We start from the raw sequence: 57,671 nt of genomic DNA on the forward strand, positions 1-57,671 counted from the left end.
CGCGAGGGCCGTACCAGCGAGGTTGGCGGCGGCGAGCAGCGCGAAGGTGACCGGCGCGCCCAGCAGCAGGGTGACCGGCGCGAAGGCGACGCCGAGCGCGATCACCGTGGTGTTGGCCATCAGGTTGACACCGTCGGGGGCGTTGAGTCGGTCGCTGAGCAGGTCGAAGTCGCCGAGTAGCGCGCGGGCGTCGACCGCGAGGAACCACTCGTAGAGGGCCTGGTCCTCCGGGTTGAGCGACAGGATGCGGCCGGCGGGGTCGGGCCACAGCCCGTGGGTGAGCCAGCCGGCCAGCACCGCCCAGAGCAGAGCGACCAGCAGATCGGCCCGGTGTCGGCCGACGGCGGCCAGCAGCCGGGTGGCCCGAGGCCGGCGGTTGACCCGATCGGCCAGGCGGAAGCCCTGATCAGGGGCGGCGTCGGGGGCCGTGGGGGCTGCGCTGCTCACGGCATCGACCCTAATGTGGCCAGCCGGTCGGGGTACGCCGGGTCGCCGGAGACCGGCTACGGTGACACTGCACTGTGCGTGTCGGCGCGACGGTGCCACCCGCCCGGGTGGTGGAAAGGCAGACACGGCCGCCTTAAAAGCGGCTGCCGAAAGGCGTGCGGGTTCGACCCCCGCCCCGGGCACAGGTCCGCTCACACGCATTCTCATCCGTGATCACCAGGAGTTGGCTGCGCCGTTTACTCTTGGAGGGCACGTTCACGTGCAAACGACCCCCTGAGGGAGGCCAGACAGTGAAGACCTCGAACCCGGTGCTTGCCCGGCTCGGCCAGGCGGCCGAGCGGGAGCGCTCCGCCGGGTACGCACCGGCCGGGCCGTACGGACAGCCCGGCATTCCCCAGCAGTACCCGTCCCAGGCCGGTTACCCGGCCGCACCGCCGACCGTGGCACCCATGACGATCGACGACGTCGTCGTCAAGACCGTCACTCTGCTCGGCATCCTCGGCATCACCGCCGCGGCAGCCTGGGTGCTCGTGCCCGACGCGCTCGTCGGGCCAGCCTGGGTCGGCGCGGCAGTGGTCGGCCTGGTTCTCGGCTTGATCATTTCGTTCTCCCGGATGGCCAGCCCCGCGCTGGTCATCGCGTACGCGCTCGTCGAGGGCGTCTTCGTCGGCATGGTCAGCAAGGCGTTCGAGTCGGCCTACGACGGCATCGTGCTCCAGGCCGCCGTGGCCAGCTTCGGCATCTTCTTCCTGATGGCGATGCTCTACCGGGCGAAGGTCATCCGGGCCACCCCGGCGTTCGTCAAGGGCATGATCGCGGCGATGGTCGGTCTGTTCGCCGTCATGCTGATCAACCTGGTGCTGGCGCTGTTCGGCGTCAACACCGGTCTGCGGGACGGCAGCCCGCTGGCGATCGGCTTCAGCCTGGTCTGCATCGTCGTCGCCTCGCTGAGCTTCGTGCTCAGCTTCAAGGAGATCGAGGACGGCGTCCGGATGGGCCTGCCGCAGCGCTACTCCTGGGTGGCCGCGTTCGGCATCCTGGTCAGCCTGGTCTGGCTCTACATCGAGATCCTGCGCCTGCTGAGCTACTTCCAGGGCGACGACTGACCTCGTCCGCACTGCGACCGGCGCCCGTCCCCGCTCTGGTGGGGGCGGGCGCCGTCGTCCGCGCCGTTTTCCCGCCACCGCCGGGCCGCCCGGGGCAGAGTGACTGCGAGGGCACACCCTGGGGTACGCGGGCGAAGGAGGCGGCGGTGCGCAGCAACAACCCGGTGCTCAACCGGCTGGACGAGACCGGCCGGGTGGAGGCCCGGGTGCTCGGCTCCCGCGACGTCGAGCCGATGACCGTGGACGACGTGGTGGTGCGTACCGTCGGGTTGCTGGTCGTCACCGGCGCGACCGCGGCGGTCTCCTGGGCGGTGATCCCCGACGCGGTGTGGCTGGGTGCCGCGCTGGCCGGCAGCGCGCTCGCCTCCATCGCGCTGGTCCTGGTCATCTCGTTGCGCGCGATCACCAACCCGGTGCCGATCCTCGGCTACGCCGTGCTCCAGGGTCTGCTGCTGGGGGTGGCGAGCCGTACCTTCGAACAGGTCTATCCGGGCATCGTGGTGCAGGCGGTGGCCGGCACGTTCGGCGTCTTCCTCGGCATGGCGGCGCTCTACCGGGCCCGGGTGATCCGGGCTACGCCCCGCTTGGCCCGCCTGGTGATCGGCACGTTGCTCGGCATCGCCGTGCTGAGCGTGGTCAACCTGGTGTCGTACCTGATCTCCGGAAGGCCGGGCCTGGCGGTCTACAGCGTCAGCGGCGAGGTCGGCTGGTTGCCGTACGCCTTCTCGGTGGTCGCCATCATCGCCGGGGCGTTCAGCTTCATCCTCGACTTCGATCTCGTCGAGCGTTCGGTGCGGGACGGCCGACCCCGCCGGTACGCGTGGCTCAGCGCGTTCGGCCTGCTCACCGGGTTGGTCTTCCTCTACTGGCAGATTCTGCGGCTGCTCAGCTACCTGCGTCGCTGACCGACCCACGCTGGCCCGGCGGTGCCGGCCGTAGACTCGGCGGCGATGAGCGCAGCGGAGTTGGATCAGGTCGTGCGGTTGCTGGTCCGTCAGATCGGGCACTGGGAGCAGCCGCGGTGGGCAGCGGCGGCGACGACCGGCAACGTGTCCCGCGCCGACCTGGTGCACCGTCTGGTCCAGGAGATCGCCAACCTGGCCGCCGACGCCGAGGGCGAGCCTCGGCGGACGGTGCCCCGGCTCGACAACGACCTGGCCCTGCCCGACCAGTTGCGGGTGGTGACGGCCGACCTGCTGGCCGCCGGGGCCGGCGACGAGGTGCTGACGCGGGCCGCCGCCGAGGTGACGGCGACCCGCAGCGCGCTCTGAGGCCCACTCCGCGAGGGGCGGGGCGGCGTCAGCTCAGCTCAGCCGTTCCAGCACCATGGCCATGCCCTGACCGCCGCCCACGCACATCGTCTCCAGACCGATGGTCTTGTCGTGCCACTCCAGGGCGTTCAGCAGGGTGCCGGTGATCCGGGCACCGGTCATCCCGAACGGATGACCGACCGCGATGGCACCGCCCATCACGTTCAGCTTCTCCTCCGGGATGCCCAACTGGCGGTAGGAGGGAATGACCTGCGCCGCGAACGCCTCGTTGATCTCGACGAGGTCGACGTCGTCGATGGTCATCCCGGCCCGGCGTAGCGCCTGCCGGGACGCCTCGACGGGCCCGAGACCCATGATCTCCGGCGACAGGGCGGTCACACCGGTGGAGACGATCCGGGCCAGCGGGGTGAGCCCGAGTTCCTCGGCCCGCTGGGCGCTCATCACCACCACCGCGGCCGCGCCGTCGTTGAGTGGGCAGCAGTTGCCCGCGGTGATTCGTCCGTCCGGGCGGAACACCGGCTTCAGGCCGGCGACCGCGTCGAGGGTGACGCCGGCGCGGGGACCGTCGTCGGTGCTCACCACGGTGCCGTCCGGCGTGGTGACCGGGGTGATCTCCCGCGCCCAGAAGCCGTCGGCGATGGCCTTCTCGGCGAGGTTCTGGCTGCGTACGCCGAACTCGTCCATGTCGGCGCGGGTGACGTCGTACACCTGGGCCAGGTTCTCCGCGGTCTGCCCCATGGTCAGGTAGACGTCGGGCAGCTCGCCCGTCTCGCGCGGGTCGGTCCAGACCTCGGCGCCGCCCTGCGCGCGGCGCTTCGAGCGCTCTCCGGCCGCGCCGAAGCGGGGGTTCTCCCAGCCGCCGCCGACCAGGGCCTGTGCCTCGGGAGGTAGTCCGTCGGAGCTGCCCCGGGCGTAGCGGGACACCATCTCCACGCCGGCGGAGACGAACACGTCGCCCTCGCCGGCCCGGATCGCGTGCATCGCCATCCGGGTGGTCTGCAACGACGAGGCGCAGTAGCGGGTCAGCGTGGCGCCGGGCACGGTGTCCAGACCGAGCAGTGTCGACACCACCCGGGCCATGTTGAAGCCCTGCTCACCACCGGGCAGGCCGCACCCGAGGTAGAGGTCGTCGATCGTGGTCGGGTCGAGCGCGGGGATCTTGTCCAGGGCCGCTTGGACGATGGTCGCGGCGAGGTCGTCGGAGCGGACGTCGCGCAGGGACCCCTTGTGCGCCCGGCCGATGGGGGAGCGGGCGGTGGCGACGATGACGGCGTCGCGGGACGACTCAATCGGCATGGACCAACGTTAACCCGTCAGTAACATGGCGCGGAAGGAGCAGACGCGGCGGGAAATGTCACCCCCTGCTAGCGCCGGGACGTGACCGTCGCGGCGGCGGCGACCGCGGGCAGCAGCGCGTGCGCCCACACGCGGTAGCCGTCGGCGGAGGGGTGGAAGCCGTCGTGGCAGAGCGTCCCCGCGTCGGCCCGGAACACCGGCCCGGTCTCGGCGGCCAGGTCGACCACCGAGCCGCCGGCGTCGAGCACTGCCACGGTCTGCGCGCGGGCCATCCGCCGCCCGGACCAGCCGACCATCTGGCGCAGCGGAGGCGCGATGGCACGCACCGCCCCGAGATCGGGGCAGGTGCCGACGACCACCTCGACCCGCGCCTCCCGCAGCCGGTGCACCGCCGCGCCGAGATAGGCCGCCGCGTCGGTGGGCCGGCGCAGCCCGGTGGCATCGTTGGCCCCGATCAGGATCAGCGCCACGTCGGGCCGTTCACCGAGCAGGGACCGGGCCACCTGGGTGGCCAGGTCGGTAGAGCGGGAACCGGAGACACCGACGCTGGACAGGTGCACCCGGCGACCCGTCGGCCCCTCGGCGAGCAGGTTGGCCAACTGCCCGCCGATGGTGTCCTCGAGACGGTCGACGCCGACGCCCAACGCGGAGGAGTCACCGAGCAGCACCAGCCGCAACGGTGGAGCGTCGGCCCGGCCGATCGTGGCCCGCAGGGCCAGCCCCAGCTCCGGTTGGGCGTAGCGCCGGTGCCGGGCGACGAACGCCTCGCCAGCCAGGACGGCAGCGCCCCCCACGGTGCCGGCGAGCAGCGAGAACGCCGCCGCCCGGCCCAGCCGGCCGGCGAGGTCGGCGGTCATGCCCCGCACCCTGCGCTCGTTCATGCCAGTCCCTCCACTGTCGAGGTGTCCGAGGCGGACCCGTGCTGCGGCACCGCGCCGACGCCGAAGAACGCGCGGCGACGCAGCTGTGCCCATCGGCCCGCCGGCCCTCGGTCGCGGCCCTGGAACCGGGTGCCGCTGACCTCGGTGCCGGCGTGCCGGGCCGCCTCCTGCGCGGCCTCAGGCAGCGACCGTACGCCCTCGCCCCGCGTCGGCGTAACCCGTCGTTCCTGAGCAGCTCCGAGCGCGGAGAGCATCGTCGGCAGGAGCGCCGCGGCAGCCATCGCGTACCCCTCGGCGGAGGGATGGAACCGGTCCCAGGCGAACATCCGGGTCGGCTCGGCGGTGAACCGGGGACCGAGCAGATCACCGAGGGAGACCGTCCAGCCGCCCGCCTCGACCACGGCGACCGTCTGGGCAGCGGCGAGTTGCCGGCTCCACCGGTGCGCCAACCACCTCAGCGGAGGTTGGATCGGGCGGATCGCGCCCAGGTCGGGGCAGGTGCCGACGACCACCTCGCAGCCGGCGTCGCGCAGGGTGTGCACCGCCTCGACCAGGTAGCGCACCGCCAGCCCACGCGGAGTGCGGTTGGTGATGTCGTTGCCGCCGATGAGGATCACCGCGATGTCGGGTCGGCACTCCAGAGCCGCCTCCACCTGGTGGCGGAGCGCCGAGGAGATGGCACCGACCACCGCGAAGCGGTGCAGGCGCACCGGCCGTTGCAGCCGGCGGGACAGGCCGTTGGCGAGCAGCGCCCCAGGAGTCTCCCGACGGCGGTGCACCCCGTAGCCGGCCGCCGACGAGTCACCGAGCACGACCATGCTGAGCGCGGGGCCGGGGAACTTCGCGCCGTACATCCCGTCGCATCGCGGGGGCGGTGCCTCGGCCATCGGAATGGTCCGCCGAGCCTGCCGGGCCTGGCCGAGCAGCACCCCGCCGGTCGCCACCGCAGCCGCCGCGGTGGCGCCCGTGCCGATGGCCACCAGGCGGGCGAGCCGCCGGGCCTGTCGCCACCTCGCACCACCGGGTACGACCGAATCAGCCCCCATACCGCGACATTATCGCGCCGCCCCGACACGCCGCTGTCGTCGCGACGGCACCCGAGTGCCTGGAAACCGACGCGACGGGGTATCTGTCCAGGAGGGGCCGGTCGACTTGCGCCGACCCGCCACGCTGATCCGGCGGAGAGGAGCACGACGTGGGCAAGACACTGAAGCGCAGCGCGGCGTTCACGGCCCTGGCGCGGGCACTGGCGGCCGGGGCCCGGGGTGGGCCGTCGTTGGGTACGCGCCTGGCCGCGCTGCCCCGGATGATCAGAGCCACCACCAAAGGGGAGTACGACGGCGGCCTCCGGCTGGCCCTGATGACCGCGGCCACGGCGTACATCGTCTCGCCGATCGACCTGTTGCCGGAGATCCCGTTGGCGATCTTCGGGCTCGCCGACGATGCGGTCATGATCACCTGGTTGGCCGGCAGCGTGCTCGCCGAGACCGATCGCTTCCTGGAGTGGGAGTCCCGCCGCAGCTCGGTCATCCCCGGGGGGCTGGTGCCCTGACGGCACGTACGCTGGGCCCGAGCAACCGTCTGCCCGGCCGCCGTCGCCGGCGCCGCAACGAAGGGCACACCGTGCAGTACTACGACAACGTCGTCGACATGATCGGCAACACCCCGCTGGTACGTCTGCGTAACGTCACCGAGGGCATCCAGGCCACCGTGCTCGCCAAGGTGGAGTACGTCAACCCGGGCGGCTCGGTGAAGGACCGGATCGCGCTGCGGATGGTGGAGGACGCCGAGGCCGCCGGCCTGCTCAAGCCCGGCGGCACCATCGTCGAGCCGACCAGCGGCAACACCGGCGTCGGGCTGGCCCTGGTGGCCCAGCTCAAGGGCTACCGGTGCGTCTTCGTCTGCCCGGACAAGGTCAGCCAGGACAAGCAGGACGTGCTCCGGGCGTACGGGGCCGAGGTGGTGGTCTGCCCGACCGCTGTCGCCCCGGAGGACCCACGCTCGTACTACAACGTCTCCGACCGGCTGACCCGGGAGATCCCCGGCGCCTGGAAGCCCAACCAGTACAGCAACCCGGCCAACCCGCGCTCGCACTACGAGACCACCGGTCCGGAGCTGTGGAAGCAGACCGAGGGCGGGCTCACCCACTTCGTGGCGGGCGTGGGCACCGGTGGCACGATCTCCGGCATCGGGCGCTATCTCAAGGAGGCCTCCGACGGTCGGGTCCGGGTCATCGGCGCCGACCCGGAGGGTTCGGTCTACTCCGGCGGCACCGGCCGTCCGTACCTGGTGGAGGGCGTCGGCGAGGACTTCTGGCCGGAGACGTACGACCGGGGCATCGCCGACGAGATCGTCGAGGTTTCCGACAAGGCGTCCTTCGAGATGACCCGACGGTTGGCCCGCGAGGAAGGGCTGCTGGTCGGCGGCTCCTGCGGGATGGCAGTGGTCGCCGCGCTGGAGGTCGCCCGCAGGGCCGGCCCGGACGACGTCGTGGTGGTGCTGCTGCCGGACGGCGGACGGGGTTACCTCTCGAAGATCTTCAACGACTCGTGGATGGCCCGGTACGGCTTCCTCGACAACTCGGGCGCCGAGCCGACCGTGGCCGACGCCCTGGCCAGCAAGCCCGGTGGGCTGCCCGAGCTGGTGCACGTGCACCCCACGGAGACGGTCCGCGACGCGATCGACTACATGCGCGAATACGGTGTGTCGCAGCTGCCCGTGCTCAAGGCGGAGCCGCCGGTGGTGACCGGTGAGGTCGCCGGCTCGATCGCCGAGCGGGACCTGCTCGACGCGCTGTTCACCGGCCAGGCCCACCTGCACGACACGATCGAGCGGCACATGGGTGACCCGCTGCCGATGATCGGTGGTGGCCAGCCGGTGAGCGAGGCGGTCGGGCTGCTGGAGAAGTCCGACGCGGCGCTGGTCCTGGTCGACGGCAAGCCCAAGGGTGTCCTGACCCGCCAGGACCTGCTGTCCCACCTGGGAGCCCACTAGCCCCTCCTAGCCCCGCACCCGCCCGGCCCCGCCCCGCAACCCCGCAACCCCCGCCGCCCCCCGCAACCCCGCAACCCCGCCGCCCCCGCCGCTCGCGTCGATCATGGACTTGTGGTGGTGTGCAAAACGAGCATCCGTGCCCAAAGCGCCCACCACAAGTCCATGATCGGCCGGGGGCCGGGGGCCGGGGGCCGGGGGCCGGGGGCCGGGAGCCGGGGGCCGGGGCCGGGGGCCGGGGGCCGGGGGCCGGGGGCCGGGGGCCTGGGGCCGGGTTGGGGTGGGGTGGGGTGGGTTAGGTGTTCAGGGGGCGGGTGTAGCGGACCTGCGGGGTGAGGGCGGTGCCGATGTGCTCCTCGCGCTCCGCTCCCGTGGGGGTCCAGCCGCCGCGCTCGTAGAAGGAGCGGGCGTGGGCGTTGTCCCGAAGCACCCAGAGCGCCGCGCGACGCCAACCCCGGGCGCGCATGGCGTCCAGGGCGTCCACCATCAGCGCACGACCGACGCCCCGGCCCTGCTCGCGCGGGTCGAGGTGGATCGCGTTGAGCAGCCCGGTCGCGGGATCGTCCTCGTCGTCCGGGCCCAGGTGGCTGAACCCGACCAGCGCCCCGGCCCGCTCGGCCACGGTCATCCGGTGGGTGTCCCGCTCCCACTGCCACCGCTCGACCCAGTAGCGCCCCATCGCCTCGGGTGTCGGGTCGGCCAGGGCTTCGACCGGGAGGAAGGCGGAGTACGCGGCGACTCGGGAGCGCTGGTGCAGGGCGCCCACCGCCATCAGGTCGTCGCCGGTCGCGGGGCGCAGCGTGACGGTCACCCGGCCGAGGCTACCCGGCGGGGTGGGAGCTGCACCGTGGTCAGATCCTCCGCGATGATCAGGTCACCGTCGAAGTGCTCGCGTGCCTCGTCGTGGAATCGGCGCGGGTCGGGGTAGCGCTGGGAAAAGTGGGTCAGCACGAGCCGGCGTACCCCGGACTCGGTGGCCACCCGGGCGGCCTGCGCCGCGGTGAGGTGTCCGACCTCGGCGGCGAGCGCGGCCTCCGACTCCAGGAACGTCGACTCGATGACCAGCAGGTCGGCGTGCTCGGCGAGCGCGTACACCCCGTCGCAGAGACCGGTGTCCATCACGAACGCGAACCGCTGCCCGTGCCGGGGCTCGCTCACCTCGGCCCGGGTGACGCGACGCCCGTCGAGGTCCAGGTGCCCGACGCGGATCAGCTCGCCGACGGCCGGCCCGACGATGCCGTACGCGGCCAGCTTCTCCGGCAGCATCCGGTGGCCGTCCGGCTCGACCAGCCGGTAGCCGTACGTCTCGATGGGGTGCCGCAGCCGGCGTGCCTCCAGCGTGCCGCACGGCAGGGTGATCTGTTGCCCGTCCGCCTCGATGGGTTCGACCCGCAGTTCGGCGGTCTCGTAGAAGGAGGTCGCGTGCCGTAGCCGGGCGAAGTATTCGGCGCCCCCGGCGGGAAAGTGCACAGCGACCGGGTGCGGCACCCGGTCCAGGGAGAGCCGCTGGATGGTGCCGGGCAGGCCGAGGCAGTGGTCGCCGTGGAAGTGGGTGACGCAGATGCGGGTCAGGTCGCTGGCGGTGACCGTGGTGTGCAGGAGTTGCCGCTGGCTGCCCTCACCCGGGTCGAAGAGGATCACCTCGTCGTCCCAGCGCAGCACGTACCCGTTGTGGTTGCGTTGCCGCGTCGGTGCCTGGCTGGCCGTCCCCAGCACCACCAGTTCGCGCATCGACATCGGCGGGCCTCCGGAGATGGAGCGACCCCCGGGGCGCTCCGCGCTCGCGCGCGGGCCGGCTGGACTTGGCCGGCACCCCGGGGGTCGGGTGGCTGTCTGGAATTCGCCGCACCGCTGCCACACGGTCTCGACGATGGTGCTGGTGCCCGCCTGTCGGCGGACCGATCACTGTCGAGGACAGCGGCTAGCTGACAGCCACCTCACGAGTCCGATTGCTATACAAGTCTGGACCACCTCCTTTCACGTGTACGGCCACGCTATCGACTTCCCGCCGTCCTCGGCAACGGATTTCGATCACAGGGCCGGACGGGAATGCCCGACCACCTCCCGGGCGGTCGGGCATCACGCGTGCGCGGTTGGTGCCTCGTGGTCAGCCGCCGACGCGGGCCACGCCGACCGGGCAGCTCAGGCCGTTCGGGCCGTGGTTGCAGTACCCGTTCGGGTTCTTGGTCGGGGCGAGGTACTGCTGGTGGTAGTCCTCGGCGAAGTAGTAGCTGCCGAGCGGGGCGATCTCGGTGGTGATCTCACCCTTGCCGGCCCGCGTCACGATCGGCTGGAACGCGTCCCGGGACGACTCCGCGATGGTCCGCTGCTCGTCCGTGGTGGTGTAGATCGCCGAGCGGTACTGGGTGCCCACGTCGTTGCCCTGGCGCATGCCCTGGGTCGGGTCGTGGTTCTCCCAGAAGACCTTCAGCAGATCCTCATAGTTGATCTTGCTGGGGTCGTACACCACCTGGACGACCTCGGCGTGCCCGGTCCGGCCGGAGCACGTCTCCTCGTACGTCGGGTTCTTGGTGATGCCACCCGCGTAGCCGGCGGAGGTGGTGTAGACGCCGGGCAGCGTCCAGAACAGTCGCTCGGCGCCCCAGAAACAGCCCATGCCGAAGACCGCTACCTGAAGCCCCTCCGGGAACGGGCCCTTCAACGGGGTGCCCAGCACCTCGTGCCGGTCGGCGACCGGCATGGCGATCGGGCGGCCCGGCAGGGCCTGGTCGGGCGAAACCATCTCGGCGTTCATACGGCGCAGAAACACGGTGGGGATCTCCTCTCGTACCACTCCCAGCGTGTAACACCGGAGGGTCCTGCTTCCTTACCCGCGCCGCCGTGACTCAGGCCCCACGGGGAAGCGCCGCGGCGACCCGGTCGGCGTACGTCTGGGCCTCGGTGTCGTCGTCGTACCGGGTGCGCGGCCAGAAGAAACCGCGCAACCCGTCGCCCTTGGTGCGCGGGACCACGTGGGTGTGCAGGTGGGGCACCGATTGGGACACCTTGTTGTTCATGGCCACGAACGTCCCACCGGCGCCGAGAGCGGTCTCCACCGCCACCGCCAGCCGCTGGACCATGGCGAAGTAGCCGGGCAGCAGTTCGGCCAGGGTCACCAGGTGCACCCGGGGCACCACCAGCACGTGCCCCTTGAACACCGGCCGGGTGTCCAGGAACGCCACCCCGTCCGGGGTGTCCGCCACCCGGAACGCCGGCACCTTGCCCGCCACGATCCCGCAGAACACGCAACCGCTCATCGGGCCAGGCTATGCCGACGGTGCCGGCGGCCCGGCCCCGCCGGGGAGCGCGGGTTCCGTTCCAGCCCTCGGGACGGGGCACTAGCCTCACCACCATGAACCACGGCTTCGAGACGCTCGCCATCCACGCCGGCCAGGACCCTGAGGCCCGCACCGGCGCGGTGATCCCACCGATCTACCAGACCAGCACGTACGCGCAGGACGCCGTCGGTGCGCCCCGGCTCGGCTACGAGTACAGCCGCTCGGGCAACCCGACCCGCGACGCGCTCCAGGAGTGCCTGGCGGCGCTGGAGGGCGGGCCGGTGGGGCTGGCCTTCGCCAGTGGCCTGGCCGCCGAGGACACCCTGCTGCGGGCCGTGTGCCAGCCGGGCGACCATGTGGTGATCCCGGACGACGCGTACGGCGGCACCTACCGTCTGTTCGCCCGTGTCGCCCAGCGCTGGGGCCTGGAGTTCACCCCGGCCAAAGTCTCCGACCCGGACGCGATCCGGGCCGCCGTCCAGCCCGGCCGCACGAAGATCGTCTGGCTGGAGACGCCGACCAACCCGTTGCTCGGCATCGCCGACATCGCCGCCCTGGCCGCCGTGGCACACGACGCGGGCGCGCTGCTGGTCGTGGACAACACCTTCGCCTCGCCGTACCTGCAGCAGCCGATCGCGCACGGCGCGGACGTGGTGGTGCACTCCACCACCAAGTACATCGGCGGGCACTCCGACGTGGTCGGTGGCGCGCTCGTCGTCGCCGACGCCGGGCTCGGTGAGGAGTTGCGCTACCACCAGAACGCGATGGGCGCGATCAACGGCCCGTTCGACGCCTGGCTCACCCTGCGGGGCATCAAGACGCTCGGTGTACGCATGGACCGGCACTGCGACAACGCCGAGCGGCTCGCCGCGTACCTCGACGGGCACGCCAAGGTGGCCCAGGTGATCTACCCCGGGCTGCCCTCGCACCCCGGTCACGAGGTGGCCGCGAAGCAGATGCGCCGGTTCGGCGGCATGATCTCGTTCCGTGCCTCCGGCGGCGAGGACCACGCCGTCGAGATCTGCAACCGCACCAAGCTCTTCGTGCTCGCCGAGTCGTTGGGCGGTGTGGAATCCCTGATCGAGCACCCGGGCCGGATGACACACGCAAGTGCTGCCGGCTCGCCGCTTGAAGTTCCCGGCGATCTCGTGCGACTGTCTGTCGGCATCGAGACGGTCGACGACCTGCTTGCCGATCTGGAGCAGGCGCTGGGCTGACCGCTGGGGAGGATGGCCGTGCAGGACATCATGGCGACCTGGGTCGGGGCGACCGCCAAGCAGATCGCCCGGGGCGTACGCCGGGGTGACGTCTCGGCCACCCAGGTCGTCGCCGACCACCTCGAGTACGTCTCCCGAGCCGATCGTGAGCTGGCCGCGTTCCGCGCCGTTCGCGGCGGCGAGGCGATCACCGAGGCGGAGAAGGTCGACGAGCAGGAGGATCTCGCCAACCTGCCGCTGGCCGGGGTTCCGGTGGCCGTCAAGGAGAACACTCCGGTCGCCGGCCTGCCCACCTGGAACGGGTCGGCGGGCGCCCGCACCGACGTCGCGGAAGCCGACCACGAGGTGGTGCGTCGGCTGCGCGGCGCCGGCGCGGTGATCCTGGGCGTGACCCGGATGCCGGAGCTGGGGCTGTGGGCGCTCACCGACGACGACAGCGCCGTGACCCGCAATCCGTGGGACAGCACGCGTACCCCCGGTGGCTCCTCCGGCGGCGCGGCCGCCGCGGTGGCCGCGGGGCTGGTGCCGATCGCGCACGGCAACGACGGTCTCGGCTCGATCCGGATCCCGGCGGCCTGCTGTGGTCTGGTCGGGCTCAAGCCGGGTCGTGGTGTGGTCCCCTGCCAGCTCGGCGCGGACGACTGGTTCGGCCTCACCGAGCACGGCATGCTGACCAGCACCGTCGCCGACGCGGCGGTCGGCTTCTCGGTGCTCGCCGGTCGACGTCCCGAGAAGCTGGTCCCGCCGCAGCGCCTGCGGGTGGGCGTCTCGCTGCGGTCCCCGGTGCGTGGTGTCGCACCGGACGCACCCAACCGGGACGCGGTCGCCGCCGCCGGTCGACTTCTCGCCGCCGCCGGGCATGACACCGTGCCGGCCGATCCGGTCTACCCCACCGCGCTCGGCCTGCAGGGCATCGCCACCTGGTTCGCCGCGGCCGCCGCCGACGTCCGGGCGTCCGGGATCGACCGGCGTGGCCTGCAACGGCGTACCCGCCGGCACGTCGCGCTGGGCGAGTGGGCGCAGCGCCACGGTTACGTGCGGGAGGCCGACCGGGCCGCGTGGCGGCAACGGTCGGTCGACTTCTTCGGCGACCACTCCGTCGACCTGCTGCTCACCCCGGCGTTGGCCACCGCGCCGCCGGAGGCCGCGCGCTGGTCCGAGCGGTCGTGGCGGGCGAACATGACGGCCAACATCCGGTACGCCCCGTACGCCGCACCGTGGAACGTCGCCGGTCTGCCGGCGGTCGTGGTGCCGGTGGGCCGTCGCCCGGATGGCCTGCCGGTCGCGGTGCAACTGGTCGGTCCGCCCGGCTCGGAGTTGCTGCTGCTCGGTGTCGCCGGCCAGTTCGAGATGACCGCCCCCTGGGCGCGCCACGCCCCCGGCTACCCCCGGATCGGAACGGGGTCGCCGGCCGTCGCATGATCGTCTACGGTGTGCGCGCATCATCGCGCGGACCCGGGGGACATTCATGCGCTGTCAGACCTGTGGGGACGCCACGTCTCCCGAACATCACGAGTGCCAGCGGTGCTACACGCCGCTCGGTCAGCCCGCCGTCACGCCAGGGCTGCCGACCTACCGGGTACGCGGGATCGGCCTGGCGGCCCGAGTCGCGGTCGGGGCCACCGCCGTGCTGTACCTGGCGGTGGCGCTGTCCCCGCTGATCGGCATGGTGCTGAGCCGGCGGGCCATGGCGAACGACGATCCGGGCCTGCTTCTCGGCGCGGTGATCATCGCTGCGGTGGCGGCGCTGACCATGACCGTGGTGCACCTCACCGCCGCCGTATTGGTGATCATCTGGACCTGGCGGGCCCGCAAGAACACCGACGCCTTCCCCGGTGCTCTGCCGACCCTCGGGTCCGGCTGGGCGATCGCCGGCTGGCTGGTCCCGTTCGCGAACTTCGTGGTGCCGGCCCGGGTCGTGGCGGGCGTGGCCCGCGACAGCCTCTGGCAGCGGTTCACGCCGACCCTGGTGGGCGTCTGGTGGTGCTCCTGGCTGGTGTTCAGCATCGGCGAGCGGCTCAGCAGCCGCGCCGACGACCGGGCGTACGAGAAGCTGCCGGAGACCCCGTTCAACGACGCCGGCTACCAGGCGTACGTCGACTACTACCAGGACTCCCTGCTCCGCAACGCGCTGCCCGCGCTGGGCTGCGTCATCGCGGCGGTGACGCTGATCCTGCTGATCCAACGGATCTCCGCTGCCCAGGAGACCCGGATCGCCCGCGCCACCCCGCAGTGGCCGACCGCCCCGGTCTGGCCAGACCAAACCTGGCCCGCCGTTCCGGCGGCGCAGCCCGTTCCGGCGGTGCAGTCGGCTCCGGCGGTGCAGTCGGCTCCGGCGGCGCAGCCCGCTCCCGTGGCGCAGCCCGTTCCGGCGGCGCAGCCCGTTCCGGAGGTGCCGGGGGCCGCGTCAGCTTCATGATCCACTTGGGATCGTTGGAGTCGGGGTGTCGGGCCGGCCCGGACGCCGCGCTTTCCGGGATACCGAATGGATCAACCCGGCCCGGTGGGCCCGCGGCCCGCTGGGCCTGGCCCGTGGGTTGGTCGGGGAGCGAGGGTGGCACGATCTGGGCATGACGGAACTGGTCGGTCTCGACGACGTGCGGGCCGCACGGGAGTTGCTCGCCGGCGTCACCCGGACGACCCCGCTGGAGCCTTCGCGTCCGCTCAGCGCGGCGCTGGGCGGGCCGACCTGGCTCAAGTGCGAGAACGTGCAGCGCGCCGGCTCGTACAAGGTGCGGGGCGCGTACGTGCGGATCTCCCGCTTGTCGGCGGCGGAGCGGGAGCGCGGCGTGGTCGCGGCGAGCGCGGGCAACCACGCGCAGGGTGTGGCTCTCGCCGCCGGCCTGGTCGGCACGCACGCCACCGTCTTCATGCCGGTCAACGCGCCGCTGCCGAAGGTGGCGGCCACCAAGGGGTACGGCGCGCAGGTCGAACTTGCCGGCAACACCGTCGACGAGGCCTTGGTCGCCGCCCACACGTACGCCGAGCGCACCGGCGCGGTGCTGATCCACCCCTTCGACCATCGCGACGTGATCGCCGGCCAGGGGACGGTGGCGCTGGAGATCCTCGAACAGTGCCCGGACGTGAAGACGATCATCACCGGGGTCGGTGGCGGCGGTCTGATCTCGGGCCTGGCCGTGGCGGCCAAGGCGCTGCGACCGGATATCCGGATCATCGGCGTCCAGGCGGCCGGTGCGGCGGCGTTCCCGCCCTCCCTGGTGGCCGGAGAGCCGGTCCGGCTGCCCACCTTCTTCACCATCGCCGACGGCATCGCGGTCGGCCGGCCGGGCGTGATCACCTTCAACCACGTGCGGAAACTGGTCGACGAGGTGGTCACGGTCTCCGAGGAGGACATCTCCCGGGCCCTGTTGATGCTGCTCGAACGCGGTAAGCAGGTTGTCGAGCCGGCGGGCGCGGTCGGTGTCGCCGCGCTGATGGCGGGCGTCGTCGAGGTGGAGACGCCGGTGGTGGCGGTGCTGTCCGGTGGCAACATCGACCCGTTGCTGATGCTGCGGGTGATCGAGCACGGGCTGGCCGCCGCGGGTCGCTACCTGCGGGTGACCGTGCGGTGCTCGGACCGGCCGGGGCAACTCGCGTCGCTGCTCAGCCAGATCGCCGAGCATCGGGCCAACGTCGTGGACGTGGAGCACCAGCGGGCCAACCCGCACCTCGGCCTCGGCGAGGTGGAGGTGGCGCTGTCGGTCGAAACCCGGGGCGTGGAGCACTCGGACACGCTGATCAGCGCCTTGCGGGCCAGCGGCTACCAGGTGGTGTTCGCCGCCGAGGCGTGACACCGGTGGGTGCCACGCCTCGGAAGCGGTGCGCGGGAGCGGCTCGGTGGCCGCCGGCGGTCAGCCGGAGAACGGCTCGAAACTGACCACTGTCACCTTGATGTCGGCGCCGCTCGGTGCCGTGTAGGTGCAGGTCTGCCCGGCCCGGCCGCCCAGGATCGCCTTGCCGAGCGCCGACTCGGGGCTGTAGACGGTCAGGTCGGTGGTGGCGGCGATCTCCCGCGAGCCGAGCAGGAAGGTCTCGGTGTCGTCGGTGTCGTCGTCGAAGTAGATCGTCACGACCATGCCGGGCGAGACCGCGTCCGCCGACGGCGCCTCTCCGACCTTCGCCGTGCGCAGCAGCTCCGTCAGGTAGCGGATGCGACCCTCGGCCTTGCCCTGCTCCTCACGGGCGGCGTGGTAGCCGCCGTTCTCCCGCAGGTCGCCCTCCTCGCGCCGCGCGTTGATCTCGGCGGCGATGGCCGGACGGTTGGCGATGTGCTCGTCGAGCTCGGCCTGGAGGCGGTCGTACGCGTCCTGCGACAGCCAGGTGGCGGGCGCCTCGTTGCCAGTGGACACAGGCGGTCTCCTCAGTTGTGCGTGGCTGGCTGACAGGTGAACTACCAAGTTACCAGTGCGGTACGACACAGCGTGTCGGCCATCACCGGCGGTGTCCGGATCCGACACCGCGCGTAGAGGGCCTTCCGTGCTCGAGGGAGGGGCTGTTCCCGCAGGTCAGGACGGGGGTCGGCAGCGTAGGACCTCGCCGATGAACGGCCGCGCGGTGGTGGCGAGGCGGTGTCGGGTCGTCACGTGCCGGTTGCCGGGCTCGGCGGTCACCGTGACCTGTTCCCGGGCCACCTCGGCACCCGCGCGGTCCCGGGCGCGCAGTACGCAGACCGCCGATCCGCCCGACGGCACGGTCACCCGGAAGTCGACGAACACCTGGTTGTCGGTGATGTCCGTGTACGTGATCACCTGGGCGTCGTAGGCCGGGTCGCCGTACTGGCGGTAGAGCCGTACGGAGATCACGGTCAGCGTCCCCACGAGCGCCAGCAGCACCAGTGTCGCCAGCAGCGCGCGTCGCCGCCGTCCGCCCGGTGCCCGGCGTCGGCCGTAGCGCCCGGCCGGGAAAACGGGCGCGCCTGCTGAAATTGTGGCGTGCGTCTCGGTCACCGGCGGGTATCTCCTGGCGTTGTTGTCGGCGGCATCGGCAAGAATGGCAGAGTCCCATCCTCCCACCCGGTCCAGCGGCAGGAATGGCAGGTCATGCAGCGCTGCTGATCGGCGGCAAGGGTGCGGTGAGGACGATCCCGGCAGGTCAGCCGGTTGAGCCCGGTCGGGTCCACCGTCCGGCACAGACGAGGAGCGCCGAAGTTGGCAGAGCAACTGCGTCTCATGGCCGTGCACGCGCACCCGGACGACGAGTCGAGTAAGGGCGCGGCGACGACGGCGAAGTACGTCGCACAGGGGGTGGACGTCCTGGTCGTGACGTGCACGGGCGGCGAGCGCGGGAGCGTGCTCAACCCCAAGCTCGACCGACCCGACGTCTGGGCCAACATCGGCGACATCCGGCGTGCCGAGATGGACGCCGCGCGGGCGATCCTCGGCATCGACCAGGCCTGGCTCGGCTTCGTCGACTCCGGCCTGCCCGAGGGTGACCCGCTGCCACCGTTGCCCGAGGGTTGTTTCGCCCTGCAGGACGTCGAGGTGGCCGCCGGGCCCCTGGTGCGGCTGATGCGTGAGTTCCGTCCGCACGTGGTCACCACGTACGACGAAGAGGGCGGCTACCCGCACCCGGACCACATCATGTGCCACAAGGTGAGCGTGGCCGCCTTCGAGGCCGCCGGTGACCCCGAGCGCTACCCGGAGCTGGGCACCCCCTGGCAGCCGTTGAAGCTCTACTACGACATCGGCTTCTCCAAGGGCAAGATCATGGCCCTGCACGAGGGCATGCTGGCCGCGGGTCTGGAGTCGCCCTACGAGGAGTGGCTCAAGCGGTGGGAGGACCGGCCCGACAAGGGGCCCCGGATCACCACCCGGGTCGAGTGCGCCGAATACTTCCCGGTTCGCGACGACGCGCTGCGTGCCCACGCCACCCAGGTCGACCCGGACGGCTTCTGGTTCCACGTGCCGATGGAGCTGCAGCAGCGCGCTTGGCCGACCGAGGATTACGAGCTGGCCCGCTCGATGGTCGACAGCCCGCTGCCCGAGTCGGATCTCTTCGCCGGGGTGCGGGAGACGGCGCACGCACGCTGATTCCGGGCGGGTCTACCCTGGTTACCAACCGCACATCGGAGGAACGCCATGCTGACCGCTGCCCAGGTGCTCGCGGAGAACAACTTCGGGGACACCCGCACGGGTGGTCTGGCCGGCCCGATGGGCCTGTTCCTCATCCTGCTGCTGGCCACCGCGACCATCCTGCTGATCCGCAACATGAATTCTCGGTTGCGCCGCCTGCCGGACCGGTTCCCGCAGCAGGTGGGGCCGACCGACCCGACCAGGGCCGATGCGGCAGTCGTCGATCCGACAGACGGGACCGGCGGGCGTGATTCATCCACGCCCGCTCCCAATGGGCACCAGCAGCACCGGAACGGGTAGTCGCCCCATGAATCACGCCGAACCGGTTGGTCGCCCCCTGTTGCGGCCACCCGGTTTGGCTTAGCCTTCCGCCGGGGGACCAAAAGTCCCCGAGCCGTGTGCGGGAGGGGGCGCCGATGACCAGCACAGCACCGGCCGCCCGCCGCAACCTCGGTCGGTCGGCTGACGGAGGAGGTCGATGACCTCCGGTCCAGCCAACGACTCGTTCGACCGGCTCGGGGTGCGGGGCACTCCGGGCCGGTTACTCGTGCTCACCGCCGCCGTCACCCTGACCGCCCTGGTCGCCGCTGCGGTCGGGTTGACCCTCCCGGCCACGCTGCCGGCCGACGACCCGCTCGGCGGTCCGGCCCGGTTCGTCATCGCGGTCGCCGTCCTCGGCCTTGCCCAGTTGGCCCGGCTCCGGTTCCGTTCGGCTGCGGGCATGGTCAGCATCACCTGGGGTGAGGCGGCGCTGATCGTCTGCCTCTACCTCACCCCCGCCGGCTGGCTCCCGTCCGCCACTCTGCTCGGCACCGGGCTGGCCTGGACGGTGCTCTCCCTGCACAACGACCGCCGTCCGGTCCTGGAGATCGTCCGGATCGCCGCGTCGCTGGCCGCCGCGTCGGCGCTGGCCGTCTCCGTGACCACGGCGCTCGGGCGGCCACTGCTCTCCCCGCCCACCCCGATGCTGGCGCTGGCCGTGCTCGCCGGGTCGGTGACGTATCTGCTGGTGACCGCCTGGCTGGGTGGGGTGACGCTGGGCCTACGGCACGGCCTGCCGATCGGGCCGCCGCTGCTCGCCGCGCTGCGCGGCAAGCTGCTGATGTTCGTCGGCAACGTCGCGGTCGGCCTCGTGGTGGTCGCCCTGCTGGAGCTGGACCCGCGCTGGTTGCTGTTGCTGCCGCCGCTGCTCTGGCTGCTCCAGCAGACCTACCGTTACCGGCTGCGCTCCGATCTGGAGCGCCGCACCTGGCGGGCCTTCGCCGAGGCCACCGCTGCCCTCAACCAGCTCGACGAGCGGGGTGTGGCCAGTGCGGCGGTCACCGGGGCGCTGACGCTGTTCAACGCCGAGCTGGTGGACGTGGACGTGGCCCGGGCCGACGGCCGGTGGCACCGATACCGGGGCGACGCCAGCGGTCAGCTGGCCGACCGCGAGACGGACCCACCGGACGAGACGGAGCCGGACGAGCACGAGCTGAGCCGGGCACTGGCGGTCGGCGCCGCGCCGGTGGGTCGGCTGCGGGTGCGGTTTCCCCGTTCGGCCCCGCCCAGCGCCCGGGAACGCGACGCCGTGGCCGCGTTCGGCGATGCGCTCGCTGCCGCGCTGCACGACGCCGCAACGCACCGGGAGCTGCGGTTGGTGACCGCCCGGTCGTCGTACGAGGCGGTGCACGACCCGCTCACCGGGTTGGTCAACCGGGCGGCGATGCTCGGCAAGGGTGACCAGTCGCTGCGGCAGCTCGCGCACGATCACCCGGTGGCGCTGCTGCTGCTGGACATCAACCAGTTCAAGGAGGTCAACGACACCCTCGGTCACGCGGCCGGCGACCAGTTGCTGCGGCTGACCGCGAACCGGCTCGACACGTTGGTCCGCCCCGGCGACCTGCTCGGCCGCCTCGGCGGCGACGAGTTCGCCCTGCTCCTCACCGCGGTGCCGGTGCTCGGCGACCGGGCCGCCCCGATGGCCCACGCGTTGCGCCAGGCCCGGGAGATCGCCGAACGGCTGGCCGCGCCGACCGAGGTGGCCGGCGTCCGCATGTCGATCGAGGTCTCTGTCGGGGTCGTGGTTGCCGACGCGGGCACCGCCGACCTGACCGAGCTGCTGCGCCGGGCCGACATCGCGATGTACCAGGCCAAGGAGGGCGGCGGCAACGTCGCCGCGTACGACGGCACCCGTGACGCGGCCAGCACCGATCAGCTCGCCCTGCTGGCCGAGCTTCGCGAGGCGTTGAAGGTCGACGACCAGCTGGTGCTGGCGTTGCAACCGGCGGTCGACCTGACCACCGGTGCGCCCACCGGTGTGGAGGCGCTGATCCGCTGGCAGCATCCCCGGCGGGGGTGGTTGAACCCGGCCGATTTCATCCGACCGGTGGAGAACAGCGAGCAGTTGGGCACCTTCACCCGCTATGTGCTTGACAAGGCACTCGGTGTGGCCGCCGGCTGGGCCCGGGAGGGGTTGGACGTCCCGATCTCGGTCAACCTGTCGGCGCGCAGCCTGCTCGACCCCCGGTTACCGGCGGAGATCGCCGACGCGCTGCGCCGACACCAGGTCCCCCCGCACCGGCTCGTTCTGGAGATCACCGAGACGGTGGTGATGAGCGAGCTGGAGGTCATCGACGAGGTGCTGGCCACGCTCCGGTCGATGGGCGTGCAACTCGCCGTGGACGACTTCGGCACCGGTTTCTCGTCGCTGACCTTCCTCACCCGCATCGCCGTGGACGAGTTGAAGGTGGACCGCTCGTTCGTGATCCGGATGGCGGACTCGCCCGAGGCGGCGGCGATCGTGCGGACGACCGTGGGTCTCGCCCACGAACTGGGGCTGCGCGTGGTCGCGGAAGGTGTGGAAACCGCCGAGCAGCGGATGGCTCTGGCCGAACTGGGCTGCACCTCCGCGCAGGGATACCACTTCTTCAAGCCGATGCCGGCAGACAAGATCGGCGCGGTGCTGGGGTCGCTGCGCGACTCGGCCGAGTCGAACGTGTTCCGGCTCCGCGCCGACGGCGCGTCCTGACCGTCCGGGTGGAGCCCGCGCGGTCCACGCCGGGGCTGGCTATGGTCGTCAGGTGAACCGACTCGTCGACGCCACCAGCCCGTACCTGCTCCAGCACGCCGACAACCCGGTGGACTGGTGGCCGTGGTCCGACGAGGCGTTCGCCGAGGCGAAACGGCGCGACGTCCCGGTGCTCATCTCGGTGGGTTACGCGGCCTGTCACTGGTGTCACGTGATGGCCCACGAGTCGTTCGAGAACGAGCAGGTCGGGGCCTTGATGAACGACAACTTCGTGTCGATCAAGGTGGATCGTGAGGAGCGTCCGGACGTGGACGCGATCTACATGACCGCGACCCAGGCGATGACCGGCCAGGGCGGCTGGCCGATGACCGTCTTCGCCACCCCGGACGGCACCCCGTTCTTCTGCGGCACCTACTTCCCGCGCCCCAACTTCGTCCAGCTGCTCCAGTCGGTCACCACCGCCTGGCGGGAGCAGCGCGACGCGGTGGTGCGCCAGGGCGCCGCGGTGGTCGAGGCGATCGGCGGCGCGCAGGCCGTGGGCGGCCCCACCGCCCCACTGGACGCGCCGCTGCTCGACGCCGCGGCCGGCCAACTGGCCAGCGAGTACGACGCGACGAACGGCGGCTTCGGGGGCGCCCCGAAGTTCCCGCCGCACATGAACCTGCTCTTCCTGCTGCGCCACCATCAGCGCACCGGTGACCCGCAGAGCTTGGAGATCAGCCGGCACACCGCCGAGGCGATGGCCCGTGGCGGCATCTACGACCAGCTCGCCGGCGGCTTCGCCCGGTACTCGGTGGACGCGCACTGGACGGTGCCGCACTTCGAGAAGATGCTCTACGACAACGCGCTCCTGCTGCGTCTCTACACCCAGCTGTGGCGGCTCACCGGTGACCCGCTGGCCCGCCGGGTCGCCCGGGACACCGCCCGGTTCCTCGCCGACGAGCTGCACCGACCGGGCGAGGGTTTCGCCTCCGCGTTGGACGCCGACACCGAGGGCGTGGAGGGCCTCACCTACGCCTGGACGCCCGCGCAGCTCGTCGAGGCGTTGGGCGAGGAGGACGGCCGGTGGGCCGCCGACCTGTTCACGGTGACCGATGACGGCACCTTCGCCCTTCATTCCGCCTCCGCGCCGCAAGGCGGCACTCCGGACGGAAAGAAGGGCGTCGAGAAGGGCATGAGCGTGCTGCGGCTCGCCCGGGACGTGGACGATGCCGCGCCCGAGGTGCGAGCCCGCTGGCAGCGGGTGGTCGGCGCGCTGCTCGCGGCTCGCGACACCCGCCCGCAGCCGGCCCGCGACGACAAGGTGGTGGCCGCCTGGAACGGGCTGGCGATCACCGCCATCGCCGAGTTCCAGCAGGTCGCCGCCCTGTACGCGTCTCCGCAGGACGAGGACGCCAACCTGATGGACGGTGTGACGATCGTCGCCGACGGGGCGATGCGCGACGCCGCCGAGCACCTGGCCACCGTGCACCTGGTGGACGGCCGGCTGCGCCGGGTCTCCCGGGACGGCAAGGTCGGGGAGCCGGCCGGGGTCCTGGAGGACTACGGCAGTGTGGCCGAGGCCTTCTGCGCGCTGCACCAGCTCACCGGTGAGGGGCGCTGGCTGACGCTGGCCGGCGAACTGCTGGACACCGCGTTGGCGCACTTCGCCGCACCCGGTGGCGCCTTCTACGACACCGCCGACGACGCGGAACGGCTGGTCGCCCGGCCCGCCGACCCGACCGACAACGCCACCCCGTCCGGCCGGTCGGCGTTGATCGCCGGGTTGGTCGCGTACTCGGCGCTGACCGGGGAGACCCGCTACCGGGAGGCCGCCGAGGCGGCGCTCGCCACTGTCGCGCCGATCGTCGGGAGGCACCCCCGGTTCACCGGATACGCGGCCCTGACCGGCGAGGCGTTGCTCTCCGGGCCGTACGAGATCGCCGTCGCGACCGAGGATCCGGCGGGCGACCCGCTGGTGGCCGCGGCCCGTCGGCACGCCCCGCCCGGGGCGGTGGTGGTCGCCGGACACCCGGACCAGCCCGGAGTGCCGCTGCTGGCCGACCGTCCGCTGGTCGACGGTCGGTCCGCCGCGTACGTCTGCCGGGGTTTCGTCTGCCGGCGGCCGGTGACCTCGGTCGAGGAGCTGGTCGCCGAGCTGGCCGGCGCCGGTAGCAGCCGGTAGCCGTCGGTGCGCCGCGGCGGAGTCGAGACGCGGCGCCCGGCCCAGAGCCGCCGGCCCTCCGGGGAGGCCCGCAGAGGGCCCCGGATAGGCTGGCCGCGCTATGGATTCCCGTACCGGTCTGCCTGTTGTCGGCATGGTGGGTGGCGGCCAGTTGGCCCGGATGACCCACCAGGCCGCGATCGCCCTCGGCCAGTCACTGCGTGTGCTCGCGACCGCCCCCGACGACGGCGCGGCTCTCGTCGCAGCCGACGTCCAGTACGGCGACCACACCGACCTGGCCGCCCTGCGTACCTTCGCCAAGGGCTGCGACGTCGTCACCTTCGACCACGAGCATGTGCCCTCCGAGCACATCCGCACGCTGGCGGCGGAAGGGGTGACCCTCTACCCGCCCGCGGACGCGCTGCTGCACGCCCAGGACAAGCAGGTGATGCGGGAACGCCTCACCGAGCTGGGTGCGCCCAATCCGGTGTGGCGGCCGGTCGGCGAGCCCGCCGACCTGGTCGACTTCGGCGAGCAGATCGGCTGGCCGGTGGTGCTCAAGGCGGCGCGCGGCGGCTACGACGGCCGGGGCGTCTGGATGGTCGACGACGCCGCCCAGGCCGCCGAGCTGGCCGCCACGCTGCTGGCCGGCGGCACCCGGCTGATCGTCGAGGAGCGGGTGCCGTTGCGCCGCGAGTTGGCCGTGCAGGTGGCCCGGTCGCCGTTCGGTCAGGTGGCCGCGTACCCGGTGGTCGAGACCGTGCAGCGCGACGGCATCAACGTGGAGGTGCTGGCCCCGGCACCCGACCTGGACGAGGCACTGGCGGTCTCCGCCCAGCAGCTCGCCATCGACCTGGCCACCGCCCTCGGGGTGGTCGGCCTGCTGGCCGTGGAGCTGTTCGAGGTGCGTGACGACACCGGCCGTCCCGCCATCGTCGTCAACGAGCTGGCGATGCGCCCGCACAACTCCGGGCACTGGACCATCGAGGGGGCCCGGACCTCCCAGTTCGAGCAGCACGTGCGGGCGGTGTTGGACTACCCGATGGGCGACACGGCGCTGACCGCGCCGGTGGTGGTGTCGGCGAACGTGCTCGGCGGCGAGCCCGGCGGGATGTCGATCGACGAGCGGTTGCACCACCTCTTCGCCGCCGAGCCGGGCGCCAAGGTGCACCTCTACGGCAAGCAGGTCCGACCCGGCCGCAAGATCGGGCACGTCACGGTGCTCGGTGACGACCTGGAAGACCTTCGGGCCCGGGCGGCCCGGGCCGCGCGCTGGCTGCGCGAGGGCCACGAGTGAGCGGAAACGAGGAGACAGCGGCAGTGAGCACCGTCGGGCTGATCATGGGCAGCGATTCGGACTGGCCGACCATGCGGGCCGCCGCCGAGGTGCTCGACGACTTCGGCGTGTCGTACGAGGTGCGGGTGGTCTCGGCGCACCGGACGCCGGTCGCGATGATCGAGTACGGGCGGGACGCCGCCGACCGTGGTCTCAAGGTGATCATCGCCGGGGCCGGCGGTGCCGCCGCGCTGCCGGGCATGGTGGCCTCGGTGACGCCACTGCCGGTGATCGGCGTGCCGGTGCCGCTGAAGCACCTCGACGGCATGGACTCGCTGCTGTCCATCGTGCAGATGCCCGCCGGGGTTCCGGTCGCCACCGTGTCGATCGGCAACGCCCGCAACGCCGGCCTGCTCGCCGTACGGATCCTCGGCGCTTCCGACGAGGAGCTGCGCGTCAAGATGGCGACCTACCAGCGAGAGCTGGAGAAGCTGGTGGCGAGCAAGGAAGCCGCCCTCCACCAAACCCTCCGCTAACCCCGGGGCCGTCGATCATGGACTTGTGGTGCCCGAAAAGTGTCGCTCGCGGCCATTCGTCCCCACCACAACTCCATGATCGACGCGTCTAGGCGTCGACGCGTCCGGCGGTTTCATCTCATTCCGCGGAGGGCGGTCTGGAGGCGTTCCTGCGCGCGGCGGCGGCGCTCGTTGCTCGCCCCGAGTACGAGCAGCAGGATGCCGACCGGGATGAGCGCGAGCCACGGGCCGAGGCTGACCAGTGCGTGGATCGCGGTGATCGCGGTGACCGACGCGCCGACGATCACCGGGGCCTGCTGCCGGGTGGACGAGCCGAAGATCAGCACCGCGACCGCGCCGAGCAGCAACAGCATCTGCCGCAGCGTGCTGGACTCGGTGGCCAGGACGATCGCCAGGGTCGGGACGAAGGCGGTGACCAGCGCCGGCCCGTACGCCACCCAGCTGCTCAGGTCTGGGCGGTGCCGCAGTTCGAGGACTCCGACGAGGAGGGCCAGCGCGGCGAACGGCAGCGTGTACGCCTCGGGCAGCGCGACGTCGGCGACCCGCATCAGGATCCACCAGGCGGTGATCTCGCAGACCACCACCGCCCAGAACAGGATCCGGCGTTCCACCGGGCGGCGACCGGGCCGGGTCGCCGCCACCCCGAGGACCGCGCCCCAGGCGGCCAGCAGTGCGGCGATGTGCCGGGGCGAGTCGAAGGCGAGGGCCAGGGCGATGAGCGCCGCAGCGTACCCGGTCCACTCCACGGTCGAGGCTTCGCGCTGCGCCTCGGGGCGGCGCAGCCGGGGCAGGGTCGCGGCGAGCACCTGCAGGACCGCCCCGACCGCGAGCACACCGAACGCGGACCAGACCGCGGCCAGCCCGGCGACCAGGCCGGCGGTGAGCACGAAGAGCTGCGCCATGAGTGAGGCGAAGAGCCAGCCGAGGATGCGCGCCCGCTGGGTGGTGCCGAACAGCGCCGCCACCGCGCCTACCCCGACCGCGCTACCGAGCGTCAACAGGGTCATCTGCCGGTCGGCCAGGCTGCCGGCGAGTCCGGCGCTGCCGCCGGCCAGCCCGATGGCGAACACCAACACCCGGGCCAGCCGCAGCGAGCGAGCCCGCTCGACCAGCGGCGGCGGTGGGGTCAGCGCGAGACCGAGCATCGCGATGGTGAAGACGGCGAGCGCGGCGACGGTGCTGGCGGGCCAACCCTGGCCCAGCGCGATGGGTGCGATCAGCAGCGTGACGGCCGCCCCGGGCAGCACCACCGGCACGGCCCGGGACCGTCGCCCGCCGCTGAACCCGGTCGCGGCCAGCGCGGCGGTCGCGGTGAGCAGCAGTGCCGTCAGCACGTGGGTCGGGTTGACCACGTCCGGCGGTGGGGTGAGCAGCTCCGGCGGTGGGCCCTGCCAGATCCGGGTCAGTGTGCGGTGCGGCTCGACCAGCGCGGTGACCAGCGCGGGGGCGATCGAGGCCAGTGCCAGGGCGGTCGGGAGGGCCGCCGCGGCCAGCGCACCGGCGGCGGGGTTGACCCGCCACCGTCGCCGCTCCGGGTCGTCCGGCAGTCGCCGTAGGGCGCCGTCGAGCCGTACCGCCCAACGCCGAACCGGCTGGGCGGCGTTGGTGGGCGGCACGGTCGCCGCGCGGATCAGCTCGGCCAGCACGCCGAGCAGGGCCGCAGCGGCCGCGTAGACCCCTGCGGCGAGGCCGGTGGGGATGGCGGCGAGGGCGCTGATGGTGGCCCCGCCGACCACCGCCACGCTGACCCAGGGCAGATATTGGGGCACCTGCCGGCGGACCGCGGCCACGGCGGCCAGGCCGAGGCTGGACGCGGCCAGCGCGGCGGTCAGCACCACCTGCGCCGAGTGTTCGAATTCGGCGGCCAGCGCCGCCACCGAGCCGGGGAGGGCCAGCAGGGCGGCGCCGATCGCCGCGCCACCGATCTGCGCCAGGTGCGGTGGCATCCCCTCGGTGTCGATGTCGGCCACCTGCGGGCCGGCCAGGACGCGGGCCAGCGTGGCCACCACCACGCCGATGAGCGCGATGCTGCCCAGGGCCAGCGCCGTGGTCCACGGGCGGACCAGGCCGGCTCCGGCGGCGTGCAACGCGACCACTCCGGCCACGGTGGCCCGGGACAGCCCGGCACGGGCCTCCTCGGTGGCGACCGCGGCGATCCCGTACACGGTGGCGACCATTCCGCCGACCAGGACCGGCGACCACCAGGCCAGGTCGAACGCGGCGGGCGCGCCGATCGTGGCGAGCACCGCCGCCACCCCGGACACGTCCCACCGCCAGGGCCGCGGGAGCAGGATGCCGGCGGCGAGGGCCAACAGCGCCAACGCGACAGGTGCCTGCCAGCTGGCGCCGCCGACCGGCGCGGCGGGCCAGCCGCTCAGGTCGCCCTCCCAGATCGGGCCGGGGGTGGCGAGCACGCCGACCCCGCCGCGCACCGCGGACCACCCGGCGAGGACGCCGATGAGGAGACCACCGACGGCGAGGCCGAGGATCGGCCCGCGTCGCCACTCCTCCGGCATGCTCCGTGCGCCCACCGCGACCACCAGGACCAGGGCGGCGGCCACCGCCAACTGCCCGCCCGGTGCGAGCACCGCCCCGATCCGCACCAGCGTGGCGATCAGGGCGGTGGTGACCGCGGCGGCGGCCAGGTCGGATCCGTCGAGGGTGAGATCGGCGCGGCGGCCGGCGTCGATGGAGGGGGCCAGGAAGAGCAGCACCGCCGCGACCAGCAGGAGTGCTCCGACCCAGGCGTCGGCGACGGTGGCACCGGGCGCGCCGAACGCGGCGGCGGTGACCAGCAGCGCGCCCAGCCCGGTGCCGACCGACAGCGGCGCGGGGATGCGGCGCTGGGAGACCTGCACGACGGCGGCGTAGCCGAGGGTCACACAGACCGCCAGGAAGCTGGCCGCCAGGACCGGGACGGTCACCTCCCGGAGACTCGCCGGGGTGGGGGTCGGATCACTGGGCATGGTGGCGGTCACGAACGCGGCCACCGCCCCGGGCAGCGCGAACGCGGCGCCTCCGGCGGCCCAGGCGGTGACCGTGTCGGAGGCGGCCGAGGCGATCCGGATCCGGGGCGCCAACGCGACCAGCGTGCCGGCCACGAACAGGGTGAGCAGGACCGCAGCGGTGAGCGTGGGGCGGGTGAGGCTGGCGCCGGCGCCGAAGATGCCCACCACCGCCGCACCGACGGCGTGCGCCACCGCCGCTCGGTCGGTGCGGGCGGAGAGCCCGATGACGCCGATGCCGATCGAGGCGACCACCATCGGCCAGGGTGCCGCCGCCCAACCGAGACCCAACGAGGCCGGGACGGCGAGCGCGGTCAGCGCCGCGCCGGCGACCGCGAACTCGCGGCGGATCTCCGGGGGCAGTGCCAGCACCGCCGCGATGGTGAGCAGGAACGCGGCGCCCGCGAGCTGCCAGGTGGTCGGACCGACCGCCGCTGCCAGCTCCCCGGGGTAGCGGCTGAGGTCGGCGCCCCAGGCGGGCAGCGCCGCCCGGACCGGCGCGACCCCGGCCCGTAGTGCGCCTCCGGCGACCACCAGACCGCTGACGGTCAGCGCCACCGCCGAGGCGATCTGCGGACCACGGCGGGCGGTCTCGGGGACCGCACGGACCGCCAGCCCGGTCACCGTGATGACCAGCGCGATCAGCAGCAGCGCCCGGCCGGGCAGCGCCACCGAGACGATTCGGCTGAGCGCACCGATCACGGCCAGGGTGACGATGCCGGCCGCGACGTCGGGCAGCGGCGGTCGACGCAGCACCAGCGCGCCGGCCAGCCCGACCGCGGCGGCCAGCAGCAGCACCGTCCCAGCGCCGGTCGCCGTCGGCACGGTCTGCGCCCGCAGCAGGGCGGTGACCGCGTACGCCAGGGCCACGGCGACCGCCATCGCGTGCAGCAACCAGGTCAGCTCGCGCAGCCCGGGCACCGGTCGGGCCGGCCGCGCGTCGGCGGAACCCGCTCCGGCGTCGATCAGCTCGGCGGCCTCCTCCGGGTCGCCCTCCGGCCGGCTCTCGGCACTGCGTTGGCGAGGCGTCGACGAGGTGCCCGGCGGGGGCAGGTCCGGCCGGGCGGGGCGTTCCATGACCACGCCGGAGCGGGCCAGCCAGAGGTCGACGAGGGCGACCAGGGCCAGCACCAGCGCCCAGCCTCCCGGGCCGGTGATCCGGTCGTACGCGAGCAGCGGCAGCACCGGCTGCGCGGCGAGCACGGTGGCGAAGCGGGGTGCGCGCAGGCCGGTCCAACCGGCGTACGCGAATGCGACGGCCACCGTGACTGCGAAGATCACCCCGCTGAAGACCGTGGCGGAGACGCCGCCGGTGCCGATCCGGTCCACCGCCCAGAGTGCGTTACCGGCAAGCGGCACCAGGAGGAGGCCGACGGCGGCGATGGTCTCGGCGGTCGAGGTGAGCCCGCGCCGGGCCAGCACCGGCGGGGCGAGCAGCATCAGCGCGGTGGCCAGGAGCAGGATGCCGAGCCGGGCCACCGCGTCCATCGAGCTGGTCGCCACCGCGGCGAAGACCACCGCGGCCACCCCGAGCAGCAACGCGCCCAGCCCGAGGGGGATGTTCTGCACCTCGCGCGACGAGGCCTCCGGCGGGTGCTCCGGGTCGTCCGGGCCCAGCCAGGTCGCCCGGGGTGGGGGCGGGTCCTCCGGGGTGAGCGGGGTGTTCTGGCGCGGCACTCGGGGCGGTGCTCCGGTGGTGGCGGTCGGTGGCCGCCGGCCGGCGCGGCGGCGCAGCACCCGACGGGGTCGGGTGGCCTGCTTGACCCGCTCCTCGCCGGCGTGGGCGAGGATGTCCCGCTGGAAGAGCGCGGCCTGCATCTTGGCGGCGATCTGCCGTTGCTCCCGGGCGATGGCGGCGTCGCGTGCCTTCATCTCCGCGATCGAACGCTCGATGTCCGCGAGGTGCTCGACCCACTGTGGCTGGTCAGCCCCACAGTGCGGGCATCGGACGGCCGGCTTGATCTCCCGGCCGCACGAGGAGCATTGAAAGGTCGCCACGACACCCCTCCACCCGCACTGTGGACTCCCACTGTCGCAGCATGCCCAAAGCTGGCGCGGATTTCGACTCTTGTCGGCGGGTCCGGGGCAAACAACGCCACCGGCCGGCCCCCGGAACGCTCGGGTGGCCGGCCGGTGGAGGTCGCTCGGTCAGGGGCGGCCCATGCCCCGGTACTCCCAGCCGGCCTGGGTCCACAGTGCCGAATCGAGACAGTTGCGCCCGTCGACCACCTTGCGGCCGTTGACCAACTCGCCGAGGGCGACCGGGTCGGCGTTGCGGAAGTCGGCCCACTCGGTGAGGACGCAGACCAGGTCGGCGCCGGTGACCGCCTCGTTGATGCCGGTCTCGTAGGTCAGCTCGGGGACCGCGCGACGCGCGTTGTCGGTGCCCTGCGGGTCGTACACGTGCACGTCGGCGCCGGCCTTGTGCAGCAGCGCGGCGACGGCGAGCGCCGGGGCGTCGCGGACGTCGTCGGTGTTGGGCTTGAAGGTGGCGCCGAGCACGGCGATCCGGGTGCCGGAGAAGTCCGGGCCGGCCGGACCGGAGCGGCGGCCGAGCAGGTCCGCGGCGAGGTTGAGCACCCGGGTACGACGGCGCAGGTTGATCAGGTCGACCTCGTGCAGGAAGCGCAGCGCCTCGCCGGCGCCCAACTCCTGGGCTCGGGCCTGGAACGCCCGGATGTCCTTGGGCAGGCAGGCGCCGCCGAAGCCGAGGCCGGCCTGGAGGAACCGGTTGCCGATGCGCGGGTCGTAGCCGATCGCGCGGGCCAGTTGGGTGACGTCGCCGCCGGAGGCCTCGCAGACCTCGGCCATGGCGTTGATGAAGGAGATCTTGGTGGCCAGGAAGGCGTTCGCGGCGACCTTGACCAGCTCGGCGGTGGCGAAGTCGGTGACCACCAGGGGCACCTCGCGGTCCTCGGTGGCGGCCAGGTCGAACACGCCCTTGTGCGCGGCGTAGAGCATGCCGTTGGCCCACTCGCTCTTCACGCCCACGACGATCCGGTTGGGGCGCAGGACGTCGTCGACGGCGAAGCCCTCCTGGAGGAACTCCGGGCTCCACGCCACCTCGACGCCGAGGTCGTCGGGGGTGTGCTTGCCGACGAGTTGCTCCACCCACTCGGCCGTGCCCACCGGCACGGTCGACTTGCCGACGATCAGTGCCTTGCGGGTGAGGTGCTGCGCGAGGCTGGTGACCGACGCCTCGACGTACGACAGGTCGGCGCCCATTCCGTCGGCCCGCTGGGGGGTGCCGACGCAGATGAAGTGCACGTCACCGAACTCGGCGGTCTCGGCGATGTCGGTGCTGAACCGGAGGCGTCCGGCAGCCAGGTTGCGCCGGAGCAACTCGTCGAGGCCGGGCTCGTGGATCGGCACCTGACCGGCGTTCAGCATTGCGATCTTGTCCGCGTCGACGTCGAAACCGAGCACGTCGTAACCCAGCTCGGCGTAGCAGATGGCGTACGTCGCACCGAGGTAGCCGGTCCCCAGGAACGTCACCCGCGGCCGAGGTGCGCCCGAGGGCGGTGTCACCGCGGCGATGGCGGGGGTCGGCTGGATGGTGGGGTAGGGGATCGTCACGCCTGTCTTCTCCGCTCGCACTGGCGGCGCGTCGTCGCGTCGCATTCTGCTGCGGCGCCTGGGCGGGGCACCGGAGGATGGCTCACTGTCTGGCCTCCATCATTGCCCAGCGGCCTGGGTGCACCCTCATGCCCATGCCTACGCGCCGGTAACATCACCTGAACTGCAGTCGCTAGTCTTCAGTCTGCGCGGTCAGCGGTCAGGAGTCGTCACAGACTGCGCATGATAGCGGTGAAGGGGAGGGGCCGACATGGCCGCAGGGGAGTCGTTCGACGTCTACCGGTTGCCCGAGGAGCACGTGGCGATCCGGGAGGCGGTCCGGGAGGTCTGCGAGGCGAAGGTGGCCCCGCACGCCGCCGAGGCCGACGAGACCGGGGAGTTCCCCAAGGCGTCCTACGAGGCGCTGCGAGCGGCCGACTTCCACGCCCCCCACATCCCCGAGGAGTACGGCGGCGCGGGTGCTGACGCGCTGGCCACCGCCGTGGTGATCGAGGAGGTCGCCCGCGCCTGCGCGTCCTCCTCGCTGATCCCGGCGGTGAACAAGCTTGGCACGATGCCGCTGCTGTTGTCCGGTTCCGAGGAGATCAAGCGCCGCTATCTGACGCCGGTCGCGGCGGGTGAGGCGATGTTCTCGTACTGCCTCTCCGAGCCGGAGGCGGGCAGCGACGCGGCGTCGATGACCACCCGGGCGGTGCGTGACGGGGATCACTGGGTGCTCAACGGGGTGAAGCGTTGGATCACCAACGCCGGGGTGTCCGAGTTCTACACCGTGTTCGCCGTCACCGACCCGTCCGCGCGGTCCCGGGGCATCTCCGCCTTCGTGGTCGAGAAGTCCGACGCCGGGGTGAGCTTCGGCGCGCCGGAGAAGAAGCTCGGCATCAAGGGCTCGCCGACCCGCGAGGTCTACCTCGACAACGTGCGGATCCCGGCCGACCGGATGATCGGCGCGGAGGGCACCGGCTTCGGCACCGCGATGAAGACCCTGGACCACACCCGCGTCACCATCGCCGCGCAGGCCGTCGGGATCGCGCAGGGCGCGCTCGACTACGCCAAGGGGTACGTGACCGAGCGCCGGCAGTTCGGTAAGGCGGTCGCCGAGTTCCAGGGCATCCAGTTCATGCTCGCCGACATGGGCATGAAGCTGGAGGCGGCCCGGCAGCTCACGTACGCGGCCGCCGGCAAGTCCGAGCGGGGCGACGCCGACCTCACCTACTTCGGCGCGGCGGCGAAGTGCTTCGCCTCCGACGCCGCCATGGAGATCACCACCGACGCGGTGCAGCTGCTCGGTGGCTACGGCTACACGCGGGACTACCCGGTCGAGCGGATGATGCGGGACGCCAAGATCACCCAGATCTACGAGGGCACCAACCAGGTGCAGCGCATCGTGATGGCCCGGCAGTTGCTGGCCGGCGTCGTCTAGGCCCCGACGCCGTCGGTGATCCGGTGCGCCGACGTCGGCGTGCCGGACCATCGACGGTCTCGTCACCGGTCGGAGGTCGTCTCGGTGGCGGGTCGCAGAGGGCCGCCACGCAGCGCGTACGCCAGCAGGCCGGTCACCGCCAGCACGGTGGCGCAGGCGGTGGCAGCCGTGGCGCCGGCGGGCTGGATCAGCCAACTGGCGACCTGCACCCGTACGTCCCTGCTGGGCCCGAGAAACGGCAGGACCGCGACGAGGGTCCAGGTGAGCGGGGCGACCCAGGACAGCGCGGCGCCGAACAGGGCGGTGCCGAGCGCGGTCAGCCCGAGCAGGCCGGCCGTGTTGCGCAGCACGAGGGCGAGCGGTTCGTAGCGCGCGTCGGTGAGTGTGCTGAGCGACAGCAGGGCGGTGATCACTGCGGCGGCGGCGAGCAGGTGCCCGGCTCGCCGCAGCGGCCAGTTGACCGAAGCGGTGTGGTCGAGGGCGTCGTCGGCGCCGTTCAGGGTGGCCCCGAGCGCGACCACCGCCAGCATGATGGTGAGGCTGGCCGTACGCGCGTTGATCGTCGCCGAGGTCGTGTAGGTCGACGACAGCACCCACGCCAGCACGATCACCGCCGTGGCGACGCCCAGGGCGAGGGGCACCCGACGGGAGCGCAGGTAGAGCTGAATCCATCTCACGGCTTCTCCTCGGGCAGGAGCGCCAGCAGGGCGTCGGTCCGGCAGTCCAACGCAGCGTCGCGTGCCGCCGCCATCCGATGCCGCTGCTCGGCCTCCGGCAGGCCCACCAACGCCTGGTACGCGCGCTGCGCCCGTTCGGCGTCCGTTCGATCCCACCAGGACTCCAGGGCCGGTGGCTGGTCGCTCAGCCAGGCGGCGGCGAGCCTCCGGGCGAGGGGTTCGTCGTCCTCCGACCCTTCGCCGCACTCCTGCTCCCAGACGGCCCGGAGCAGGGACGGCACGAAGTCACCGTCGGACAGGTCGGCGCCTCCGGTGCGGTTGATCGTCGGGGTCTCGAAGACGAGCGTGTCGCCGGGGTGCCGGGGCGGTGACAGATCGGGTGTGAGTTGCGCCCAGTAGGCGACCTGTTGGGTCTCCACCGCCCGGACCGGGGCGTCGGGTAGCTTCGCCGCGATCACCGCCAGGGCCTCCCGGGCCGGGCCGACGACGTCGGGCAGCACCCCGGCGTGTGCGCGGGTCACGCAGACCTGCGGGCCGTCGTTGTCGCAGACCAGCTCGACGGCGACCGGGTCGGCGACGACCGCGCCACGGGTTCCGCCCACCGGCAGCAGCGGCACGGTGACGGCGGCGCCGAGCACCGCGGGGAGCACCGCCAACGCGATGGCCCGACGCCGGACCGCGCCCAGGAGCAGCAGCCCGGTGGCGGCGAGGGACACCAGCCACACCATCTGGAGCAGGCTGACCCGGTTGGTGACCGTCTGGAAGTCGTCCACGCCGCCGCTGAAGGTCGGAACGAGCAGCACCGCCGACGGTTCCGGCCGGAGCCGGGCGAGAGTCGTCGCGGTGTCGACCGTCATGACCCACTCCGGGACCAGACCGACCAGGACGAAGCCGAGCACGGCGACGAGGGGTGCGGTGACCAGGCGGGGTACGGCCCGGCCGGCGGCCATGCCCAGCCAGGCCGCGGCGATCAACGCCGGAACGCCGACGGCGATCACGACCATCGCGTTGGCCGGAAAGTAGCCCGCCGTCCGCACCACCCATCCGGCCGCGACGAGAAACACCAGGAGGTACGCGGTCGCCACCGCGCCGGCGAGCGCGCCCGCGGCCGGACCGACACGCTGCCATCGTGGCCGGACGGTGCTGGCGAACAACTCGTCGACCCGGTGCCGTGCGTCCCGGCGACCCAGCCACGCTCCGCCGGCCAGCGCCAGTGGCAGCAGCACCATCAGCATCGTCCGTGCGGTGATCGCCAGTTGCATCCACCGCCCGGCGTAGAACTCGGTGGACGTGAGCACCAGCGCCGTGCCGGTCACCAGTGACAGGAGGGCGACACCGGGAGCCGCCGACCGGCGCAGCTCGATGCGCAGGATTCGGCCGGTCACGCCGACACCCGCCCACGGTAGGCGCGCAGCACCGACGAGTAGCCGCGTTCGGTGGCGCTGTCGCCGGCGTCGTCCGTGCCGCCCTGCGCGGCCAGCTCACCGGTGCTGCCCTGCCACACCAACCGACCCTCACTGACCAGCACCACGTCGGTGCAGGCCACCGCGACGTCCTCGACCAGGTGGGTGGAGACGAGCACGCAGCTGTCCAGGCCGATCTCGCGCAGCAGCTCACGGAAGTCGAGGCGTTGCTCCGGGTCCAGGCCGACCGTCGGCTCGTCGAGCAGCAGCACCTCCGGGTCGTTGACGATCGCCTGGGCGATGCCGGCGCGGCGCAGCATCCCGCCGGACAGCGTCTTCATCCGGGAGTCGGCGCGGTCCGCCAGACCAACCCTTTCGATGGCCCGCTGCACCGCGCCGGGGATGACCGCCTTCGGCATCTCCTTGAGCCAGGCCAGGTACTCGACGAACTCCCGGACCGTGAAGCGCGGGTAGAAGCCGAAGTGCTGCGGCAGGTAGCCCAGGCCACGTCGTACCCGGCGCAGGTCCGCGCCGGCGGTGACGTCCTCGCCGAGCAGTGTGAGTCGGCCGGCGGACGGCTTCACCACGGTGGCCAGGGCCCGCATCAACGTCGTCTTGCCGGCGCCGTTGGGGCCGAGCAGCCCGTGCACGCCGATGCCCAACGACAGGTCCAGACCGTTGACCGCCAGGTGTCGGCCGGCCTTGACCTGCAACGCCTCGGCGTGCACCGCCCACGGGTAGGTCGACGGCGCGGTCTCCGCCACGCTGACCGTACGCATCATGATGTCTCCATTCGGTCCTGGCTGGATCTCGTCATCGGAAGGTGTTGGTCGGCAGCTGCGAGCGCCATCGGGCCTGGACGAGGACCACGGCCAGCAACAGCACCGTGGTGAGTGCCCAACCGGTCAGGCTGCTGCCCGCGAGGACGGCCGGGAGTCGCCCGCCGACCAGGCTCGGCGCCACCACACCCACGGACCAGGTGAGCGCCAACGTGAAGGCGGCCCGGTCGATCCCCATCACGGTGCCCAGCGCCAACGCTCCGGCGGTGAAGCCCAGAGCCGGCAGCAACCAGAGGCCGGGGGAGTGCCCGGTGCCCCAGCCCGCCACCGCCAGCACCGGCAGGACCGCGACCAGCGCCCCCAACGTGCGGCGTATCAGAAGCGGCAGGCCGGTACGGGGTGTGGTGGCCGCCAGCTCCCAGGCCGGGTCGACTCGCCGGCTCCAGACGGCGGCCACCGGCAGCAGCGGCGCGACCGGCGCGACCAGCAGCACCAGCGACGGCAGGCTGGCGAAGCTCCTCTCGAAGAGGAACGCGGCCAGCATCAGTCCGGCGGCGGTGGCGAGCCAGGGCAGGATTCGTGCGGCGACCCCGGTACGGGGTAGCCGCCGACGACGCACCGGCCCCGGACCGGTGGCCATCTGGGCGGCGACCACGCCGGCCACCCGGTCCAGCAGCTCGCGTGTGCCGGGGTCGACCGCATCCGTCAGCAGCGCCCGGCAGCCGGTGCAGGTCTCCAGGTGTGCCTCCACCGCCCAGATGGTCGCGTCGTCGACGCCGGCTCCGCCCGAGGCGTAGTGGGAGATGAGAGCGGGCGTGGGATGAGTGGTCATGACAGCGCCTCCCGGAGTGCGATTCGGGCCCGTCTCGCGCGGGTCTTCACGGTCCCCTCCGGCATGCCGAGCAGCAGTGACGTCTCTCGGGCGGTCAACCCGTCGAGGACCATGGCGCGGAGCACCTGTCGCAGCTCCGGGGCCAGGGCCTGCAGGGCCTTTTCGAGGTTGGCGTCCATCCCCCCGGCCAGCGCCTCCTCCTCGGCGGCCGGGGCGACGGTCTCGAAGGTCTGCACCGCCGGGATCCGCTCACGTCGAGCCCGGTGGCGGAACGCGTCGATCAGCCGGTGGGCGGCGATCGTCCACAACCAGCCAACGGCGCTGCCGGAGGTGGAGGACGACTGCGCCTGACTGCCGGCCGACCGCCACACCGCCAGGTACGTCTCCTGCAACACCTCGGCCACCACGTCCTCGTCGGCGCAGCGCCGGCGCAGACGCGCGGTCAACCAGGGGGCGGTACGCCGGTACAGCGCGTCGAACGCGCGCCGGTCGCCCCGAGCGACCCGGCGGAGCAGTTCGCCCTCGTCGAGCCCGTCCAGACTCCGTCTCACGAAAGGCAAGACGACGCGTACCCCTGCTGCGGTTCTCGCTGCACCGTGACCGCCGTCACACCCGACACCCGTCGACGGCGATCCGCCGTGGCGTGACTCCCCACACACTGGGAACGTCGTCCGCCTCGCACGCGTTCACCCCCACCGCAACCCTGCTCGTCACGTCCTCGCCTCCCACACCATGCCCGCTGTTCCTGCGGGTGCGCCGACGCTCCGCGCCGCGTGTGACGAGATACCCGCTTCCACAGAGAGATCGAGTTGATGAAGCAGTCCGTGGAAGAGACCGGACCCGGCACCCGTACGGCAGATCCGACGACGACCGAGGGCGTCCTGCCCGGCGATCTGATGACCAACCGTCAGCGGGTGCAACTCGTCCTCGTGCTGGGCGCGTTGATCGCCATCGGCCCGTTGACCATCGACATGTACCTGCCGGCGCTGCCCGCCATCACGGCAGGTCTGCAGACCACCGAGACCGCTGTGCAGTTGACGCTGACCGGCACGTTGGTCGGTCTCGCCCTGGGTCAGTTGCTGATCGGTCCGCTGTCCGACGTGGTCGGACGGCGGGCTCCGCTGCTGGCCGGGTTGGCCGCACACATCGTGGCCTCGGTGCTGTGCGTCTTCGCGCCCAACATCGCGGTGCTCGGCACGCTGCGCGTCCTGCAGGGGCTCGGTGTCGCAGCCGCCACCGTGGTCGCCACGGCCGTCGTCCGCGACCTGTTCAGCGGGGCCTCATTCGCCCGGATCTTCTCGCGGCTGATGCTCGTCATGGGGCTGGCGCCGATCCTCGCGCCGACCCTCGGCAGCGCCCTGCTGAGCTGGACCGACTGGCGGGGCGTCTTCGCCGCGCTGGCGGTGCTGGGTGCGCTGCTGATCGTCGTGGCCGCGTTCCGGCTCCGGGAGACCCTGCCGGTGACGCGTCGGCGGCACGGCGGGGTGAGCGCCACCCTGCGCGACTACCGGGGGTTGCTCAACGACCGGGCATTCGTCGGCCTGGTGCTGGTCGCCGGCCTGGCGATGGCGGCCCTGTTCGCGTACGTCTCGGGTTCGTCGTTCGTGCTCCAGCAGGAGTACGGCCTGGACGAGCAGCAGTTCGGCATCGCCTTCGGGGCCGGCGCGGTGGGCCTGATCGGGGCCACCCAGTTCAACGTGCGGCTGCTGCGCCGCTACACCCCGCAGCAGATCCTGGTCAGCGCCCTGATCGCCGGAACGGCGGCCGGGCTGCTGCTGATCATGTTCGCGGCGACCGGCTTCGGTGGCCTCGGCACCCTGCTCGCGTCACTGTGGCTGGTGCTGGCCGCCGCCGGCCTCGCCCTGCCGAACGCCCCGGCGCTGGCCATGAGCCGGCACAGCGAGGCCGCGGGCACCGCCGCGGCGCTGCTCGGCGCGGTGCAGTTCGGCATCGGCGCGGTGTCGGCGCCACTGGCCGGCCTGTTCGGCACCGGGAGCGTACCGATGGCGGTCGTCATCGCGGGCGGCATGGCCGCCGCGCTGGTGGTCATGCTCCTCGTCGTTCCCCGCGCCAGCCTCGGCACGGTCGACCCGGATCTGGCGGTCGCGCTGCACTAGGGCGGGTGTCTCGCTCGGCGAGACAGCGGGCGGGCCGGTCACCCGGCCCGCCCGACGATTCAGCGGATCTCGGTGGTGTCCTCGGGGCGGGGTTGACCACGCGGTGGGGCGGACCAGGGTGACTCCCCACCGACCCGGCGTGGCAGCGGCTCGGTCGGCGTCGGATCAGCCGGGTAACCCAGCGTGAGGGGTGCGGTGTCCCGGTCCGCCGGTGTGGCCGGCGGCCAGTCGGTCGGTGTGACGTCGTCCTTGCCGGGGCCTCCGTCCGGCACGGGGGCCGGCGTCGCGGCCGGCTCGGTCGCCGGGCTGGGCCACTGCCGCCACCGCTGCATGCTGAAGGTCGCCATCAGCAGCAGCAGGCCGACCAGGAAGAGCGTGCCGTTCTCCACCGGCAGCCGCAGCGGCAGCGGATCGCCGAGCACCTTCCACCCGTGCGGGATCGCATCCCGCACCGAGAAGGGTGCCACGAACATCCCGATGTACGGGGTGACCAGCAGCAACCCAGCCACCAGTGGGCCCAGCGGTGAGAAACGCAGCGTGCCGAGCAGGCCCAACAGGACGCCGCCGACACCGAGGTACACGGCCGGCTCGATCAGGTTGGCGGTGTTGAACGTGCCGATCTCCACCCAGCGGTCGACCGTCCGGCTCGACCCGTCCTGCCCCAGTGTGACCAGCACCCAGGTGATGGGCGCCACCACCAGCCCGGCGAGGAAGCTCCAGAGATGTCGCATCCGCGCACCGTACCGTTTTCGACATGACTGAGCACCTCTCCGCCGCTCCGATCGGCAAGCCGACGTCGTACTCGCGCGTCACGCTGAGCAAGATCATGACGGCCGTGGACGTGAACCTCTACGGCACCGTGCACGGTGGGGTCCTGATGAAGTTCGTCGATGACGTCGCGGGTGCCGCCGCGGCCCGGCACAGCGGCGGAACGGCGGTGACCGCGGCGATCGACGAGATCGTCTTCTCCGAGGCGGTCCGCGTCGGTGACCTGGTGCACGCGCACGCGCAGGTGAACTGGACCGGCCAGACCTCGATGGAGGTGGGTGTGCGGGTGGTCGCCGAACGGTGGGACTCGGCCGAGGACGCGGCGGTCCGGGTGGCCACCGCGTACCTGGTCTTCGTCGGTGTGGACGTCGGCGGCGCGCCGAGGGCGGTCCGCCCGGTGCTGCCGGAGACGGCGGAGGACGAGCGCCGGTACAAGGAGGCGGAGATCCGCCGGGCGCACCGCCTCGCCCGCCGCCGCGCCATCCAGGCCCACCGCGCCGGCTGAGGGCGAAGGAAGGGCCCCTTACTAACGCCTAGCGTTAGTAAGGGGCCCTTCCTTCGCCCACATGGGTCGGCGGGGTGGTGTGTGGGACGGGCACGCGTCGGATGGCGTACCCGGTGCGCAGAATGGCGCTTCGAGGTAGGGCAAGATGGCGCCACGGCCCATTTCACAACGTCGTGCCGGGCCAGGGGGAGGGTGGACCAGTGGGTGACATGCTGTGGGCGCCGCCAGCGGACGTACGCGAGCGGTCCCGGATCGGCGGCTACCTGCGCTGGCTGCGGGAGCACCGGGGGCTGGACTTCGCCGACTACGACGCGCTCTGGCGCTGGTCCACCACCGATCTGGACGGGTTCTGGCGCTCCATCTGGGATCACTTCGAGGTGATCGCGCACACCCCGCCGACCGCCACCCTTGCCGAACGGGGGATGCCCGGGGCCCGCTGGTTCCCCGGGGCCACGCTCAACTACGCGGAGAACGTGCTGCGGATGCCGGGGCGTGTCGAGGACGACCCGGTGGTGATCGCGCACGGGCAGACCCGACCGCCGGTCACGCTGACCGCCGGGGAGCTGCGCGAGCAGGTACGCCGGGTGTCGGCCGGGCTGCGCCGGCTCGGCGTCACCGCCGGTGACCGGGTGGCGGCGTACGCCCCGAACATCCCGGAGACGTACGTCCTGTTGCTGGCCACCGCCAGCCTGGGCGCCATCTTCTCGTCCTGCGCGCCCGAGTTCGGCACCCGAAGTGTCACCGACCGGTGGCAGCAGATCGAGCCGACGGTGCTGGTCGCCGTGGACGGCTACCGGTACGGCGACAAGCCGGTGGACCGCCGCGCCGAGGTCGCCTCGATCCGGGCCGCCCTGCCGTCGCTGCGGCACACCGTCAGCATCGGCTACCTCGACCCGCGGGCCGCACCGCAGGACGGTGCGCTGGGCTGGGCCGAGCTGGCCGCGCCGACCGACGAGCCGTTGACGTTCACGCCGGTGCCGTTCGACCACCCGCTGTACGTGCTCTACTCCTCAGGCACCACCGGGCTGCCCAAGCCGATCGTGCACGGCCACGGTGGCATCCTGCTGGAACACCTGAAGATGCTGGCCCTGCACCACGACCTGGGCCCGGCGGACCGGTTCTTCTGGTTCACCACCACCGGCTGGATGATGTGGAACTTCCTGGTCTCCGGCCCGGCGGTGGGCGCGACCATCGTGCTCTTCGACGGCAATCCCGGCCACCCTGACCTGGGCGGGCTGTGGCGGCTGGCGGCGGAGACCGGCACCACGTATTTCGGTACCTCGGCCCCCTTCCTGTTGGCCTGCCGCAAGGCCGGGCTGGTCCCCCGGGAGATCGCCGACCTGTCCGCGCTGCGCGGTGTGGGTTCCACCGGTGCGCCGCTGCCCGCCGAGGGCTTCCACTGGGTGTACGAGACTGTCGGCGACCGCCTGCAGCTCCAGTCGCTCTCCGGTGGCACCGACGTGTGCACCGGTTTCGTCGGTGGGGTGCCGCTGCTACCGGTGTACGCGGGTGAGATCGCCTGCCGTGCCCTGGGCGCGAAGGTGGAGGCTCGCTCTGCCGACGGCACCCCCGTCATCGGTGCACTGGGCGAGTTGGTGATCACCGAGCCGATGCCGAGCATGCCGGTGGGCTTCTGGAACGACCCGGGGGGCGTCCGCTACGCCGAGGCGTACTTCGACGTCTATCCGGGCGTCTGGCGGCACGGCGACTGGATCACCATCAACGAGCGGGGCGGCTGCGTGATCACGGGACGCTCCGACGCCACGCTGAACCGGGGCGGGGTGCGGCTGGGCACCGCCGAGTTCTACTCGGTGGTCGAAGGGCTGGACCAGGTGCTCGACTCGGTCGTCGTGCACCTGGAGGACGACGAGGGTGGCGCTGGTGAGCTGCTGCTCTTCGTGGTGCTGGCCGACGGCTTGGAGTTGGACGATCCGATGCGCGCGACGATCTGTCGTGAACTTCGCACCGCCCTCTCGCCCCGGCACGTGCCCGACGAGATCCACCAGGTGCGTTCGGTCCCCCGAACCCTGTCGGCGAAGAAGCTGGAGGTGCCGGTCAAGAAGATCCTCACCGGCACCCCGGTCGACCAGGCCGCGGCCAAGGGCGCGTTGGCCAACCCGGAGTCGCTGACCGCGTTCGCCGCCCTGGCCCAGTCCCGCACCTCCGCCTAAAGCCCAGTCCCGCACCGCCCTCCGTCCGGCCCGCCCGCCACCCCGCCGACCCTCCACCCGGTTGATCATGGAGTTGTGGTGCCCCGCAAAACGGGCATAGCATCAGGAATTCCCCACCACTACTCCATGATCGACGGGGCTGGGGTGGGGCGGGACGGGGCTGGGGTGGGGCGGGGACGGGGCTGGGCGGGGCTGGGAAGCTGTTACGGGAGGGGGCGGGTGACCTTTTCCGTGGTGACGCGGGTGGCGAGGCGGGCTGGGTCCGGGTTGGCGCAGAGGACCACTGTGGCGGCCCGGGTCAGCGGGGCCAGGAGCCAGTCGACCGGGTCGGGATAGCGGGTGGCGTCGACCAGGACGCGTGCCCCAGGCTCGATGCCCAGCTCGTCGGCACGGGCCTCGGCCCGGGTCAGCAGGCGCTCGTCGGCGGGGCCCGGACCGGGCTGTGGCGTGTAGTGGTCGCCGTGTCGGCGTACCTCCACGACGTAGTCGGCGAACCCGGGCGGCACCTGCCGTAGTGGAGCGGCGAGCGGGGCCAACCCGAGGGCGTACCGTTCGTCGGCCGCCCAGGACTCCGCCTCGTCGAGCTGGTCGACGGCGGCGAAGAGCACGTCCACGTCGCCCGGTGTGTCGACGACGTTCAACTTGGCCGACCAGCAACCCAGCAGCACCGCCGCGGCCTGCCAGTGCGGCGGCAGCAACACGCCGGCCGGGGTGCCCGGGGCGAGGCCGACCTCGTCGACGAGAAGATTGGCGGTCTTCGCCACCCAGTTCGCCAGGGTGGCGCCGGAAAGTTCGGTGCGGTCACCGCTGGCGTCGTCGTACCAGGTGAGCAACGGTCTGGTCGGGTTGGTCGCGATCGCATCGGCGAAGACCCGGGCAATATTGTCGGCCATCGGCGCGAACGATACGCCCCTGCCGGCCGTACTCGATGGCGATGACAAGTCGGCGTACCGTCGGGTCGCAGTCAGCGCCGCCCCCGCGCTCCGGCGTAGGCTTGGCCCCCGGAGTGTTTTTCCCCACAGACCCGCCAGTGCAAGGAGTCGCCCCGTGACCGCCGGTCGCCCGCCCCGCGTGCTCATCGACGCCACGAGTGTCCCCGCCGACCGTGGTGGTGTCGGTCGCTACGTCGACGGTCTGCTCGGTGCCCTCGGCAAGGTGTGCGGGTCGGGGGTGGAGCTGGCGGTGGTCAGCCTCCGCACCGACCTGGAGCGTTACACCCGGATGCTGCCCGGCGCGGAGATCATCCCTGCCCCGGCCGCCGTGGCCCACCGCCCGGCCCGGCTCGCCTGGGAGCAGACCGGCCTGCCGTTGCTCGCCCAGCAGGTCGGTGCGCAGGTGCTGCACTCGCCGTTCTACACCTGCCCGCTGCGGGCCGGCTGCCCGGTCACGGTGACCGTGCACGACGCGACGTTCTTCACCGAGCCGGAGCATTACGACAAGTCCCGCCGCACGTTCTTCCGCAGCGCCATCAAGACCTCGCTGCGCCGCGCCGACCGGGTGATCGTGCCCAGCAAGGCCACCCGGGACGAGTTGATCCGATTGCTCGACGCCGACCCGACCCGGATCGACGTGGCCTACCACGGTGTCGACCAGGCTGCCTTCCACGCTCCCACCGACGAGGAGAAAGCCCGCGTCCGGGCCCGGCTGGGGCTCGGCAACAGCAGCTACGTCGCGTTCCTCGGTGCCAAGGAGCCGCGCAAGAACGTACCCAACCTGATCCGTGGTTGGGCGCGGGCGGTGGCCGACCGGTCCGACCCGCCGGCCCTGGTGATCGCCGGTGGGCAGGGGCACGACGACGACATCGACCGCGCCGTGGCCGAGGTCCCGTCGCACCTGCGCCTGCTGCGCCCCGGCTACCTGCGCTACGCCGACCTGCCGGGCTTCCTCGGTGGCGCCCTGGTCGCCGCCTACCCGTCCTACGGTGAGGGTTTCGGTCTGCCGATCCTGGAGGCGATGGCGTGCGCCGCCCCGGTGCTGACCACTCCCCGGCTGTCCCTGCCCGAGGTGGGTGGCGACGCGGTCGCGTACACCTCCGAGGACCCGGAGCAGATCGCCAGCGACCTGGCCGCCCTTCTGGACGACGAGCAACGACGGTTGTCACTGGCGAAGGCGGGCTTCGACCGGGCGAAGGAGTTCACCTGGGAGTCCAGCGCCGAGGTGCACATCGCCGCCTGGAGTCGGGCCCGTTCCTGACCCTCCGGCGCCGGGTGGTGACCCGTGCCACTCCCGGCCGGCTCGTCGGGCATGATGTGCGGATGCTCTATGCGGTCATCCCAGCAGGTGGCAGCGGCACACGGTTGTGGCCGTTGTCCCGCGCCGGCCACCCCAAGTTCCTCCACCCGCTCACCGGCACCAGCGCCTCGCTGCTCCAGGCGACAGTGGAACGGCTCGCGCCGCTGACCACACCGGATCGGACCCTTGTGGTCACCGGTGCCGCGCACGTCGCGGCGGTGGCTCGGCAGCTGACCGGTCTGCCCGAGGAGAACATCCTGGTCGAGCCCTCCCCCCGGGATTCCTGCGCGGCGATCGCGTTGGCGGCGGCGGTGATCGCGGTGCGCGACCCGAACGCGGTGATGGGCAGCTTCGCGGCCGACCACCTGATCCGCGACCCGGACAGCTGGGTCTGCACGGTCCAGGAGGCGGTCCGCGGGGCCGAACAGGGCATGCTGATGACCGTCGGGATCACCCCGACCCGCCCGGAGACCGGCTACGGCTACCTGGAGACCGGCGAGGAGACCGAGGGTTCGCCGTGGCGACAGGTGGCCGAGTTCAAGGAGAAGCCGGGCGCCGAGGTCGCCGAGGCGTACGTCCGTTCGGGCCGGCACCTGTGGAACGCGAGCATGTTCGTGTGGCGGGTGGACGTCTTCCTCGCCGAACTGGCCCGTCAGCAGCCGGCGTTGCACGCGGGCGTCGTCGCGATCGCCGCCGCCTGGGGCACCCCTGAGCAGGACGAGGTCCTCGGCGCGATCTGGCCGACCCTGCCGAAGATCTCGGTGGACTACGCGGTGATGGAGGGCGCGGCCACCGCGGGTCGGGTCGCGACGGTGCCGGGCGACTTCGGCTGGAACGACGTCGGTGACTTCCACACCCTGGGTGACGTGCTCCCGAGCGACGACGCGGGCAACGTGGTGCTCGGCACCGACGCGAAGCCGGGTGTGCTGCTGCGGGACAGCGCCAACCTGGTGGTCGTGCCGCAGTCGGGGCGGCTGGTGGCGGTCCTCGGGTTGCGCGACCTGATCGTGGTGGACACCCCGGACGCGGTGCTGGTCTGCCCGCGCGATCGGGCGCAGGACGTCAAGGCCCTGGTCGACGAGCTCAAGGAGCGAGGCGAAGAGGGCTACGTCTGAGGGCTGCGAGGGCCGGCGCGACCAGTTGCACGGTCCCGCCGGCCAGCGGCTCGGGCAGGTGGTTCGTCGGGAACCAGCCCAACTCCTCGGCCTCGTCGCTGACCTGCTCCACCGCAGCCGGCGGGGCGAGCACGGCGAACCGGACGTCGTGGTGCAGGGAACCGCCCTGGCACTGCACCGGGTGCACGTCCACGTCGATCGGCACCGGGTCGATGCGCAGACCGGCGATCCCGGACTCCTCGGTGGCCTCGCGGAGCGCGGCGGCCATCAGGGTCTGGTCGACCGGCTCGCAGTGCCCGCCGAGTTGCACCCACCGTGCGAGCTTGGTGTGCAGGCAGAGCAGCACGCGCGAGCCGGTGGCGTCGAGGACCAGCGCGCTGGCCGTGATGTGCCCGGGGCGGTGCTGCCTGCTCATCGCGACCGGGCCGGCGTCGAGCAGGCGCAGGGTCCGGTCCCGGGCAAGGGCCGCGCCCGGGCGGGTGGGCTGCCAGCCGTCGAGCAGCGCGGTGGTGTCGGCGTGCAGCGTCGCGTACGTCGCGGGGTCGGTCGGTTCGGTGATCGCGGTGTCGGGCACCCCGACACTGTACGAGCGTGTGCTCCGTACGCTGGCTCGGTGAGCCTGCGACTCGTCGAATTCGGGTGGCCGGGCGAGTGCGAGCGTTGGGTGACCGGGCGGCACCTCTGCGGAGCAAGGGGCCGCAGACCCTCGTGGTGCCGCCCGATCACCGGGGCCTCCCCGGTCCCGGTGCCCTGGCGCCGGGAGCGTCAAGGACGCGCCGGCACCGTGTTCGAGCACTGGAAGCATGCCCAACCGGCCCGGAGGGCGTCGAGGTTTTTCAGCTCAGGCTTAAAGATGGAGATTAGTGCCGGCCAGGTAGAGTCGAACGGTCACCAGGCATCCCCCTGCCGGCGACACGGGAGCGCACCATGCTGAAGATCCACTTTTCTGGGGACGACATCCTCCGGACCAGGGTGGCACCGGCTGCGGACCCCATCTGGGAACTGGTCCTCAGCCTGCACGTGCTCCAGGGCCGCAACCGTGATCCCTTGACGGCGCACTGGCGGCGCACCGTGTCCCGGGGGCTGCGTCAGGACGTCGCCTCCGAGCAACTCCGGTTGCTGTTCGCGCTCAACCCGCCGCGTGGCTACTTCCCCGACTTCCTCACCCCGTACGCCAGCGTCGACGGTTTCGAGGCCGGGCTGGACGCGCTCCGCCGGACCCCCACCGAGCTGCTGCACCGGGACCTGAGCGTGCTCGCCGCCGAGAACCAGCTGCCCTCCTCGGCCGCCGCGCTGGCCCGAGGCGAGGTGGCGGTGCTGCACCACCTCGCCGAGTCGATGGAGCAGTACCGGTCGTTGGCGATCAGCCCGTACTGGAGCCGGATCCAGGCCGCGGTGGCGGCGGACCGGGCTCGCCGAGCCCGCGCCCTGCTCGACGGCGGTGTCGAGGGCCTGCTCAACAGCCTCCGACCAGCCATGCGCTGGGAGAGCGGGGTGCTCGAGGTCCGTCACTACCCGCACAGCCGGGAGATGCACCTGGACGGTCGAGGGCTGCTGCTGGTGCCGTCGTTCTTCTGCGCGAGCACGCCTGTCGCGTTGCTCGACCCGGCGTTGCCACCGGTACTGGTCTACCCGGTGGACCGGCTGGGCGGGCTGGCGCCAGCCGACCGCGTCGGGGCGGCTCCTTCCGGTGTGGCCCGCGACTCACTCGCCGCGCTGCTCGGCCGCACCCGGGCGGCGGTGTTGCAGGCCAGCGACGAGGGATGCACCACCGGCGAGGTGGCCCGTCAGCTCAACATCTCGCCGGCGGCGGCGAGCCAGCACGCCACGGTGCTGCGTAACGCCGGCCTGCTGGTCAGCCACCGCGAGCGCAACAGCGTGCTGCACACGTTGACGCCGCTCGGCCGGGCCATGCTGGACGCCTGACCCGGCCGTCTCAGCGGGCGAGCGGGGCTGGACGCCTGACCCGGCCGTCTCAGCGGGCGAGCGGGGCGACCGTCCGGCTGACCCGGCCCTCTGTCACAGGGCGAGCGCGGCGCTCGCCGGGCTGCCTGGCGGTGGCGGCAACAGGGTCGACCCGACACCCTCGGCGGCCAGCGCGACGCGCAGTCGGTGCAGGTCGGCACCGAAGCGGACCAGACCGATCGGCTCGACGGGCGTCGGGGCCGAGCCCAGCACCAGGGCCGCGCCCTCCGGCCAGCCCGGCATCTCGGCGACCAGTCCGGCGCGTACCTCCGCCTCGTCGACCAGCGTGAAGACCGTGCCGGGGGCGACCACGTCGGCGATCGAGTCGATCGCCCGTCGCACCGCGCTCAGGTCCGCCGGCGTCGAGCCGAGCGCGTCGGTCAGGGTGGCGGCGTCGGCGAGCCCGGCGGCGCGGGCCTCGGCGGTACCGAGCGAGAACAGGTCCTGGGCGGCGTCGCGGACCAGCGCCCGCGCACCGGCGGCGTCCTCCGGGTCGGTGGTTGAGAGGTAGCCCCGCACCACCGCGACCGGGACCTGGTCGCACTTTCCCTTGATCAGCTCGCCGGCGCCCGCCAGTTCGTCCACCACCGCCATCTGGGTCAGCTGCAGCTCGTTGCCGTACGGGTCCACCTCGCCCCGGTGGTCACGGATGGCCGGCATCCCGGCCACACCGAGCGCCACGTCGGTGAGCCCGTTGCGCCACGGTCGCCCCATCGTGTCGCTGATGATCACCGCGACGTCCAGGTCGTAACGCTCCCGCAGCGCCCCGCGCAGAGCCCGTGCCGAGGCGTCCGGGTCGACCGGCAGCAGCACCAGTTGGGTCTTGTCCACGTTCGACGCGTCGATGCCCGCCGAGGCCATCACGAAGCCGTGATGGGTCTGCACGATCCGGGTCGGCCCTCGACTGGCGACCACCCGGGCGGTCTCACCGGCCAGGACGTCGTCCCGGGCCGCCAGCCGCTCCGGCCCGTCCGCCGGGACGTCGACCAACCGCCCCTCCGCCTTGGAGACGATCTTGCTGGTCACCACCAGCACGTCACCGTTACGTAGCCACGGTGCCGCCGTCGCGATCATCGCCGGCAGGTCGTCACCCTCGGTCACGTGGCCGATGCCGAGCACCGGCAGGATCTCCAGCCTCACGTCAACTCCATCGCGGCGCGGACCATCGCCGCCGTCGCCGCCTCGTCGGTCATCCGCAGCGGCACCGCGCGGACCGTCATCTCGGGCACCACAGTGCCGGCGTCCTCCTCGGCCACCAGCCACCCGTCCAGCAGGCCACCATTCGTCCGGCCTCCGTACAGGCGGCCCACCCCGGCGGCGCTGCACTCGACGCCGAGCACGTCGAGGCAACGGTCAGCCATCCCGCGCACCGGAGCGCCACCGATGATCGGCGAGACACCCACCACCGGCGCCGGGCCGTCCACGACCGCCTCGCGTAGCCCCGGTACGGCCAGCACCGGTGCCACACTCACCACGGGGTTGCTCGGCGCGACAAGCACCAGGTCGGCTGAGCCGATCGCCTCCAGCACCCCGGGTGCCGGACTCGCCGTCTCCGCGCCGACGAACACGAAACGGCGGGTGGGGATGTCGGCCCGGTACCGCACCCACCACTCCTGGAAGTGGATCGCCCGTTGCCCCTGCTCGTCCTCGACGACGGCGTGGGTCTCGAGCCGGTCGTCGGTGGCCGGCAACAGGCGTACCCCCGGCTCCCAGCGGGTGGACAGCGCCTCGGTGACGGCGCTCAACGGATAACCGCCGTTGAGCATGGTGGAACGCACCAGGTGCGTGGCGATGTCCTTGTCGCCGAGACCGAACCAGGTCGGCTGCGCCCCGTACGCGGCCAGCTCGTCCTTGACCGTCCAGCTTTCGCCGACCCGACCCCAGCCTCGCTCCGGGTCGGCGCCGCCGCCCAGCGTGTACATGACGCTGTCCAGGTCGGGGCAGATCTTCAACCCGTGCAGCCACAGGTCGTCGCCGACGTTGACCACGGCGGTCACCTCCGCGCCGACCTCGCGGGCGTACGCCCGGACGCCGAGCAGGAACCGGGCGCCACCGATGCCGCCGGCCAGAACCACGATGCGCATGTCGACCATCCTCGCGCACGTGACGCCTACGATCGGTCGGTGACCGACGAGACTAGGCTCACGTGCGCACTGTCCGTCCATGCCCCGAGGGGGAGCTCGTGACCAGCCCCGCCGAGCCCGCGCCGACCGACGCGACACAGGCCCGTCAGCTGACCAAGCCGCTACGCGAGCTCGCCGCGCTCGCGCTACTCGGCGCCAACGCCGTGTTCCTCTTCGTGGGCCTGCTGCGGTTGATCGCCCCGAACGACTACAGCTCCTTCACCGACCGGGCGGGCAGCGCCTTCTACTCGTTCATCGGGGTGGAGGCGGTGGCGCTCCCGCTGCTGGCCGTGCTGCTGGCCACGCACATCTCGCCGGTGCTGCCGAAGGCGAAGCTGATCACGCAGGTGGCCCTCGTCGAGTACGCGGTCAGCGCGCTGTTCGGCACGCTGACCATGCTGATCTGGACGGTCGGCCGCCTGGCTCAGGCAGAGATCCTCGACGCGCTCCTCGGCGTGCTGACTCGGTTCGCCTGGATGGTGATCTTCGCGGTCGCCGCCTGGGTGGTCTACACGGTGTGGCGTGCCCACTACTACGTGCCGCGGCCCAAGCCGCAGCCGGGTGTCTACGGTCAGCCGCAGCCCGGTCAGCCGCATTCCGGTTGGCCGCAGCAGCAGGGTGGTTGGCCGGCACCGGGGCAGCCCGGTGGACAGCCGCAGGGTGGATGGCCCGCTCCCGGGCAGCCGGGCGGATACCCTCCGGCGCAGCACCCGGGCCAGTTCGGTCAGCCCTCTCCGCCGTTCCAGGCACCGCAGTCCGCGCCGCCGCGCCCGCAGTCGGCACCGCCGTTCCCGCAGTCCGCGCCGCCGGTCAACCCGGCGCCGTCCCCGGCCGCGCCGCCGTTCGGGCAGCCGCCGTCGGCAGATCCCACGCAGGCCATTCCGCGTCAGCCCGCCGACTCGGCCGCCGCCGACAGGACGCAGGCCATCGCGCACCCCGCCGACTCGGCCCCCGCAGACCCGACGCAGGCGATCACCCGTCCCACCGACTCCGACGACGACCGCACCCAGCGCATCAAGCCCGGAGAGCACCCCGAACAGCCCCGCTGAGTCTGACTCCATGATCAGGTGATGAAAAGTAGCTCCCCGGACGCTCTGACACCTACTTTTCATGACCTGATCACCACGTTGGCGGATCGCCAGCGCCCGGCGCGGCGGGATCAGCGGGCACTGACACCACAACGGTGGATCGCTGACGTGCTGGCGCAGCGGATGACTGGACACTGTCACCGCGCTGGTGCCGAGCCAGGCGGGGAGGCGAGGTGGGCCGTTTCTCACGGTGCGGGCACTGGTCGGTCGAGCGGGCTCGCGCTGCGCATAGGCTGAGCGGATGGTTGATCGCATCCACCCTGGCGCGAGCGGCGACTCCGGGCTGAGCGACCGCTCCGGCCCGAGCGGCGACTCCGGCCCGAGCAACCACTCCGGCCCGAGCGACGCGAGCGTGCGGCGGGCCCTGGGCCGGGCCGCGACCGGGCGGGCGCTGGATGTCGACGAGGCGACCGCGCTGCTGTCCGCCCGTGGTGACGCGCTCGACGAGTTGTTCCGGCTGGCCGGCGGGGTCCGCGATGCCGGGCTGCGTGACGCCGGGCGACCGGGCGTCGTCACGTACTCCAAGAAGGTCTTCATCCCGCTGACCCGGCTCTGCCGGGACCGCTGCCACTACTGCACGTTCGCGACCGTGCCGCATCGGCTACCCGCGCCGTTCCTGGACCGGGACGAGGTCCTCGCGATCGCCCGGGAGGGCGCCGCGCAGGGTTGCAAGGAGGCCCTGTTCACCCTGGGCGACCGGCCGGAGGAGCGGTGGCCGGCGGCCCGGAGCTGGTTGGACGAGCGCGGCTACGACTCCACCCTGGACTACCTGCGCGCCTGCGCGGTGGCGGTGCTGGAGGAGACCGGGTTGCTGCCGCACCTCAATCCGGGGGTGCTGTCCTGGTCGGAGTTGCAGCGGCTCAAGCCGGTCGCGCCGAGCATGGGCATGATGCTGGAGACAACGGCTACGCGGCTCTGGTCCGAGCCGGGAGGTCCGCACTTCGGCTCACCGGACAAGGAGCCGGCGGTCCGGCTGCGGGTGCTGGAGGACGCGGGCCGGGTCGGGGTGCCGTTCACCACGGGCATCCTGATCGGCATCGGGGAGACCCCGGCGGAGCGGGTGGACGCGCTCTTCGCGATCCGTCGCGCCCATCGGGAGTACGGGCACCTTCAGGAAGTGATCGTGCAGAACTTCCGTGCCAAGCCGGACACGGCGATGCGCGGCATGCCCGACGCAGAGCTGCACGACCTCGCCGCCACGGTGGCGGTGGCCCGGCTGCTGCTCGGCCCGAAGGCCCGGATCCAGGCCCCGCCGAACCTCATCGCCGGCGAGTACGACCTGCTGCTGCGGGCCGGCATCGACGACTGGGGCGGCGTCTCCCCGCTCACCCCGGACCACGTCAACCCGGAACGACCCTGGCCGCAGATCGAGGAGTTGGCCCGGCACTCCGAGCGGGCCGGGTTCACCCTGCGGGAGCGGTTGACCATCTACCCGGAGTACGTGCGCGCGGGCGACCCGTGGCTCGACCCACGGCTGCTGCCGCACGTCAGTGCCCTCGCCGATCCGGCGACGGGCATGGCGGTCGAGTCGGCGATGCCGCAGGGCCGCCCCTGGCAGGAGCCGGAGGAGGTGTTCGGCGGGCGGGTCGACCTGCACGCCACCATCGACACCACCGGCCGCACCGACGACCGGCGCGGCGACTTCGACAGCGTCTACGGCGACTGGTCCGAGGTCGCCGGCAAGGTCACCCCGGAGGCGACCGCGCGGCGTGCGGGCGTACCCCCGATGTCGGCCGGGAGTGGCGCGGACCGCGACCTGGCGGCCGGGCTCAGGCTCGCCGCCGACGACCCGGCGGCGCTGCTCGATCCCCGGCACGCGGACGCCGCGCTGGCGCTGTTCGGCGCGGACGGGCCGGCGCTCGACGAGGTGTGCCGGCTCGCCGACGACGTTCGCCGGGACGCGGTCGGCGACGACGTCACCTACGTGGTCAACCGCAACATCAACTTCAGCAACGTCTGCTACGTGGGCTGCCGGTTCTGTGCTTTCGCCCAGCGTGAACGCGACGCCGACGCGTACCGGCTCTCCGTCGACCAGGTCGCCGACCGGGCAGAGGAGGCCTGGGCGGCCGGTGCCAGCGAGGTCTGCCTCCAGGGCGGCATCGACCCGAAGATGCCGGTCACCGGGTACGCCGACATCGTGCGCGCGATCAAGGCCCGGGTGCCCGAGATGCACGTGCACGCGTTCTCACCCATGGAGATCGTCACCGCCGCCGCGAAGGCCGGCGTGCCGGTCCGCGAGTGGTTGACCCAGCTGCGCGAGGCCGGGCTGGACACCATCCCGGGCACCGCCGCGGAGATCCTCGACGACGACGTGCGGTGGGTGCTGACCAAGGGCAAGCTCCCGGCCGCCGCCTGGGTCGACGTGGTCAGCACGGCACACGAGCTGGGCATCCGGTCCAGCTCCACGATGATGTACGGCCACGTCGACCATCCCGGGCAGTGGCTGGCGCACTTCCGGGTGCTGGCCGGTGTGCAGGACCGCACCGGCGGGTTCACCGAGTTCGTGGCGCTGCCGTTCGTGCACACCAACGCCCCGATCTACCTGGCCGGGATCGCCCGACCCGGGCCCACCTGGCGGGAGAACCGGGTGGTGCACGCGATGTCCCGGTTGCTGTTGCACGGCCGGATCGACAACATCCAGTGCTCCTGGGTGAAGCTGGGTGACGAGGGCACTGTGGCGATGCTCCAGGGCGGCTGCAACGACCTGGGCGGCACGCTGATGGAGGAGACCATCTCCCGGATGGCCGGTTCCGGCAACGGTTCGGCGCGTACCGAGGAGCAGTTGCGGGCCATCGCGACGGCGGCCGGGCGTCCGCCGCGCAAGCGTACGACTGCGTACGGTCACGCCCGGTCCTGACGTCGAACCTTTCCCCGCCTCCGGCCGTACCACGCGGTGCCGGCGGCGGTCGCGGCGAGGACCGCCGCCGGCACCGATGCGGCTGCCGCGGCAGCCACCCCGGGGTTGAGCGCCGCACGATCACGCGTACGGGCCGTCGGAGACCGGGAGTGTCGTCCTCGATCTGGGCGGCGACACCGGTGCCCTGATCGTCTACGTTCCACGGTGCGGTCTATCCCGATCTGCCGGCCGGAATCTATACCGTCTGGTGGGACGAGGGTACCTCCGTCGGGGAGGTTTCCGTCCATGGTGGACGTATAGCCGAGTTCGTGTGGCCCAGCAGCGGTTTCAGGGTCGCCGGCTGACCTCTCCGCATCGGTTCTCCGGTCGCGCCCCGTCCACACTGTGGACGGGGCGCACGTGCTGTCCATCGATCGACGGGCGGTCCGTGCCGCGCCGCGTTAACCTGTCCCCCACCAAGATCAGCTTGATGGTGGAGGTGTCTGGTGCCATCCGGGCGGCGATCCGTCAGGGGAGCGCCACGGCAGAAAAGTCGGGCAACTCGCCGGAGAGGGCGTTACTCGGCCGGGGTCTGAATCGATAGGGCAGGTTGCGAGGCTGGACGGCCTGGGTGGCCGTCCGGGGGTGTCGGGAGGGCGACTCCATTATCAAGTTTGGCTTGACGGCGCACGCATTACACGCGTGTAATTTGAATGGGGTTGTTCGCACGGAACGCAACAAAAAGGGACCGGACGGACAAGCACGCCTTTCGCGTGGGGGGTTGCAGCGGCGATGACGCCGGTGCGCGACAAGGAGGCATTTGATGGACGGCCAGCTTGAGGTGGCCGACCTGCTCGGAAACGCGCCGGAGTGGCAGGAGCGAGCGCTGTGCTCGCAGACCGACCCCGAGGCGTTCTTTCCCGAGAAGGGCGGTTCGACCCGGGAGGCGAAGAGGATCTGTGGGCGCTGCGAGGTCAAGACCGAATGCCTCGAATACGCCCTGGGGCACGATGAGCGGTTCGGCATCTGGGGTGGGCTCTCCGAGCGGGAGCGGCGCAAGTTGAAGCGGCGGGCCGCCTGAGCGGTGCGAGGTCGGGGCGGTGGGGGCCGCCCGACGTCACACCCAGACGGCAGCTCCACCGGAGCGGAGTCCGGCCCGCGGGGGGTCGCTCAGCGCGGCGCACGGCCGGACTGCTCAGGCCAGCGCGGCCGGACTGCTCAGGCCAGCTCCTCGGGGTCGACCCCGAGGAGGTTCGCCACCTGCTCGATGATCACGTCATGGACGAGATCGGCAAGGTCCTCACGGTCCATCGCCCGGAACTCCAGGGGCCGCCGGTACAGCACGATCCTCGGCGGCACCTCCTGTCGGCCCGGGCGGCCGGGCAACAGTCGGGCCAGCGGGACCTCGCCGTCCTCCAGCACGTCGGAGTCGTAGACGTTGAGGTCCGGTGGGACGTCCTCGACCGCGAACTCGACCCCGGCCAACTCCTTGGCGAACCGACGTTCCAGCGTCTCCACCGTGTCCAGGACCAGGTCGTCGAAGACCTCGGCCTTGGTCCGCGCCAGCGGAACCGTGGCCGGCACCAACCGCCCGCGCAGGCCGCGCCCGTGCCGATCACGGTGCGCACGCCGGCCGGAGCCGGGGCGGCGGTGTTCCGGACTCGTCATGAGGCAAAGGGTAGCGCCCACGCTGGGCTGGCCAGCGGCAGCGCCGCTCCCGTGGCGCGGCGCGCCCGGAACGGTCAACTGTGATCACCATGACGGGCGTGTCGCAACGCGAAGCGATGCGCCGGACCCGGTAATGGAGATACCCTGCCGCCGTGAGGTCACCACGGCGCTGCTCCCGTAACGGCTGCCCCCGGCAAGCGGTCGCCACATTGACCTATGTCTACAACGAGTCGACAGCGGTGGTGGGGCCGCTGGCGGCGTTCGCCGAGCCGCACACGTACGACCTGTGTGAGCCGCACGCCCGCAGCCTGACCGCGCCGCGGGGCTGGGACGTGGTCCGGCACGAGGGTGAGTTCGAGCCGCCGCCGCCCACCACCGACGACCTGGTCGCGCTCGCCGAGGCGGTCCGCGAAGCCGCCCGCCCGGCCCCCCGTCCTCCGGAGGAGCCCCACGACCGGTCGCACGCCGACCAGTCCCACTCCACCGGCCGTCGAGGCCACCTCCGCGTCATCCCCCCCAACCATTAGGCCCCGCCGGCGCGCGCCCCCTCCCGGCCTCCCGGCCTCCTGCGTTGATCATGAAGTTATTGACGCTCGCTGCGGCGTGTCGTGGCGATAACTTCATGATCGACGAGGTGGTGGGGGAGGCCGTCAGCGTTTGGGGCGCTGGGCAGCTTGGGGGCGTTCCGGGGGCGTTCTGGGAGTGCGCCGACATGTCTGACCGCCACACGCCGGTAGACCACAGACATCGCCACGCAGCGTGGTTACCATCCGCCGCAGCGTGCATCGATCCAAGTCGCGGTGTGCGCCTGGCGGGCGGGAGGCTCCGGTGGCGAACGAGGCGTTGCGGGTGGCGATGGCCGAGGCGGGGGAGACTGTCGAATCGCTGGCGGAGAAGGTTCGCGTCCATCCCAAGACGACCGCGCGGTGGCTTGCCGTGGGGCACATCCCGCATCCGCGTACCCGGGTCGCGGTGGCCAGGATCCTGTGCCGGGACGCGGCCGACCTGTGGCCGGAGCCGTTCCGTCGCCGTGACCTGCCGTGGTTCCGACCGTGGGCCGAGCTTGAGCAGGATGCCATCTCGATCCGGTCCTATCAGCCGTTGCTGGTGCCGGGTCTACTGCAAACCGAGGGGTACGCCCGCGCGGTGCTGGGCACCGGTGGGCTGGTCCCGCCGTCCGAGGTGGATCTCATCGTCGCGAGTCGCCTCGAACGGCAGGCGGTCCTCGGCCGCGATGCCCCACCGCAGCTCGTTGCGGTGATCGACGAGGTGGTGCTGCGTCGCCTGGTCGGCGACCGCGCCGTGATGTCCGGGCAGTTGGCTCACCTGGCGGCGGCAGCCGAGTGGGAGCACGTGCAGGTCCGGGTCATCCCGGCCGACAGCCCGTGGCACACCGGCCTGGCCGGCCCCTTCGTGCTGGGCCGCCTGCCCGACGGGACGGAATTGGCGTATCTCGACAACCAGCTCCGCGGTCAGATCGTGACCGATCCCGTCGACGTCGTTAACCTGGGACGCAGGTGGGAGAGCGTCACCGGTGAGGCGCTACCCCAACGCCGGTCGATCGAGCTGATCAGGGAAGTGGCGACGACATGGACATGACCGACGCCCGCTGGCACACCGCGACCCGCAGCAGCAACAACGGCGGCGACTGCGTCGAGGTGGCCGACAACCTGCCCGGCCGGGTGCTGGTGCGCGACAGCAAGGACCGTGACGGTGGCATCCTGGCCTTCGCGCCGGCCGCCTGGGCGTCCTTCGTCGACGGTGTGCGCCGGCCCGACCGCTGACCGGACCCCGGGCCGATCCATTCGGGTTCACGGAAAGCGCGGTGTCACGGCGCGAGGATGGCCCGGTTTCCCGAAAGGCGAGTG

The 57,671-nt window shown here is 72.3% G+C and carries 51 protein-coding genes and 1 tRNA gene (1 of these 52 running past the window's edge); 29 read left to right on the forward strand and 23 right to left on the reverse strand.

The window, feature by feature from the left end:
- Positions 1–447: the 5' end (the start) of a hypothetical protein gene (locus tag O7614_RS06265; protein WP_278137530.1), read on the reverse strand. The gene continues 1,413 nt to the left of window position 1, outside the view; 447 of the gene's 1,860 nt are visible here — the first part of the coding sequence; it begins with the start codon at positions 445–447; its stop codon lies off the left edge, out of view.
- Positions 448–548: 101 nt separating this feature from the next.
- Here O7614_RS06265 and O7614_RS06270 point away from each other — a divergent pair.
- From O7614_RS06270 to O7614_RS06285, 4 genes are all read left to right on the forward strand, one after another.
- A tRNA-Leu gene (locus O7614_RS06270) sits at positions 549–629 on the forward strand.
- Between the two features lie 108 nt (positions 630–737).
- Positions 738–1,553, forward strand: coding sequence for a Bax inhibitor-1/YccA family protein (locus O7614_RS06275; protein ID WP_278137531.1), 816 nt, complete (start codon positions 738–740; stop codon positions 1,551–1,553).
- A gap of 146 nt (positions 1,554–1,699) precedes the next feature.
- Positions 1,700–2,458: a Bax inhibitor-1/YccA family protein gene (locus O7614_RS06280; protein WP_278137532.1), complete on the forward strand. Its 759-nt coding sequence runs from the start codon at positions 1,700–1,702 to the stop codon at positions 2,456–2,458.
- Positions 2,459–2,503: 45 nt separating this feature from the next.
- Positions 2,504–2,824, forward strand: coding sequence for a hypothetical protein (locus O7614_RS06285; protein ID WP_278137533.1), 321 nt, complete (start codon positions 2,504–2,506; stop codon positions 2,822–2,824).
- A 33-nt stretch (positions 2,825–2,857) separates the two neighbouring features.
- Here the strand turns inward: O7614_RS06285 and O7614_RS06290 are convergent, their stop codons facing one another.
- The 3 genes from O7614_RS06290 to O7614_RS06300 form a co-directional block, all read right to left on the reverse strand.
- Positions 2,858–4,120, reverse strand: coding sequence for an acetyl-CoA C-acetyltransferase (locus O7614_RS06290; RefSeq protein ID WP_278137534.1), 1,263 nt, complete (start codon positions 4,118–4,120; stop codon positions 2,858–2,860).
- A 68-nt stretch (positions 4,121–4,188) separates the two neighbouring features.
- A complete protein-coding gene (locus O7614_RS06295) occupies positions 4,189–5,001 on the reverse strand; it encodes an SGNH/GDSL hydrolase family protein (protein ID WP_278137535.1) in 813 nt (270 codons plus the stop codon).
- Positions 4,998–6,047: an SGNH/GDSL hydrolase family protein gene (locus tag O7614_RS06300; RefSeq protein WP_278137536.1), complete on the reverse strand. Its 1,050-nt coding sequence runs from the start codon at positions 6,045–6,047 to the stop codon at positions 4,998–5,000. The genes O7614_RS06295 and O7614_RS06300 overlap by 4 nt, the downstream gene beginning before the upstream one ends.
- 149 nt (positions 6,048–6,196) lie before the next feature.
- On the opposite strand from O7614_RS06300, the gene O7614_RS06305 reads away from it, so the two are divergent.
- Entirely contained in the window at positions 6,197–6,553 is a 357-nt protein-coding gene (locus O7614_RS06305; protein ID WP_278137537.1) for a YkvA family protein, read from the forward strand.
- 71 nt (positions 6,554–6,624) lie between these two features.
- Entirely contained in the window at positions 6,625–7,995 is a 1,371-nt protein-coding gene (locus O7614_RS06310; RefSeq protein WP_278137538.1) for a cystathionine beta-synthase, read from the forward strand.
- A 292-nt stretch (positions 7,996–8,287) separates the two neighbouring features.
- On the opposite strand, the gene O7614_RS06315 is transcribed toward O7614_RS06310, so the two are convergent.
- The 4 genes from O7614_RS06315 to O7614_RS06330 all read right to left on the reverse strand — a co-directional run bounded on the left by O7614_RS06315 (position 8,288) and on the right by O7614_RS06330 (position 11,249).
- Positions 8,288–8,803: a GNAT family N-acetyltransferase gene (locus tag O7614_RS06315; protein ID WP_278137539.1), complete on the reverse strand. Its 516-nt coding sequence runs from the start codon at positions 8,801–8,803 to the stop codon at positions 8,288–8,290.
- The gene (locus O7614_RS06320) at positions 8,800–9,729 is read right to left on the reverse strand and encodes a ribonuclease Z (RefSeq protein ID WP_278137540.1); all 930 of its coding nucleotides are present in this window, start codon (positions 9,727–9,729) and stop codon (positions 8,800–8,802) included. The genes O7614_RS06315 and O7614_RS06320 overlap by 4 nt, the downstream gene beginning before the upstream one ends.
- A 370-nt stretch (positions 9,730–10,099) precedes the next feature.
- Complete coding sequence (gene msrA, locus O7614_RS06325; RefSeq protein WP_269681088.1) at positions 10,100–10,762, reverse strand: peptide-methionine (S)-S-oxide reductase MsrA; 663 nt, start codon at positions 10,760–10,762, stop codon at positions 10,100–10,102.
- Positions 10,763–10,838: 76 nt separating this feature from the next.
- Entirely contained in the window at positions 10,839–11,249 is a 411-nt protein-coding gene (locus O7614_RS06330; protein WP_278137541.1) for an HIT family protein, read from the reverse strand.
- A gap of 95 nt (positions 11,250–11,344) precedes the next feature.
- Between O7614_RS06330 and O7614_RS06335 the strand changes: the two genes are divergently transcribed.
- From O7614_RS06335 to ilvA, 4 genes are all read left to right on the forward strand, one after another.
- On the forward strand, positions 11,345–12,487 hold the full coding sequence (locus tag O7614_RS06335) for a cystathionine gamma-synthase (protein ID WP_145786365.1): 1,143 nt from the start codon (positions 11,345–11,347) through the stop codon (positions 12,485–12,487).
- Between the two features lie 12 nt (positions 12,488–12,499).
- The gene (locus O7614_RS06340; protein ID WP_278137542.1) at positions 12,500–13,909 is read left to right on the forward strand and encodes an amidase family protein; all 1,410 of its coding nucleotides are present in this window, start codon (positions 12,500–12,502) and stop codon (positions 13,907–13,909) included.
- A 46-nt stretch (positions 13,910–13,955) separates the two neighbouring features.
- Positions 13,956–14,906: a DUF4328 domain-containing protein gene (locus O7614_RS06345; protein ID WP_278137543.1), complete on the forward strand. Its 951-nt coding sequence runs from the start codon at positions 13,956–13,958 to the stop codon at positions 14,904–14,906.
- 151 nt (positions 14,907–15,057) lie between these two features.
- Positions 15,058–16,278 (forward strand): threonine ammonia-lyase, encoded by a 1,221-nt coding sequence (gene ilvA / locus O7614_RS06350; RefSeq protein ID WP_278137544.1) that lies wholly within the window; start codon positions 15,058–15,060, stop codon positions 16,276–16,278.
- Positions 16,279–16,338: 60 nt separating this feature from the next.
- Here ilvA and greA read toward each other — a convergent pair whose 3' ends face one another.
- A complete protein-coding gene (gene greA / locus O7614_RS06355; protein ID WP_278137545.1) occupies positions 16,339–16,836 on the reverse strand; it encodes a transcription elongation factor GreA in 498 nt (165 codons plus the stop codon).
- Positions 16,837–16,992: 156 nt separating this feature from the next.
- Positions 16,993–17,433, reverse strand: coding sequence for a DUF4307 domain-containing protein (locus O7614_RS06360; protein ID WP_278137546.1), 441 nt, complete (start codon positions 17,431–17,433; stop codon positions 16,993–16,995).
- Positions 17,434–17,634: 201 nt separating this feature from the next.
- On the opposite strand from O7614_RS06360, the gene mca reads away from it, so the two are divergent.
- The 6 genes from mca (at position 17,635) to purE (ending at position 25,523) form a co-directional block, all read left to right on the forward strand.
- Complete coding sequence (gene mca / locus O7614_RS06365) at positions 17,635–18,516, forward strand: mycothiol conjugate amidase Mca (RefSeq protein ID WP_278137547.1); 882 nt, start codon at positions 17,635–17,637, stop codon at positions 18,514–18,516.
- Between the two features lie 48 nt (positions 18,517–18,564).
- A complete protein-coding gene (locus tag O7614_RS06370) occupies positions 18,565–18,858 on the forward strand; it encodes a hypothetical protein (RefSeq protein WP_278137548.1) in 294 nt (97 codons plus the stop codon).
- A 178-nt stretch (positions 18,859–19,036) separates the two neighbouring features.
- Positions 19,037–21,568, forward strand: a complete 2,532-nt coding sequence (locus O7614_RS06375) for a bifunctional diguanylate cyclase/phosphodiesterase (protein ID WP_278137549.1) — start codon at positions 19,037–19,039, stop codon at positions 21,566–21,568.
- 52 nt (positions 21,569–21,620) lie between these two features.
- Entirely contained in the window at positions 21,621–23,732 is a 2,112-nt protein-coding gene (locus O7614_RS06380; RefSeq protein WP_278137550.1) for a thioredoxin domain-containing protein, read from the forward strand.
- Positions 23,733–23,832: 100 nt separating this feature from the next.
- Entirely contained in the window at positions 23,833–25,008 is a 1,176-nt protein-coding gene (locus O7614_RS06385) for a 5-(carboxyamino)imidazole ribonucleotide synthase (RefSeq protein ID WP_278137551.1), read from the forward strand.
- 23 nt (positions 25,009–25,031) lie between these two features.
- A complete protein-coding gene (gene purE / locus O7614_RS06390; protein WP_278137552.1) occupies positions 25,032–25,523 on the forward strand; it encodes a 5-(carboxyamino)imidazole ribonucleotide mutase in 492 nt (163 codons plus the stop codon).
- Positions 25,524–25,636: 113 nt separating this feature from the next.
- Here purE and O7614_RS06395 read toward each other — a convergent pair whose 3' ends face one another.
- Positions 25,637–30,526, reverse strand: a complete 4,890-nt coding sequence (locus O7614_RS06395) for a permease (RefSeq protein ID WP_278137553.1) — start codon at positions 30,524–30,526, stop codon at positions 25,637–25,639.
- Between the two features lie 150 nt (positions 30,527–30,676).
- Entirely contained in the window at positions 30,677–32,104 is a 1,428-nt protein-coding gene (locus O7614_RS06400) for a UDP-glucose/GDP-mannose dehydrogenase family protein (protein ID WP_278137554.1), read from the reverse strand.
- Between the two features lie 250 nt (positions 32,105–32,354).
- Between O7614_RS06400 and O7614_RS06405 the strand changes: the two genes are divergently transcribed.
- Complete coding sequence (locus tag O7614_RS06405) at positions 32,355–33,524, forward strand: acyl-CoA dehydrogenase family protein (RefSeq protein WP_278137555.1); 1,170 nt, start codon at positions 32,355–32,357, stop codon at positions 33,522–33,524.
- Between the two features lie 62 nt (positions 33,525–33,586).
- Here the strand turns inward: O7614_RS06405 and O7614_RS06410 are convergent, their stop codons facing one another.
- The 5 genes from O7614_RS06410 to O7614_RS06430 are packed head-to-tail and all read right to left on the reverse strand — an operon-like array spanning position 33,587 to position 37,766.
- The gene (locus O7614_RS06410) at positions 33,587–34,201 is read right to left on the reverse strand and encodes a hypothetical protein (protein ID WP_278137556.1); all 615 of its coding nucleotides are present in this window, start codon (positions 34,199–34,201) and stop codon (positions 33,587–33,589) included.
- The gene (locus O7614_RS06415) at positions 34,198–35,586 is read right to left on the reverse strand and encodes a hypothetical protein (RefSeq protein ID WP_278137557.1); all 1,389 of its coding nucleotides are present in this window, start codon (positions 35,584–35,586) and stop codon (positions 34,198–34,200) included. The genes O7614_RS06410 and O7614_RS06415 overlap by 4 nt, the downstream gene beginning before the upstream one ends.
- A complete protein-coding gene (locus O7614_RS06420) occupies positions 35,583–36,383 on the reverse strand; it encodes an ABC transporter ATP-binding protein (RefSeq protein ID WP_278142173.1) in 801 nt (266 codons plus the stop codon). Before O7614_RS06420 ends, O7614_RS06415 begins: the two co-directional genes overlap by 4 nt.
- 34 nt (positions 36,384–36,417) lie before the next feature.
- Positions 36,418–37,215, reverse strand: a complete 798-nt coding sequence (locus O7614_RS06425; protein WP_278137558.1) for a hypothetical protein — start codon at positions 37,213–37,215, stop codon at positions 36,418–36,420.
- A complete protein-coding gene (locus O7614_RS06430) occupies positions 37,212–37,766 on the reverse strand; it encodes an RNA polymerase sigma factor (RefSeq protein ID WP_278137559.1) in 555 nt (184 codons plus the stop codon). The genes O7614_RS06425 and O7614_RS06430 overlap by 4 nt, the downstream gene beginning before the upstream one ends.
- A 345-nt stretch (positions 37,767–38,111) precedes the next feature.
- Here O7614_RS06430 and O7614_RS06435 point away from each other — a divergent pair, with 345 nt between their 5' ends.
- The gene (locus O7614_RS06435) at positions 38,112–39,332 is read left to right on the forward strand and encodes a multidrug effflux MFS transporter (RefSeq protein ID WP_278142174.1); all 1,221 of its coding nucleotides are present in this window, start codon (positions 38,112–38,114) and stop codon (positions 39,330–39,332) included.
- A gap of 59 nt (positions 39,333–39,391) precedes the next feature.
- On the opposite strand, the gene O7614_RS06440 is transcribed toward O7614_RS06435, so the two are convergent.
- Entirely contained in the window at positions 39,392–40,063 is a 672-nt protein-coding gene (locus O7614_RS06440) for a hypothetical protein (protein ID WP_278137560.1), read from the reverse strand.
- A gap of 23 nt (positions 40,064–40,086) precedes the next feature.
- Here O7614_RS06440 and O7614_RS06445 point away from each other — a divergent pair, with 23 nt between their 5' ends.
- Both O7614_RS06445 and O7614_RS06450 read left to right on the forward strand, forming a co-directional pair.
- Positions 40,087–40,605: a hotdog domain-containing protein gene (locus O7614_RS06445; RefSeq protein ID WP_278137561.1), complete on the forward strand. Its 519-nt coding sequence runs from the start codon at positions 40,087–40,089 to the stop codon at positions 40,603–40,605.
- 200 nt (positions 40,606–40,805) lie between these two features.
- Complete coding sequence (locus O7614_RS06450; RefSeq protein ID WP_278137562.1) at positions 40,806–42,776, forward strand: acetoacetate--CoA ligase; 1,971 nt, start codon at positions 40,806–40,808, stop codon at positions 42,774–42,776.
- Positions 42,777–42,979: 203 nt separating this feature from the next.
- Here O7614_RS06450 and O7614_RS06455 read toward each other — a convergent pair whose 3' ends face one another.
- The gene (locus O7614_RS06455; protein ID WP_278137563.1) at positions 42,980–43,669 is read right to left on the reverse strand and encodes a TIGR03089 family protein; all 690 of its coding nucleotides are present in this window, start codon (positions 43,667–43,669) and stop codon (positions 42,980–42,982) included.
- A gap of 154 nt (positions 43,670–43,823) precedes the next feature.
- Between O7614_RS06455 and O7614_RS06460 the strand changes: the two genes are divergently transcribed.
- On the forward strand, positions 43,824–44,969 hold the full coding sequence (locus O7614_RS06460) for a glycosyltransferase family 1 protein (RefSeq protein ID WP_278137564.1): 1,146 nt from the start codon (positions 43,824–43,826) through the stop codon (positions 44,967–44,969).
- A gap of 62 nt (positions 44,970–45,031) precedes the next feature.
- A complete protein-coding gene (locus O7614_RS06465) occupies positions 45,032–46,123 on the forward strand; it encodes a sugar phosphate nucleotidyltransferase (protein ID WP_278137565.1) in 1,092 nt (363 codons plus the stop codon).
- Here the strand turns inward: O7614_RS06465 and O7614_RS06470 are convergent.
- Positions 46,092–46,682, reverse strand: coding sequence for an NUDIX domain-containing protein (locus O7614_RS06470; protein WP_278142175.1), 591 nt, complete (start codon positions 46,680–46,682; stop codon positions 46,092–46,094). The two genes, O7614_RS06465 and O7614_RS06470, sit on opposite strands and share 32 nt — an antisense overlap.
- A 368-nt stretch (positions 46,683–47,050) precedes the next feature.
- Between O7614_RS06470 and O7614_RS06475 the strand changes: the two genes are divergently transcribed.
- Positions 47,051–48,049 (forward strand): winged helix-turn-helix domain-containing protein, encoded by a 999-nt coding sequence (locus O7614_RS06475; protein ID WP_278137566.1) that lies wholly within the window; start codon positions 47,051–47,053, stop codon positions 48,047–48,049.
- Positions 48,050–48,142: 93 nt separating this feature from the next.
- Here O7614_RS06475 and O7614_RS06480 read toward each other — a convergent pair whose 3' ends face one another.
- Together O7614_RS06480 and cofD are read right to left on the reverse strand one after the other, a co-directional pair.
- Positions 48,143–49,228, reverse strand: a complete 1,086-nt coding sequence (locus O7614_RS06480) for a coenzyme F420-0:L-glutamate ligase (RefSeq protein WP_278137567.1) — start codon at positions 49,226–49,228, stop codon at positions 48,143–48,145.
- Positions 49,225–50,172 carry a 2-phospho-L-lactate transferase gene (cofD, locus tag O7614_RS06485; protein WP_278137568.1) on the reverse strand — a complete coding sequence of 316 codons (948 nt, stop codon included), beginning with the start codon at positions 50,170–50,172 and terminating at the stop codon, positions 49,225–49,227. Before cofD ends, O7614_RS06480 begins: the two co-directional genes overlap by 4 nt.
- Positions 50,173–50,270: 98 nt before the next feature.
- Between cofD and O7614_RS06490 the strand changes: the two genes are divergently transcribed.
- From O7614_RS06490 to O7614_RS06500, 3 genes are all read left to right on the forward strand, one after another.
- Positions 50,271–51,260 carry a hypothetical protein gene (locus O7614_RS06490; RefSeq protein ID WP_278137569.1) on the forward strand — a complete coding sequence of 330 codons (990 nt, stop codon included), beginning with the start codon at positions 50,271–50,273 and terminating at the stop codon, positions 51,258–51,260.
- Between the two features lie 280 nt (positions 51,261–51,540).
- On the forward strand, positions 51,541–54,156 hold the full coding sequence (locus O7614_RS06495) for a bifunctional FO biosynthesis protein CofGH (protein WP_278137570.1): 2,616 nt from the start codon (positions 51,541–51,543) through the stop codon (positions 54,154–54,156).
- An 802-nt stretch (positions 54,157–54,958) separates the two neighbouring features.
- On the forward strand, positions 54,959–55,216 hold the full coding sequence (locus tag O7614_RS06500) for a WhiB family transcriptional regulator (protein ID WP_088986255.1): 258 nt from the start codon (positions 54,959–54,961) through the stop codon (positions 55,214–55,216).
- Between the two features lie 137 nt (positions 55,217–55,353).
- Here the strand turns inward: O7614_RS06500 and O7614_RS06505 are convergent, their stop codons facing one another.
- Complete coding sequence (locus tag O7614_RS06505; protein WP_145786394.1) at positions 55,354–55,803, reverse strand: metallopeptidase family protein; 450 nt, start codon at positions 55,801–55,803, stop codon at positions 55,354–55,356.
- Between the two features lie 152 nt (positions 55,804–55,955).
- On the opposite strand from O7614_RS06505, the gene O7614_RS06510 reads away from it, so the two are divergent.
- The 3 genes from O7614_RS06510 (at position 55,956) to O7614_RS06520 (ending at position 57,587) form a co-directional block, all read left to right on the forward strand.
- Positions 55,956–56,330: a DUF3499 domain-containing protein gene (locus tag O7614_RS06510; protein ID WP_278137571.1), complete on the forward strand. Its 375-nt coding sequence runs from the start codon at positions 55,956–55,958 to the stop codon at positions 56,328–56,330.
- A gap of 328 nt (positions 56,331–56,658) precedes the next feature.
- Entirely contained in the window at positions 56,659–57,402 is a 744-nt protein-coding gene (locus tag O7614_RS06515; RefSeq protein WP_278142176.1) for a DUF5753 domain-containing protein, read from the forward strand.
- Positions 57,399–57,587 (forward strand): DUF397 domain-containing protein, encoded by a 189-nt coding sequence (locus tag O7614_RS06520; RefSeq protein WP_278142177.1) that lies wholly within the window; start codon positions 57,399–57,401, stop codon positions 57,585–57,587. Before O7614_RS06515 ends, O7614_RS06520 begins: the two co-directional genes overlap by 4 nt.
- The last annotated feature ends 84 nt before the right edge of the window (positions 57,588–57,671 follow it).

It is taken from the genome of Micromonospora sp. WMMD961 (assembly GCF_029626145.1).
In the GTDB taxonomy this organism is placed as follows: Bacteria; Actinomycetota; Actinomycetes; order Mycobacteriales; family Micromonosporaceae; genus Micromonospora.

What these genes read in the sequence shown, in the direction of transcription:
- O7614_RS06285 (WP_278137533.1), top strand. Translation starts at nt 2,504, where the DNA reads ATGAGCGCAGCGGAGTTGGATCAGGTCGTGCGGTTGCTGGTCCGTCAG.
- O7614_RS06290 (WP_278137534.1), bottom strand. Translation starts at nt 4,120, where the DNA reads ATGCCGATTGAGTCGTCCCGCGACGCCGTCATCGTCGCCACCGCCCGC.
- O7614_RS06295 (WP_278137535.1), bottom strand. Translation starts at nt 5,001, where the DNA reads ATGAACGAGCGCAGGGTGCGGGGCATGACCGCCGACCTCGCCGGCCGG.
- O7614_RS06300 (WP_278137536.1), bottom strand. Translation starts at nt 6,047, where the DNA reads ATGGGGGCTGATTCGGTCGTACCCGGTGGTGCGAGGTGGCGACAGGCC.
- O7614_RS06320 (WP_278137540.1), bottom strand. Translation starts at nt 9,729, where the DNA reads ATGTCGATGCGCGAACTGGTGGTGCTGGGGACGGCCAGCCAGGCACCG.
- O7614_RS06330 (WP_278137541.1), bottom strand. Translation starts at nt 11,249, where the DNA reads ATGAGCGGTTGCGTGTTCTGCGGGATCGTGGCGGGCAAGGTGCCGGCG.
- O7614_RS06335 (WP_145786365.1), top strand. Translation starts at nt 11,345, where the DNA reads ATGAACCACGGCTTCGAGACGCTCGCCATCCACGCCGGCCAGGACCCT.
- O7614_RS06340 (WP_278137542.1), top strand. Translation starts at nt 12,500, where the DNA reads ATGGCCGTGCAGGACATCATGGCGACCTGGGTCGGGGCGACCGCCAAG.
- O7614_RS06345 (WP_278137543.1), top strand. Translation starts at nt 13,956, where the DNA reads ATGCGCTGTCAGACCTGTGGGGACGCCACGTCTCCCGAACATCACGAG.
- ilvA (WP_278137544.1), top strand. Translation starts at nt 15,058, where the DNA reads ATGACGGAACTGGTCGGTCTCGACGACGTGCGGGCCGCACGGGAGTTG.
- O7614_RS06370 (WP_278137548.1), top strand. Translation starts at nt 18,565, where the DNA reads ATGCTGACCGCTGCCCAGGTGCTCGCGGAGAACAACTTCGGGGACACC.
- O7614_RS06375 (WP_278137549.1), top strand. Translation starts at nt 19,037, where the DNA reads ATGACCTCCGGTCCAGCCAACGACTCGTTCGACCGGCTCGGGGTGCGG.
- O7614_RS06385 (WP_278137551.1), top strand. Translation starts at nt 23,833, where the DNA reads ATGGATTCCCGTACCGGTCTGCCTGTTGTCGGCATGGTGGGTGGCGGC.
- O7614_RS06405 (WP_278137555.1), top strand. Translation starts at nt 32,355, where the DNA reads ATGGCCGCAGGGGAGTCGTTCGACGTCTACCGGTTGCCCGAGGAGCAC.
- O7614_RS06420 (WP_278142173.1), bottom strand. Translation starts at nt 36,383, where the DNA reads ATGCGTACGGTCAGCGTGGCGGAGACCGCGCCGTCGACCTACCCGTGG.
- O7614_RS06425 (WP_278137558.1), bottom strand. Translation starts at nt 37,215, where the DNA reads ATGACCACTCATCCCACGCCCGCTCTCATCTCCCACTACGCCTCGGGC.
- O7614_RS06435 (WP_278142174.1), top strand. Translation starts at nt 38,112, where the DNA reads ATGACCAACCGTCAGCGGGTGCAACTCGTCCTCGTGCTGGGCGCGTTG.
- O7614_RS06440 (WP_278137560.1), bottom strand. Translation starts at nt 40,063, where the DNA reads ATGCGACATCTCTGGAGCTTCCTCGCCGGGCTGGTGGTGGCGCCCATC.
- O7614_RS06445 (WP_278137561.1), top strand. Translation starts at nt 40,087, where the DNA reads ATGACTGAGCACCTCTCCGCCGCTCCGATCGGCAAGCCGACGTCGTAC.
- O7614_RS06455 (WP_278137563.1), bottom strand. Translation starts at nt 43,669, where the DNA reads ATGGCCGACAATATTGCCCGGGTCTTCGCCGATGCGATCGCGACCAAC.
- O7614_RS06465 (WP_278137565.1), top strand. Translation starts at nt 45,032, where the DNA reads ATGCTCTATGCGGTCATCCCAGCAGGTGGCAGCGGCACACGGTTGTGG.
- O7614_RS06475 (WP_278137566.1), top strand. Translation starts at nt 47,051, where the DNA reads ATGCTGAAGATCCACTTTTCTGGGGACGACATCCTCCGGACCAGGGTG.
- cofD (WP_278137568.1), bottom strand. Translation starts at nt 50,172, where the DNA reads ATGCGCATCGTGGTTCTGGCCGGCGGCATCGGTGGCGCCCGGTTCCTG.
- O7614_RS06495 (WP_278137570.1), top strand. Translation starts at nt 51,541, where the DNA reads ATGGTTGATCGCATCCACCCTGGCGCGAGCGGCGACTCCGGGCTGAGC.
- O7614_RS06500 (WP_088986255.1), top strand. Translation starts at nt 54,959, where the DNA reads ATGGACGGCCAGCTTGAGGTGGCCGACCTGCTCGGAAACGCGCCGGAG.
- O7614_RS06505 (WP_145786394.1), bottom strand. Translation starts at nt 55,803, where the DNA reads ATGACGAGTCCGGAACACCGCCGCCCCGGCTCCGGCCGGCGTGCGCAC.
- O7614_RS06515 (WP_278142176.1), top strand. Translation starts at nt 56,659, where the DNA reads ATGGCCGAGGCGGGGGAGACTGTCGAATCGCTGGCGGAGAAGGTTCGC.
- O7614_RS06520 (WP_278142177.1), top strand. Translation starts at nt 57,399, where the DNA reads ATGACCGACGCCCGCTGGCACACCGCGACCCGCAGCAGCAACAACGGC.